This window comes from Nostoc sp., from assembly GCF_036917555.1.
GTDB lineage: Bacteria > Cyanobacteriota > Cyanobacteriia > Cyanobacteriales > Nostocaceae > Nostoc.
The window spans coordinates 57,672-115,342 of sequence record NZ_JBALDD010000047.1 but is presented as its reverse complement, the minus strand read 5'-3'; the positions used below and the strand labels follow the sequence as shown (position 1 = coordinate 115,342).

Below are 57,671 nucleotides of genomic sequence, written 5' to 3'. Positions count from 1 at the left end.
GACTTTTGCAATACAACCGTATTTGATGGCTAAATCAATTGTTTCAACAAAACGCCTCAGCAGACAGTTAATCCGCTGGTTGCTTCAAGAAGACCGACGAGGGAAGGAAAGACCCCACCGCAAGCAAGAAATACATCGCCAGCATCCTTGGTGGCAGGTGATGTGCTTGACTGGTGTAGATTATTTCTCGACTCTTGGCTATCAACCTGGGATTGCAGCACTGGCAGCTGGTGCTCTTTCTCCTGTGGCTACCTTGGTTCTAGTTTTGCTAACGCTCTTTGGAGCATTGCCAATCTATCGCCGCATTGCTGCCGAAAGCCCTCATGGTGAAGGGTCGATCGCAATGTTAGAACGTTTACTCCCTTGGTGGCAAGGCAAATTACTTGTGCTGTGCCTACTAGGCTTTGTGGCAACCGACTTTATTATTACCATTACTTTGTCGGCTGCTGATGCTACAGCCCATATCATCGAAAATCCGCTGGCTCCAAATTGGCTTCACAATCAGACGATCGCAATCACCCTGATATTAGTTGCATTACTAGGTGCAGTTTTCCTCAAAGGTTTCCGAGAAGCAATTGGTATTGCAGTAATTTTGGTGGGAGTTTATTTGGTTTTAAACTTCATTGTCGTTAGCGTCGGTCTGTATCAGATCCTAACTCACCCTGAAGCGATCGCTAACTGGCAGACTGCACTTTTTGCCAGCCATTCCAACCCTTTGATCCTAATCGGCATCGCTCTTTTGATATTCCCCAAGCTAGCACTGGGATTGTCAGGCTTTGAGACTGGCGTGACCGTTATGGGCCTGGTAAAAGGGAGCAGCACTGACACTCATGAGCATTCCAAAGGGCGGCTTCGGAATACACGCAAGCTGCTCACCACTGCTGCTGTGATTATGAGCTTCTTTTTGCTCACCACCAGCTTTATAACCACTCTCCTGATTCCCGCCGCACAATTTGCATCTGGGGGCAAAGCCAACGGACGGGCCCTTGCTTATTTAGCACATCAGCACTTAGGTAACGCTTTTGGCACAATTTATGATCTAAGTACTATTTCCATTTTGTGGTTTGCAGGTGCATCTGCAATGGCAGGGCTGCTGAATATTGTGCCTCGCTACCTACCACGCTATGGCATGGCACCCAATTGGGCCCGAGTAACGCGACCTTTAGTCTTAGTCTACACAGCGATCGCTTTTGTGGTAACAATTATCTTCAGAGCAAATGTGGAAGCCCAAGGTGGGGCTTACGCAACTGGTGTGCTTGTATTGATCACCTCAGCTGCTTTTGCCGTCACCCTATCAGCCCACCGTCACAGAGAGAAGCGGGCAAGAGTCCTCTTTGCAATCATCACACTGTTGTTTATATATACCACTATTGTCAATATCATCGAAAGACCAGAAGGGATTAGGATAGCTGGGTTTTTCATCGGGGCGATCATTTTTACCTCGCTGGTTTCTCGTGTTTGGCGTTCAACGGAACTGCGAACAGAGCGGATCGAAGTTGACGAACTTGCTGGCCAATTCCTTGCCGAAGAAAGCCAGGGAGCAATCCGGCTAATTGCAAATCGATTGAATAAGGGCGATGTCCTAGAGTATTTTATGAAAGAGAAAGAGGTGCGGGAGGACAACCATATTCCACCCAACGATCCAATTCTTTTTCTAGAGATTCGAGTATCAGATGCTTCGGAGTTTGCAGATATCATTAAAGTAAAAGGGGTGCAAGTTGGTGATTACCACATCCTCCGGGCTGAAAGTGCAGCAGTACCTAACGCGATCGCAGCTTTACTACTTTACATTCGTGACCAAACAGGTAAGATTCCCCATGCTTACTTCGGCTGGGTTGAGGGAAATCCCATACAATACCTATTGCGTTTTATCTTGTTTGGCGAAGGTGACATTGCTGTAGTTACCCGTGAAGTACTGCGTCGGGCTGAAAAGAATCCCCACATGCGACCTGGTATTCATGTTGGGGGTTGATTCAGGAGTGCTGAGTTAAATTAAAATCACTCAGCACTGTTTCGTTAACAGAGTTCTTCTTTCTCCTTGTTCCCTTGTCTCCCCCTCCCCTTGTCCTATAAAGATGCGGCAAAAAATAAACCAGTGATAGAAGTAGCGATCGCTGCTTCTGGTTCAAGTTGTCAGAAATTACCCTAAAATTTATGTAAAGATGAGCCGCTCAATCTTAGATTAACTTTAAAATTATTTAACTTTTTAGAATGCCAGACGCGGAAAAGTTCCAGAACCAGCTGGCTAATCACAAGCTGCTGCATCGGCAAGTTAGTAAAAAGGCAAAATCTTCGCTAGTAGTCAGTGGAGAAGAAGGAATGGTGCTTCAGTTGGCTGATGGCACTATCCAGGCTTGCAATGCCGCTAGCGATCGCATTTTGGGACTGACCGCAGAACAGCTTGTGGGGCAAAATTTGCTCGATCCCAAGTGGCAGTTTATTCATGAAGATGGCTCTCCTTTACTCAGTGAAATTCACCCTGCGATCGTTGCCCAAAATACAGGTAAACCTTGCTTAAATGTGGTGTGTGGCTTTTATAAGCCAAATGGTGAGTTAGTCTGGCTCTTGTTGTCCTCCCAACCTCTGTTTCAAACTCAAGGAAGCAATCTGTATGCGATCGTGACAACTTTTTTGGATATTACGGAATCTAAGCACGCCCAGTTCAAGGATGACTGTAGTTGTGAACAAGATACTCAACAAGTTGATGCAGATGAATTTCAGACACTGTGGGATAGTCAACGTTTGTTTCAACAAATTGCTGGCACTCTTCCAGGGATAATCTATATTTATGACCTAATTAAGCAGCGAAATTCTTACGTTAATTACGAAATTGCTCAAGGTTGGGGCTACACACCAGCAGAAATCCAGGCGATGGGAAAAGAGTTATTTAATCAACTTTTACACCCTGAAGATTTGGCTCGACTCCCTAGCTATTTTGAAAAGTTTAATTCTGTTCGTCAGGGTGAAGTCCTCAGCTTTGAATACCGAATTCGACACGCCAATGGAGAGTGGCGCTGGTTTTGTAGCTATGACACTGTGCACAGTAGAACTGCTGATGGATTGCCACAATATCTTTTGGGGATCGCTTTTGATATTACAGAGCGACGACACATAGAAATTTCTTTGCGGCAAAGTAATGAAAGGTTTGAGCTAGCAGCTGCGGCGGTTAATTGCCTAATCTATGACTGGGAGATTGGCAGAAATACTGTGGAAAGAACTCAGGGTCTAACCCAGGTTTTTGGCTACACACAACAAGAAACGGAACCTACCTTCCAATGGTGGCAAGAACGCATCCATCCCGATGACCAACAAAGAGTTGATGACCAATTCATGGCTAGTATGGCCAATGGAAACCGTTATCGCATCGAATATCGAGTGCGTCACCAGAATGGCCGCTATTTGTGGGTGGAAGACCAGGGGTTTGCTGTCCGGGATGCAAATGGTCAGGTAGTTAGGGTAGTTGGTGCGAGTACTGATATTACCGAACAGCAAACTGCCCTATGGGAACGTCAAAAAATTGAAGCAAATCTGCGCGAGAGTGAAGAACGGATTCGGTTGGCCACTAATGCTGCTGAACTAGGTATGTGGTTTTGGAATATCACCACCAACGAGGTGATTTGGACAGACAAATGTCGGCAGCTGTTTGGACTGTCCCTAGAAGCCGAAATCAGCTTTGAGATTTTCCTCAACTGTGTACATCCAGAAGACCGCCAATGTATTCATGAAGCGATCGCCCGCTCTCTTGAGGAAAAAGTTGAGTGTGACATTGAATACCGTACCATTTGGTCTAATGGTAGTATTCATTGGATTTCTGCCAAAGGTCGCGTCTTTTTTGATGCCGAAGGTAAGGCAGTACGGATGATGGGTACTACCCAGGATATTACCCAACGCAAACAGGTAGAAAATGATTTGCGCCAGCGTGAAACTCAATTAAGGCGCTTAGTAGATTCCAACATTATTGGCATTATGTTCGCCACTCCTGACTACATTACTGAGGCGAACGAGGCTTTTTTAGAAATGGTGGGTTATACACGAGAGGAACTATTAGCGGGTAAGGTACACAGACAACACATCACCCCACCTGAATATCATGCTCTCGATCGGCAGGGGCAAGAACAACTTTTAACGGTTGGGATATGTACTCCCTTTGAAAAAGAATACATCCGCAAGGATGGTTCCCGCATTCCCATATTAATTGGTGGTGCTTTGGTGGAGCGAGAGCCACCGTCTTGGATTTGTTTTATTCTTGACCTAACCCCCAGGAAGCAATTAGAAAAGGCACTCAGGCAACAAGCTGAGGAACTCAAACAGGCAAACCGGAATAAAGATGAGTTTCTGGCTATTCTCTCCCACGAATTGCGATCGCCCCTCAACCCCATTTTAGGGTGGTCATCGGTACTCAAAAGCCGCAAATTAGATGAAGTGACTACAAGTCGTGCTTTGGAAACCATCGAAAGAAATGCTCAATTGCAGATTCAATTAATTGATGAGTTGCTGGATGTTTCCCGAATTATTCGCGGTAAGTTGAACCTGACTTTTGCCACTGTTAACCTGGTAGCTGTAATTGACGCTGCATTGGAAACAGTGCGGTTAATTGCCGAAACCAAATCTATCCAGATTAAAGTACAGGTTGACCCCAATGTTGGTAAAGTGTTAGGCGATTATAATCGCTTACAGCAAATTGTCGGGAATTTACTCTCGAACGCAGTCAAGTTTACTCCCTCTCGTGGTTCAGTGGAAGTAAGTCTCTCATTGAGTGGTGAATTAACTTCCCACTCAGCAATAATTCAAGTTAAAGATACAGGTCAAGGTATTTCCCCTGAGTTTCTACCCCACGTTTTTGAATATTTTCGTCAAGCCGATAGCAGCACAACCAGGACATTTGGCGGACTGGGATTGGGATTGGCAATAGTTCGTCACTTAGTAGAGTTGCATGGTGGTACTGTAAAAGCAGCCAGTCCAGGAATTGGACAGGGAGCAGTTTTTACTATCAGACTGCCCGTAATGAAGGAAAGTGAGGGTGCAGGGGAAGCAGGAGGAGCAGGAGAGAAATTTAACTTGTCAGTTCTGCGTGGACTACGGATATTAATTGTCGATGATGATGTTGACACACGGGAGTTTTTGCACTTCTTGCTACAACAGAATGGGGCATTCATAACTGCCGCAGCATCGGTAAATGAGGCGCTTAAAATTATAGCACAGGCTGTACCTAATTTATTAATCAGTGATTTAGGAATGCCAGAAATGGATGGCTACAGCTTGATTAGGATGCTCAGAGCCATGCCCAAAGAGGAGGGCGGGGAAATTCCGGCGATCGCTCTTACCGCCTATGCAGGAGAAAGCGATCGCGATCGAGTTTTAGCAGCTGGTTTTCAGAAACACATTGCCAAACCAGTACAACCAACAGAATTACTCACCTCAATTGCAGATTTGCTAAGGCAAAATCATCACTAAAACTCTATTTCTGTTCATTGGATTTTAGGCTCAACTGAACTGTATTGGGTTATAAAGAATACACTATTCATCAGGCTTAAATCTTAATCGACTTAACCATGACCAAAAAAGATTTGCTTCGCAACCAAATTTTCACGCTGGAAAATATTCTTTCGCCAGCAGAATGCGCTGAATATATTACTTTAACAGAAAACATTGGCTATGTAGATGCTCCTATTACTACCCACCGAGGTTTTGAAATGCGTCCCGATATCCGCAATAATCAGCGCGTTATTCTGGATGATCGGGAGCGTGCTTTTGATTTGTGGCAGCGTGTGTCAAATTATATCCCCAACACCATTGGTAGATGGCATCCAGTTGGGCTGAATGAGCGTTTTCGTTTCTATCGCTACGATCTAGGTCAGAGGTTTGCACCTCACCATGATGGTGCTTATCGACGAACTAACGGTGAGGAAAGTTTATTGACTTTCATGATTTATCTGAATGAAGGCTTTGAAGGCGGCGAAACCCGCTTTTATCTTCCTCAATACTACCAAGATTTATCTAATCTAGCTGTGCTTCCAGTAACAGGTATGGCTTTGTGTTTTGTCCACGAACTAGTACATGAGGGCGCTACTATTATCCAGGGGCGAAAGTACGTCTTGCGATCGGATGTTATGTACAGTCAATAGTCGAGAAAGTGATTAAGCTGCAAAATAAACAAAATTTAATCTAACTCGCGGCGTCCTTCCAACGCCCTCGCCAAAGTAACTTCGTCTGCGTACTCCAAATCGCCACCTACAGGTAAACCAAAAGCAATCCGCGTCACCTTGGTAAATGGTTTCAGTAGCTGACCGATATACAGGGTTGTTGTCTCCCCTTCTACACTCGGACTAATTGCGAGAATTACTTCTTGAGGTTTTTGCTGACTCACCCGGCGCTGCAAAGGTAGTATAGTCAATTGATCTGGCCCAATTCCATCAATTGGCGAAATCACCCCGCCCAAAACGTGATACTTGCCTTTGTATTCGCGGGTTTTTTCCAGTGCAATCACATCGCGAGGATCTGCAACAACACAGATAGTATTGTTGTCACGGTTGGGATTGCGGCAAATTTCACAAACAGGTTCAGCAGATAAGTGAAAGCAAACAGAACACAAGCCTATCTGTTTTTTTGCCTCAATTAAAGCTTGTGCCAAAGCTTCTACTTCTGCTTCTGGTCGCTTCAAAATATGCAAAGCCAGTCGTTGGGCACTTTTGGGGCCAACTCCCGGTAGGCGTTGCAATTGTTCAATTAACCGTGCTAAAGGGCGTGCGTAAACCGTTGTCTTGTCTCCAAAATGTTTTCACTTTAACTATGATGACATTTTTTCAGTACTTCCATCAGGCGCAACACTTCCAACTCACGATCGCTTAGTACAGCATTTCATTAATTCGTAGCGAATAAAAGAAAGGCAATACCTTGCAATGCCAATGCGTGCCCCTGCAATGCCATTGCATCCCGATACAATGTTAATGCGTGCCCCTGCAATGCCAATGCGTCTCGATACAATGTTAATGCGTGCCCCTGCAATGCCAATGCGTCTCGATACAATGTTAATGCGTGCCCCTGCAATGGCAATGCATCCCCCTGCATTAAAAACGCTACACTTTTACGCAAAAGTGTACTTAGTTCTGGATTTTGCAGCCGCTCTGCCAGTTTTGTGCCCACAGCAGGATAAGCTAAAAATCTTTGAATTTGCATCCTCCAAAAAATAAATCTCTTGTGGGGTGGGCATCTTGCCCGCCCTAGTTGTGCAAATTAAATGCGCGACAGCTTATACGGTTGTTTGCTGTGAACTGCCCAAATCGCTTTCATCCTTAGTTTTCAAACACGCTCTAGCTAAAATTTATCCTAACCACTCAGGATTTTTGGCTGTACCATCAAATTGACTAGTGGTTTTAAACAGTTCATACTGACCTTTGAAAGCAGCTTGGCGAGTCCGATTCAATAATGCTCTAACTTGTTCCTGGCTCATGGGTGTAAAAGTACGTACTGCCTCGAAAGCCTGGTTTAAGATGGGCATACTTTCAATGCCTGTAATCACCGTTGAAGTTGGCAGATTCATCGCGTAATGCAGACATTCAATAGGTTTGACCACATTGCTCTTGAGAATGTTTTGGTCGCCCATTGATTTCATCCCCAGTACAGCAATTCCGTCTTGAACCAGTCTGGGTAAAACTTGCCTCTCAAAACTGCGGAAATGGGCATCCATAACATTTAACGGCATCTGCACTGCATCAAAACAGAAATTGTTTTGATTGGCAACTTCCAACATTCTCAGGTGTACTAAAGGGTCTTTGTGTCCAGTAAAGCCTATGTAGCGAATCTTGCCAGCTTTTTGTGCTTCCACAACTGCTTCCATCGCACCACCAGGGGCAAAAATTCGGTCTGGGTCTTCCATGCGAATGACTTCATGATGCTGCAACAAATCAATGTGGTCTGTTTGCAAACGTTTTAAAGATTCATCAATTTGTTTAGCAGCAGCGGCCTTTGTGCGACCGTCGATTTTAGTCATCAGAAAAGCTTTTTGACGATAACCATTTTGCAGAGCTTTACCCATGCGAATTTCGCTACCTCCATTATGGTAATCCCAGCTATTGTCCATAAAATTAATCCCGCGATCAAGAGCAGTACGGATCAACCCAATACCCTCTTGTTCATCTTTTGGTCTACCAATATGATGACCACCTAGACCAATTACAGATATTTGTTCTTTGGTGCGTCCTAGTTGCCTGTAGAGCATTTCACCTTTTTTAGTCTGGAGTGGGGTAGACTGATTTTGCGCTAAAACCTGTTTGGTTAAACCTTGTAAAGCAAATACCCCGGCTCCACCTAAACTAGAAGCAGAAACTACCTTCAGTAAATTTCGTCTGCTAATATCCACAAATTTATCCTTTTGCCACAGTATGAGAATTTGCCTTCATAGCTTTGCATGGAGCAAAATTCGCTGCTTCTAACTGTTGAAGGATAAAAGCAGTGAGGTAGAGATAGATTTTTGATAGAGGGAAGGTAAGAGAAAAATATTCCATTGCTGTGTAAGCAGAGGAAACATTGCAGACATTGACAGCAGAAGAAGAATCTGATAGTCGTATTCCTGATATTGTTTCAGTGGTTAAAATGTTAACTCAAACACAACACCTTAGTACGAAAGTTTTCTTTGAGAATTGTTTCTAAATCTTGGCAAATATTATTTGTATTCCTAAATATTTATTGCAATATTTCTAAACATTTAGTGCGTGATTCAGGAGTTGATAAAATCCAGAAAACTTCTTTAGAAAAATCGTAATTTTAAACTTGATTGCGATAATACGTTTAGGTAACTCAAACCTGTTTATCCTAAACTATTAAAGTTCCTCGTACTAAACATGAGTAAAGTCAATGACTGCTTCATCACCAGAAAATTCAATCAGATCATCAAGTACTCATACTTTAGATATAGCTAGGCAAGAGTATCAATATAACTACATCCATATTCCATCTATTGCCATGCTAGATCGGCTTTCTATTGCCGAAGAGTTCACCAGTAACTGGTATTTTCTCTTAGCCCAGCAGTTACGAGTTGTGTTTATCAATACCTTGATTGTCAACAGAGGCAATCAAGGTTCTAAATCGATTCGTGATGATGTCGAAAGGTTTATTTTAGAAGCCTTGCTCAAGGGAGCAGTACCAGCCCGAATCAGTATTCTGGCAAGAATCTTGCAAATTATTCCTCAATTTTTGCTCAATGGCATATCTAAGGATGTTAGAGAACTCGACGATCTTTTTTATTCTATTCTGAAAGAAAACGGACTTGTAATCCTCGGAGATGCCCTAAATAGGATAATTAACCTTCTATACGAAGGACAGCCTAGAGGACATGCAACCAGTCTCAAGGACTACGAAAATTTGTTTCCGGTGATTGGTGTACCAGCGATCGCTAAAACTTACCAAGAAGATGAAGTATTTGCGTACATGAGAGTCGCTGGCTACAATCCCGTGATGATCGAGCGAGTAACGACTCCAGGCGATCGCTTCCCAGTCACAGACAAACATTACCAAGGAGTAATGGGAACTGACGATTCATTAGCAGCAGCCGGACTTGAAGGCAGGCTCTACTTAGCTGACTATAAAATTTTAGATGGTGCAATCAACGGTACATTCCCACACGAGCAAAAATATCTCTATGCTCCCCTAGCACTGTTTGCCTTACCCAAAGGCTCAGACCCTACCCGTCTATTGCGTCCGATAGCCATCCAATGCGGTCAAACCCCAGGTCCAGATTATCCGATTGTTACCCCTAACTCCGGTAAATACTCTTGGCTTTTTGCCAAAACAGTAGTCCAAATAGCAGATGCCAACTTCCACGAACCTGTTACCCACCTAGCAAGAACTCACTTGTTAATTGGTGCTTTTGCGATCGCCACCGCTCGACAACTACCACTCACCCATCCTTTAAGAATTCTACTACACTCGCATTTTGACAGTACTTTAGCAATTAACGATGCCGCTCAACGTATTCTCATAGCTCCAGGCGGTGGTGTCGATAGATTACTCTCATCATCAATCGACAACTCTCGCGTTTTAGCAGTGCTAGGATTACAAAGCTATGGTTTTAATAGTGCCATCTTACCTAAGCAATTCCAACAGCGCGGTGTAGACGATCCTAACCTCTTGCCTGTTTATCCTTACCGGGATGATGCACTACTAGTCTGGAATGCCATTCATCAATGGGTTTGGGACTACCTGAACCTTTACTACACCACGGATGAAGACATTCAAAAAGACACAGCGTTGCAAGCATGGGCAGCCGAAATCTCAGCTTACGATGGTGGTCGCATCCCCGATTTTGGCGAAGATGGGAGCATCAAAACGCGCAATTATCTAATTGATGCCACTACGCTGATTATTTTCACTGCTAGCGCTCAACATGCTGCGGTTAACTTTCCGCAAAAAGATTTTATGAGCTACGCCGCAGCGATTCCAATGGCAGGTTATTTACCAGCCTCAACTCTCAAAAGAGAAGTTACTGAGCAAGACTACCTTAATTTGCTCCCTCCCTTAGATCAGGCACAACGGCAATACAACCTACTCAGCTTGTTGGGGTCTGTGTACTATAACAAGCTGGGCGATTATCAGCAAGGATACTTTACAGACCAAAAAGTAAAACCATTGTTACAAGCATTCCAGAGTAATCTTCAGCAGGTAGAAGATACCATCAAGCAACGTAATTTACACCGTCCAACCTATGAATATCTACTTCCTTCTAAAATTCCTCAGAGCATCAATATCTGAATTGAAGATAAATAACCAATACTTCGGCTTACCTCGGCTTCGCTCGGCACAAGTCGCTCAGTACAAGTGCCCAATGACAAATGACCAATGACAAATGACTCAAAATAAATACCATGACACTTAAAGATAAAGTCCTCAAAGGTCACGATCGCCAGCTTTGGCTTGCACTTATACTAGCTAAAGTAGGTTATGACACTGCGATCGGCAAGTTTCTACGCTTGATTTTTTATTACATGGATGCGTCAATCATGCTCAACGCATGGCGAGACTTTCTCTACATCCGTAAGGACAATATTGGAGACAAGTATTTTGCAGTAGACCAAGCAATTATGCATTCCTCTCACTCCCAGGTGAGAGAACTAATGCAAACCGAACCACAACTGCGAGGAAATGATTTAGGCATCATCAGAATATTAGCTCCTAGCTACTTGCTAGATAATCCTCTGAGCTTGGGAACAAACGGTAACGAACACACAGGACTACGTACTGTAATCTTACAAGCCTTACCAGAACCGTCTCAAAAAATAGACTTTTTAGGGAATCTAGTTGAGCAAAGCTTGTTAGAAGCTGCTAAACAAGGCAAATTACACATCGGCAACGATTTGCCAAAGATCATGCTGTCGATTTTGCACCAACTGGTTTTTCAGATATCTTTATCTGAGGAAGAAATCACAGCATCAAGTAGTTACATTAAAGGTTTGGCTCTCGCATCCTTGCCTAATTTTATAAGCAAGTATCTGCTGGCAATATTAACAGCGCCAAAAATTCGGCATCGTCAATATTTAACTAAGCGATATAAACAATCTGCAAAATGGGCATCTTACTTTGAAACAGGCGCTCAATATCAGTTGAACGAACACCAAATCGCTAATACCCTTTTCGATATGATTCATATCGCTGGTACTGCCGGCACGAGTGCGCTTTTAGGATCAGTTATTGGTGTTCTCTGCTTAGATAATACTCTCAGAAATGATGTAGTGTCAGAAGTGAATGCAGTCTGGAATGGCAAGAAAACTTTAGACTCAGACGCTCTAGAAAAGTTAACACTTCTCAATAAAGTGATTTTGGAAACGGCTCGTCTCTATCCACCTGTGCGATTTGTTAGCCAACTCACCACTGAAGCGGGTGAAGTTGAGATTGGAAAACAAAAATGCCCATTCCAAAAAGGTACTCGCTTGCTTGGCTCTATTCTTACAGCTAATCGGGATGCCAATAGATACCAAAATCCAAACGATTTTGACCTAACACGGAATTTTTCAGATATATTATCTTGGAATGGCGAAGAGCATGAACGAGCCTGTCCTGGTAAATCCTTATCAATTGGCTTTATCAAAATTTTCTGTTTACATCTGTTCCACAACTATCAATGGGACTCAATTACAGAAGTCAAGTGGGATTTTAAAAAAGTGACTGCCGTTACTCCTAATAATTTAGTCCTACAAGGTTTTACTCAAAAACTGTGAGTAAGGGACTTCCAATTAAAAAAACATCTCATCGTAGGGGCGCACAGCTGTGCGTCCCTAACTCTCGTGCTCGATTAAGGAAGCTTAAAGCAAGTGGCATTCCTCAATTATAATTTGGTAATTGTTCTGGTTTTTTGAGTTGATTTTACTCCTTTTCTAGTGCAAGATTACTTATCTTTTCTCTGACTTAGTTATTTAACAATTTAGGTATTCATTTAGCTGAAAGGAAGTAATTACAAATTATATGGCTGAATTAATTGAGAAAAAGCAACTTAATAATATTGCTACCTGGATGATTCCAGTCAAAGAAACAAACTTACCATCTGTTCTTAAAGGTGTGTTTTTTATGGATGGTAATCCACTGCCAGATACTTGCATTACTATGTACAATTTAGAATGGGATATACAGAATATAACTTTGCTTTTACCGATTTTTGCCCCATTACAGTGGACTTTTCATGACTCGATTGCTGGCTGGATATTACTACGTTTAATTCAATGGTTTAAAATAAGTTACAAAATTCAGTTTGAAGATGAAACTTTGCAACAAGCTCAAGTCATACCTGTTTTTCTAGGAATACCAGTTTCAAAATCGATTGTCAGTCTCACAATGTCCCAAGACAAAAATTCTCTCAATGGAGATATTTGGCACAGAAAGAACGTTTGGTTCGGCGGACTTTCTCGGGCTGGTGAGTATACTCTCCGTAGGGTTGTTGATAAAGATGGTTGTTATACTCCTGCTTTTAACGATATGCTTACCAGAGTCCAAAATGAATGTTTAGTGATTGGACACCACTCAAATTGATCCAGATCAGGTTAGTCAGCTAAAGCTTAGAGCCTTGTCGCCCCCCATCGCTAACTTGAAACAGAGGTTTTATTCTTTTTTGATTTCTGTTTTCGCCGATCTGAAATTGCATTTTTTGTACTCCAAATACCCAAAGCCAGCAACCCGAATGTGACAGAGGGTTCTGGAACAGAATTAACTCGACGGAATTCGATGGGTGTGGCCACAAGTAAATTACCTTTTTTGTCAAAAATTTTGTCTAAGGAGTCGATGCTACTCTGCTCAATAGTTACATCGGAAACCACTTTGAAGCCATTACTTGTTATACAGCCATTGGGAGCGTTATTCCCAATGTAGCTGTTCGGCTTCCAAAATAATTGCAGATTACAGGTGTTCTTCTCAACATTGTTAATACTAAGCTGTCGCCGAGACTGAGAATGATTGCACAACCCGCGTACAGTATTTTCATTTACAAAGCTGCTAATACTTAGATTCACAGCTGAATTTACTTCATTAAAAGAATAAAGGCGTAGCCGCTCAAAACCTGGGCTTTCTTGCTCTAGATAAACGTTCTGTATGTCAGCCAGAGGATTAGTATCATCCAGTTGCACACTACAATTTGACATAGTAATTAATGGCACAGAGGGGCTATTAGCAATCTGTTGGGCATTATCAAAAAAACCAGTGAACCACTGTGCTACTTCCTGAACCTGTGTCTTAATTGGTGGCGCACTGGTATCAGCACGGCTTTGTTGAAGAAATGAAAATGTTGTGACTAAGAATGTCAAAATTGATACTTTTAGTAAATGCATAGAGGTTTGGACTCCAACAAGAGCAGATTACAGAGTTCTGGATAAATAATTTACACCATCAAGCCCTATCTTCTATCATGAAATAAATTTCTTGGCTGTTGGCTAATAACCCTCTTGTGTCACTTTCCAGATTAAGCAAGTAGTAAATAACTTAAATTATCCAGATTAGCCGCTCAGTTTAATTTTAAAGATAATCTATCAAGTAGTTAGCTATTATACGCGAATACCAAAAATTCACTGCCTTCATAGATAAACTCAGCCATCTTGCACATACCCATCTTTTGATGTGCCTGAAGTGATGCTTTGTTGTTTGCCTTTATCAACAGTATTCCTTCCCGGTCTGGTAGAAAATCTTTCAACTTAGCAAACATTACCGCAGCAATACCTTGCCCACGCATAGTTTCATCAACACAAATGGGGCCATACAAGTAAGCATCTTTTGTACCAGGATAGGCTTGTAACATCACCGTTATAATTGGTAAATTAGCAGTTGTCTTTGACCAACTGAGTAAGAATCCTACAACTTGACCATCTTTACGGGCTACAACGCTCGGCATTTGAGAGATAGTCATCATTACAGCCTCTGGCTCAAGATGACCTAACAACATACCACCATGTTCTGCGTCATTGGCTTGGGCCAACTTGACGATTTCAGTAACATCATTGAGACTGGCACGGTCAATCACTACATTATTGAGACACATACCTGGTTGATATAAATAGGAGAAAGACTTGGAGCAAAAGAATTTTCTTTTAGAAGAATAACAGAGAAGAACGCTTTGGGGAACGCATTGCAGAGACAACTAAACATTGGGTTAAGTAGCTTTTGACACTTGTATTCGGTTATAGCAGCCTTGTATCTGACAAAAAATTCAAAGAGTCAAAGTTGCACCAAAGCAGCGATCGCTTGGAACAGGTAGTACACTGCTACTATGCCAAAACTTCCAGAGTGCGTAGGCGTAGCCCGCCGTAGGCATCGCTGTCTTCATCTTTATGCCCCAGGTATCGCTCCCCCAATCGTTCTATCCACACCTACCCCTGACTGCTCTTGCGCCCATGCAGGATGTGACAAACCTCTGGTTTATGAAGGTCATTGCCCACTACGGTAGCCCTGACTACTTCTTCACCGAATATTTCCGCGTCAATGATACCTCACGGCTCAATCGTAGCATTCTGGCAGCAATCACCGAAAACGACACAGGTCGCCCCGTTTTTGCTCAAATGATTGGCGAAAGCATTCCAGACTTAGTAAGAACAGCAAAGGAACTCTGCAACTATAATATCGCTGGAGTTGACTTGAATATGGGCTGTCCAGCACCTAGAATCTATCGCAAAAATGTTGGAGGTGGATTGCTGCTCTTGCCGGAAAAAGTGGATCGGATTTTGGCAGAACTGCGGCAAGCAGTCAACGATCGACCTTTGACCGTCAAGATGCGTGTAGGCTTTGAAAATACAGATAATTTTTACAAAATTCTAGATATAATCAATCGCCACAGCATTGATTTGCTGAGTTTACATGGTCGCACGGTAAAAGATATGTACCACGGGGCAGTGAAATATGATTTGATCGCTGAAGCAGTCAGGCGAGTTGATTGTCCAGTGCTTGCTAATGGCAATATCAACTCGGCGACAACTGCTGTTGAAGTGCTTTCTCAAACGGGTGCAGCGGGTGTGATGGTGGGACGCTGGGCGATCGGGAATCCTTGGCTTTTTAATCAAATTCGGCAAGCTTTGCGTTTCGAGCCGATCGCACCCGTTCCTTTAGCGGAGGTACGCAACTATATTGATCGTTTATGGCAAACCCCCACAGCAGCAACTATGCCAGAGCGATCGCGCGTCGGCTACATGAAAATGTTCCTCAACTACATTGCCTTGAGTGTTGACACTGAAGGTAATTTTTTGCGGCTGATGCGACAGACTTCTACTGAGGCAGAACTATTTAACCTTTGCGATCGCGTTCTCCTTACTGATTTGACAAAAACTTTAGCCCTAGCACCTTCCTTGAGCGTGTAATATCGTGTCCGGCTAAAAACTTGCCTTAACAGAACATTGCGGCGTTGTAGATTTGGCTGTGATTTATGGTAAATTCAACCGCTTGCGCGCACCAAATCGAAATAAGTTATCTGGCAATATTGCTTTTAAGCGAGGCAACCATTGTGCCTCATTGCCAACACGATAGCGTAATCGTGGCAACCGACTACGAGCAGCAAATAGAATCGTCTGTGCAACTTTTTTAGGATCATCGCCTTGTGCAATTGCTTGACTAACAGTTGAGCGAATCACATCGCGTACATTGTCGTAATCAGCGTAATTCAATGTGGGTGACAACATAGCCTGGTTGAAGTTGGTCTTAAAGTAACCAGGCTCAATTAAAGATACTTTAATATTGAAGGGGTCTAGTTCCACGCTCAATGCTTCGCTATAACCTTCGAGGGCAAACTTACTTGCGCTATAAAAACCTTGACCTGGTGCGCCAATCAATCCCGCCACTGAACTGATATTAATAATATGCCCACTACGCTGCTGTCTCATAACTGGCAAAACAGCATTGCTAACCCGGACAACACCCCAAAAGTTGGTTTCAAAAACCTCCTTGGCTTGTTCTAAAGAAGTTTCCTCAATCATGCTGGCATGAATTTGTCCAGCATTGTTAATCAATAAATCAATGTGATTAGTCCGCATGAGCAACTGTTTGATACAAGATTGTACTGAAGATTCAGAAGTAACATCGAGTGTCAACATTTCCACATCTTGTAAAGTTGGATGTTCCTTGCGACTAGTACCGAAGACCCAGTAACCTTCTTGAGCAAGCTTTTGAGCAGTTAGCTGCCCAAATCCAGATGATGCTCCAGTTACTAGCACGACCTTTTTATTAGTCATTGGTTCTCCTTTTGTTTGTGAATTCTTTGGTACTGCGATGGACTACACCCTGCCTAATAAAGCGATCGCGTTTTTTCTAAACCTTATTCGTTCATTATTTATTCTCAATAAAAACATAATTTTAGCAGTCCTGCACTTTGTACCTCATCTACTTGAGAACTGCTGTATATGTTTTTATAGCAATTTCATCAGTAACACCAGAACAAAAATATCCCCGACTTGTTTAAAAAGTCGGGGATCTCAAGCTGTCAAATAGGATTACCAAAGCTATTTAATCGCACACAATATCACTCAAATTGCACAAGCGATCGCCCTGATACAACAATAAAACCCACAGAATCAAGCCTCAGAAGCGGCTGGCGAATTCCCTCTAGAATGGCTGCATTTAAAGCAGTTTCTATCTTCAATTCTTCAGCTAATGCATTATCCCAACTTTGCTGATTTAAACGTAGACCTAATTGTTCTACTCTATTGGCTAATTTCTTTTCGGCGATTTTAGCACAACTTTGACATAAATCAATAAAATCGGGACGATTGGAAAGTAATTCTGAAGAAGCGTTACGCATTTCATAGCAAAAATTTTGCCATTTACTAGGATCAACAAAATCGTCAATAATTCCTAAGCGCTCTTTTGCTAGATTGTAATCTCGTCCTTGATTATTGTTTTTATCTTTATATGGACGTTGCAAAATACTTAAAAGAGCTTTATCCTCAACAGCCCGGATTCGCTCCTTGTGACCATCAACATAGATAGTTTCTATAATTGGTGGAAATAGAGCGTCAACACGTCGCTGCAAGTTTTTGAATTGAGAATTATCTAGTTTGTTATCTAGTAAAACTTGTTTGGCAGTTCTTAAATTTGCCTCGACTACATAATTGCATTGAAAACCGAACCACTCTTTCCCTTCTTTCGCGTCCCAAGATGCATCAGTACGCCATAGAGCAAAGGCTTCACCTCGATCATCCCAGTTGATATAGTTCAAGAGTGCTTCGACAAATCCTTCGCCAACTCGAAAGAGTTTAACACCAGTATTCTGGTTTGCCACCCTGCGATTATAAGTACCAAATTGGTCTAGAGAACTCTCAGCAAAACGGTTTTGTAACTCATTTATCGGAACCAATGTCCGCGTTGTCGGTTGATAACGTCGCATCTCTGATGAATCGGGATTATTCAGTCCTCTGAATCCCAGTGCGTCACAAATCCAGCCTTCAATTGCTCGCCTAATTTCTAGATGACGAGCATCGTAATTATCTAGGTCTTGAAAATACTCGGTAGCAATTTCATCGTTTGCATCAATTTCATCTAGAGCATTTTGTTCGCTAATTTTGGCTATTTCCGCTTCAATTTGCTCTTGAATTGGTGAAACCATCTCTAACAATCCAGCCGCACCTGATTTAAACAAAACTGTTTCTAATTCTGCAAGTTTTTCATCGACATAAAACTGTAGACTGGCAATTGATTGTTGGAAAATACCAAACCCATCTTTTAATACTTTATACCAAGCATTGTGAGGGCTATCTTCCAAGTAGGGGCCAATCAAGGCACTAGATTGGATGCCAATTTTGCTGCCAATGCGGTCAAGTCTACCAATTCTCTGCTCTAATTGATTAGGCGACCAAGGAAGGTCAAAATGAATTAACCAATCGGCAAACTGGAGGTTCCGTCCTTCTTCTCCAGAGCGATCGCATACTAAAATAAAGCAGTTTGGGTTATTCTTGAACCTATTTAAGCCTTCCTCAACTTTATCTGGTGATTCTCCAAATTGATGGCTGGCTATTGTCTCTGCACCAAAGGTATCAGATAAATATCGGACAATTTCGCCACAAGTTTGCACAAAACTGGTAAATACAATAAATTTGGGCAGAATGTCGCCAGTAATTGGTCTCTTGATTCTCTGCTGTATTCTCGTGATGAATTCCTTTTGATTCTTCCGAACGTTTGCGGGAATTTTGAAGTATGTACCTAGCTGATTCAGCAACACTGTTTTCAAATTTTCCGTCCGTTGTCCGTCCTCTTGAGGTTGACGAACAATTTTTAGTAAGGATTGGAGAATCTCTTCTTCCCCTGAAAATTTGGGGGTTGTAGTTAATAGGCGAACATCATCTTCTTTAAACTCGTGGATGAGTTTAGCATGAGGTTTCGCTGTTAAACGCGCCGTAATTACCTGCTCTAAAATCCCTAACCAAGTACCAGCAGCGAGAAATAACAGCAGAAAAACTCGTTGATATTGCTTGTCACCAGGAGCAACACTTTGCCATTGATTGAGGAGTTCGTGGATATCAAGCGATCGCTCGTCTAAATCATACTCTTCTTTTGGCGTAAAGTTGCGGTCAAATATCACGTCTTCTACCGCAGCGCGACGGTTGCGAAGCATTCGCCGATGTAGTCGATAGATATCGCTGACATGGACGCGAATCGCTTGGACGATTTGCTCTTGCTCGGTAGAATTTGCTTGTAAATTTTCTAAATCATCCGCCAGCTTCAGTAAATACTCATCCTCCGCAAACAGGTTTCGCAATTGCTGCAAGTTGCTTTTGAGAACCTCTGATTCTGCACCTTCTTTAAAAGAAAGCAGAAGTTTACCAATTTGCTGACGGCTTTCAACTTTGGCGCGAAAACCTGCTAAATCATCAAGCTTATAGGTTGTTGGGTCGAGCAAGTGCAACATGGCCAGAAAATCCTGCTCGTGATTGAGAACAGGAGTGGCAGATAATAAAAGTAAGCGATCGCTTTTATGAGCCAATTCTTTGCAAGTCTGAAAACGCTGTAGCACAGTTGCATCCTTAGAGGTCGCCATTGCTGCGATGTGATGGGCTTCATCTAAAATTAAGCAACCTATCTTTGCTTTCAGGTTGATTTTATGGATATCTTCAACCGCCAGCACCACTACCCGTTTGCCAAAATGGGAGATGTAAAACTTGTTTTCTAACTCAGTCCGCCATTGTTTGAGCAAATATTGTGGAACTATCACCACCGCACCTTTTTTCGGTTCATCGAGGAGGAATTGACGCAGAATCGCACCCGCTTCGATGGTTTTTCCGAGTCCCACCTCGTCTGCTAACAAGTAGCGTTGAATTGGGTCTTCCAGTACCCGCCTGACTACTTCAACTTGATGAGGATAAAGATTAATATTTGCTGAAATCAGTCCCGTCATCCCGCGACTCACAGCACGTTGCTGAGTCAAGGATTTCACGAAAGCCAATCTTTTGTCATGGAAGTAAGGCGTTTCGTGACCCTTCATCGCCAGAGTTTCGATAGGATTTGTGTTGGGTAAATTACAACGAACGTAAATGTCTTCAACAGAAGCGATCGCAGTTTTCTTATCTGGTAAATCAATTTGATACATTTCTGTATCATCATCCCAAATAAAAACTCTGCCAACTATCCATTTATCTTGAGTTTGGGACTTAATATAGCATCGAGCCTGGGGTTCCAGCTTGATTTGAGAGAGCGAACTTAAAGGTAAAGTTTTTTGGAGACGTTGGCCTATAGAGCAGAAATACTCAACGTTTGCATTGGTATCAGATATTTCCGTAACTTTTCCGATACCCAAAGAGTTATTCTGGGACTGTACCAATAAACCAAGCTTAATCATAGATCCAGTCCCCTGAACACACTAAAAGAACCTTCCAGACTAGTTTTTAGCCTATATCTGGCAGTTTTATCGATCAACATTATAGATAATAAACTGGTATTACAGTTTTTGTGAGAGCGATATCTACGACGGTCACTGAGCTTGTCGTTCGCGCAGCGTCTCGTAGAGAAGTGCGGGCTATTGGGCGTCGCTCCACCACAGCCAATTAATAAAATTAGCAATTTTCAGGTAAATACACTACACAGTAGAGGTACAGCATTGCTGTGCTTACATAACATATACGGTTCAATTAAATGAAAACTGCTGTAAATTCACATTTCTCAGTAAAGTTTTGCGTAAAGCGTAACGTTGTTAAATGCAGAACGGCGCATTGGCATTGTCAGCCAACACAATAGCATTGTTCGCCGACACAATGGCATTGTTTGCCGACGCATTGGCATTGTTTGCCGACGCATTGGCATTGTTTGCCGACACAATGGCATTGTTTGCCAACGCATTGGCATTGTTTGCCGACACAATGCCATTGCAGGGTATTGCCAAATTAAATTTGCTACGAATTAATGAAATGCTGTACTTAGCTGATTATGTGGTGTAACAGATTTACGCTTTGGCTTGAGAAGGCCACGATACAATTAAGATTGTATACATTTATTTACTATGAAGAAAATTAGAGACAACACAATTAAGTTAAATCAATTTTTAAAGTTGATGGGTATAGTGCCAACTGGAGGTCAAGCCAAGCTGATGATTCAAGGTGGCGATGTCCAAGTAAACGGCATGCTGGAAACTCGACGAGGACGGCGACTAGTACCAGGCGATAAAGTGACAATCCAAGGACAGACTTTAGAAGTGAATTTGAACAACAATGAAGACCCAGATGTAATGATAGATTTAACCGAACAAACCGAGTAAGGAAAGTTTATCCTAAATTTACAAGTTTCTCTTTTGCCTTGTGAGTAATGCTGCAAATTTCCAACAAAGTTATTATCCCACAGACTGAGATTGAAATTACTGCGATTCGCTCCCAAGGAGCGGGAGGTCAAAATGTGAATAAGGTTTCTACCGCGATCCACTTGCGCTTCGATATTGCAGCTTCATCATTACCTGATTATTATAAACAACAGCTTTTAAAGCTCAACGATCGACGCATTAACCAAGAAGGAGTAGTTGTAATTAAAGCTCAGGAACACCGAAGCCAAGAGAACAATCGCGAGTCAGCATTGAAACGACTTCAAGAACTCATTCAAAGCGCAGTTGTCGTGACAATAAAACGCAAACCCACTAAACCAACTCGCAGTTCTCAAAGAAAGCGCCTTGACCACAAAAGTAAGCGCGGACAGGTTAAATCTAACAGAGGGCAGGTGACAGATTCTTGATTCATCTGTTATGTGTAGAAAACACACGTATTATTAAATGTGAAAAAAGATGAATAAGACATTACTAAAGATTTTGATGTTTGCGCTTTTAATCTTGTTTATCATCTCTCCCTTTGCGGCCCTTGCAAGTTTAATGCTTGTAGTATTAGTTTCGGCATTTTTCTTTTTACTAGGTGACGTGTTTCAAGCAATTATTAGTGGCGACACTGACCCGAAAAAGTCATAAAAGCACAATTCCAAATGCAGATAGGGATTTACCCGAAAAAACCGCATCCAAGGTGCGATCGCTTTAGCAAAGACAATTTTCAATCTGTCACACCAGGAGTTGACAGATATAATTACTTTTTCGACCAAAAAATAAACAATTGTAATAACGATTTCCTAAAAGGAAAGAGACTTTAAATCTTACTCCTCAACGCTAGTAGAGGAGCCAATCCGTTGCAGAAGTTCCCCCCGTTAAGCAACGAACTAGCGCTGTATTGGATTCAACACAGAAGCGCTATATATAGCGTTTTTCAAGTAAATGACTTACACAGGTAGGGGCACAACAATGTTGTGCCCTTACAATAATCTGTACCTCACCTTGGCGTAGCCTCTCGTAGAGAAGTTGCAATTTGCTGTATATGTATCTATTTTAATGAAAAATATCCCTTGTGTTTGGCATAATAATATTTGAACAATTCCCTATTTTATAAACAAAAATACCTAAAGTTCATTAATCTGGAGAGTAATAATTATATTTGCTGAATCTCAACACACTGAGGGCTAGTAGAGATCAACTAAAGAAAAAGAAAAATGAAAAATTAGTAATCACAATATAATAAATGTTAGGAAAATGAATTGTTGATAACTTTGATAACAGCTTAAACACTTTTTTATAGTCAACATCAAGCAGAATACATAGATGCGGATAATTGGACATATCAACAACAAAAGGTACCACCCATGAGTTCCCGCGCACTGCTGTTAGTAAATCGTCATGCTCGCCAAGGGCAAAAGGGTCTGTCGCAAGCGATTCAATATCTGAAAACACTTGGCTTTGATTTAATTGAAGAGTCTACAGAAGATCCCCAACATCTTGCTGAAGTCATACTTCGCTATAAGCATCAAGTTGACTTGGTAATTATTGGCGGAGGAGATGGTACTTTAAATGCCGCAGTAGATGCTTTAATTGAGACTCAGTTACCTTTGGGAATCTTACCTCTAGGAACTGCCAACGATCTAGCGAGAACTTTGGGAATCCCAAATTCCCTCAACGAAGCTTGCAAAATTATTGCAGATGGACATTTACACCGCATCGACTTGGGTTGTGTGAATGATAAGCACTTTTTTAACGTTGCAAGTATGGGATTGAGTGTAAAAATTACCGAACGACTTACCAAAGAAGTCAAGCGCCGTTGGGGAGTATTTGCTTATGCTGCCACTGCATTGCAAGTGATTTTGGAAGCCAGACCTTTTACAGCAGAGATTGCGATCAACGGTGAATTAATTCGCGTCAAAACAGTGCAAATTGCTGTTGGTAACGGCCGCTATTACGGTGGTGGTATGGCGGTAGCTGACGATGCCACAATAGACGATCAAAGGCTAGACCTTTATAGCTTGGAGATTGAACACTGGTGGCAGGCTATATTACTACTACCCGCAATGCGACAAGGGCGACATATACATTGGCAGAGTGTACGCTCCCATCAAGGTCAAGAAATACAGGTACATACTCGCAAACCTCGCCCTATCAATACAGATGGTGAAATCACTACCTACACACCTGCTCATTTTCGGGTTATACCTAAAGCTATAGCTGTTTTAGTACCCCTGGAAAGCAGGAGTTAGGAGTTATTCAATTTTAGATTTTCCTTCAATCCAAAATCTAAAATTGGCAGAGTTTAGAAGTTATTCTTCCTCATCTTCCTTTACTACAAAGTGGGAACTCGCATCAATTCACGCCAAATGCATCTGAGATTTTCTCAAGATATAAAGTCCCTGTTGCAACGCCTAGCTGAACACCCTCTGACTCTAGGTGATATTCTGACAGAAACCTCAGAACGGGGCTTTAGCCTGGTAATTACATTATTAGTTTTGCCTTTTTTACTTCCTATGCCACCGGGATTAACTGGCCCTTTTGGTGGTGCTTGTTTACTGTTGTCAGTGCAAATGCTTTTAGGAAGGCGATCGCCTTGGCTACCGAAAAGAATCGCTAACTACAAATTTCCTCGTTCCTTCGCCCAGTTACTTTTGCAAAATTTGGGACGGCTTACCAAAGTTTTCCAGAAAATCGCCCGTCCCCGATTAGCAAAAATAGCTCATAATCCTTTAGTTTGGCGAATTAATGGGTTTTGTATCTCTTTATTAACAGTATTACTAATATTACCAATCCCGTTTACAAATCCTATCCCGACTATCGGTATTTTACTTTTGACTGTTGCCACTATCGAATCTGACGGTTTATTAATTTGCATCAGCTACGGTATTACAGCCCTAATTACCTTGCTGTTTGGATTTATTGGTTATGCAGTGTGGTTAGCTCCCAGTTTGCTGCCATCGATATTTAAATAATAAAAGCCCTCAGCCAAAAGCTGAAGGCTGTAATTTTTTAGGGTGCATCTACCATTTATTAATCCGCTTTATTTATTGCCATATCCGGGAAAATTATACTTTTGAACAAATTTATTTTGTTCTTGAATAAAAAAGTATTATCAATAAAAAAGCCTTCAACTAAAAGCTGAGGGCTATGATTTAATTAAGGTGCATCTACCATTTATTAATTCGCTTTATTTATTGCTATATCCGGGAAAATTATACTTTTAAGCAAATTTATTTGTTTCCTGAATAAAAAATTATCAGCAATAAAAAAAAGCCCTCAACTAAAAGCTGAAGGCTGTGATTTAATTAAGGTGCATCTACTATTTATATATCCGCTTTAATTATTGCTGATCAGGAAGAATTGAAAAAAAATGGATAGCTGTGGAATTGATTTTGTTAGCTACAACGGTAGTACTAGCCTCAATAAGGATCGCTTGCGGTATTTGACTAGGTAATCATTGACTAACTTCACAGTAATTTTACACTTATCCTAATTTTCCTCTAAATATACAAAGTTTCTGTTAATATTTCTGATCTGATATCCGTAATAGTACGAATTTAGTTTATTAGTTGGGTATATGACTATGAAAGTTAGACACACCCAACTTGATGAAGCGATCGCAATTTTTATTAGCCCTTGCTAGTCTTAGTATTGTCGGGGGAAGCTTTTTTCTGAGAACAACTTTTAGCAGTACTAGTGAGCCTAAAATTATAACTGATACATCACGCTATAAAGAAATTCGTAATCAACTATGGTCTGATAATGACCAAATAAAACATTTTCCTAATGAGATTCCCCCTGATGCTAAAGACGTTCGTATTGCTTACTCTCCCAAAGTTTTGCAAGGAAGTAGTTTTTTTCAAATTAGGTTAAAAGAGCCACCAAAGAAGATAGAAAAATTACTTTCACAATATAGAAATAGTGCCAAGCACAAATATAGAGGTGGTAACACAAACGACCACATAAATCAACCAAATGGTGTGCCGACAACTTTCTTCTACACTAGTGACTCTCCTACAGAATCTTTTCCAGCTACTTATGAAATATTGGTATTAAATACAGATGACAAAGGTAGACCTGGCTTTAAGTGGAATCATGGAGATAGCTACGGTGTTGCTATTAATAGTTCCACCTCAGAAATTATCTATTGGTCGGAAAAATGGTAATTAGCAATTCAAATTCATTTTTAATCGCCATAGTAAAAATCATTATTTGTGATATCGAACTTAATAAACTTCTTACATAAATTAAAAGTCCTGATAGTACTAAGTATTGCTTTTATCCTTTTGGATATATCACTTTGGGTAGTTAAAACTTATAGTCAGCATAGCTAAGATTTATAAGTGCTTAAAAACTATCTAAATATGTAGAATGCCAACTGCTTTAATTACTGGTGCTTCTAGTGGTATTGGTAAAGCCTTTGCTCAAGAACTAGCTGCACGTAAGACAAATCTTGTACTCGTTGCTCGTTCTGAAGAGAAACTAAGCCAATTAGCTAAACAACTACAAGAACAACATAACATTCAAGTAGACGTTATAGTAAAAGACCTCACACAAACTAATGCAGCTACTAGTGTATTTGAGACTACAAAAGCAAAGGGATTAACTATTGACTTATTAATCAACAATGCTGGTTTTGGTTCTTATGGCGACTTTGCTGAAGGGGATGGAGAAAAACAAGTTAAAATCGTACAATTAAACATTTTGGCATTGGTAGATTTAACCCACAAATTTTTACCATTGATGCGGCAACGTCGTTCTGGAAGTATTATTAACGTATCCTCTATTACCGCATTTCAACCAATACCATACCTTTCTGTTTATGCTGCTAGTAAAGCTTTTATTCTCAGCTTTAGTGAAGCGTTATGGGCAGAAAATTATCAGTATGGTGTGCGTATTTTAGTTACTTGTCCAGGGCCAATAGAAACAAACTTTTTTGCAGAAGCTAATTTTCCTCCAGCGTTGGCAGGCAGTGGAGATAAAGTCTATTCTTCCGAAAAAGTAGTTTGGGAATCTTTAGAGGCTTTAGAAAAAGGCTATCCAACTGTTATTAGCTCTGATAGTACCACTCAAATTAGAAGCAAATTATCTCGGCTTGTACCGCGCAAACTTCTACTGAATATGTTAGCAAAACGCTTTAAAGCCTAAGTATTAAGTATCTATTTAGGAGTTAGGAGTTTAGGGGTTTGGAGTTTGAAGTTAAAGAAAATGATGAATTGAAAACTCTTAACTTTTCACTCTTAACTCCTAACTTATTACATATACCTTGTTAATTGAACTCGGTAACGCTCTTTTTTTGTAACGGCTATTTCTCCAACTTCTAAACGCCCTTTAGAGCGAATAGCGATTAAGTCGCCTGATTTTAGTTGAGAACTAGCTTGGGTAACTTCCTTCCAATTAACGCGGACATCACCAGCATCGATGAAATCAACCATTTTGCTGCGGGACATACCAAAACCAGCAGATGCGATCGCATCTAATCTTAAAGAAGCCTCCACAGTAGTTAATTCTTTTTTCTTGGGTTCCCGAACCTTTAATTCAGTTAGCTCAATCTGCTGAGTTTTCACAGGAACCGATCGCACCTGTTTCAGACTCATTGACAAAAATTCCACCAACTCTGGTGCAACAATCGCCTGCGCCCCTCGTTCTCCTAAGACAATTACATCTCCCGTCTTTTCACGAACAATTCCCGTCCCCAACATTGCGCCTAAAAAGTCGCGGTGAGAGGCGGTATCAAATAGGAAATTACCAGCAATTTCCACAGCTACAAGGCTGACTTGAGATTGATCTAACGGAAGTTCTGAACGAGCGATCGCTATTCTTTGGCGTTCAGCTTGCGGATATCCACCCCATGCCACCAATTGCACTTCTGTTAATCGGTTAAACACCCGTTGAATTTCTATCAATTCTGGGGGAGATAGAAAATCTGTCAAAACCACTTCCCAAGTTTTGATCGCTTGCTCTGCTTGGTCGATTGCACGAGCTACACTATCTCGATTTTCAACACCTTTTAAAAGTTCTTCTCGTGGCAACATTCTGAAAAATTATGAGTTATGAATTGAGAATTAATCTGCTAAAACTATCTTGATTCTAGCTTTTAATCCCTATTGACCCCTGATGAATAGTACGTACAATTATACGTAGGGACTAATAATTTTCTGAAATCGGCGTTGACTAAAAAGGCATAACCTATGTCTATTGGGACTTTCGGCAATATCTACTCAGATGAGTTAATTACAGCCACTGAGTTGAATCGTCAGCCTGGGCGAGTTCTGGACAAAGCTTTAGAACGTCCAGTGACAATTACTCGCAACGATCAGTCTTTTGCCTTGTTGCGCCGGGAGGAAGTAACTTTTCTTGTGAAGGCAGCAACACAGAGTAAAGCTGTTTTTGAGGCATTAACTGTCGCCTTCTCTTTGTTACTGGGAAAGGAAATCGGTTTTGAACATCCTTATGGATGGCTGAGTGTGTTTGAAAAAGATGATCTGCAAGACTTTATCAAGGAGTTGAGTGAGGGTTTTCGGTTGATAGATTCCTCAACTACAGCATGGGAGATAATTGACGCGATCATCCATGAATGGCATGAAAGCGCCGTAGCGATCGCTAGTCCTGAACTGACAGATGCTTTTAGTGCCGAGACTGATGAAGTACCATTAAAGTCGCCATCTACTCAGAGTCCTGTGTGAATGAGAGTATGTCAGACAACGAAGAAGAAAATCCAATAGTGGAAAACGTAGAGCCGCCATTCGTTAAACTGACGACTCCAGCATTATCTGAGATAGAAAGCACTTAGTTGGTGGTAGCTAAAAATCGTCAGGTGAATCGGGGCTGGGAAGCTTTAATGCAGCGCCATCCAGAAAACACACGTCGTTGTTACGAGGATTCATGTAATGCACCAACCACCAGACAGTCTGGGCGTGTTTTTCCTTTAAAGGGCAAACCCTACAAGGGGGCATGGGAATATGAGGTAACAAAAGGGGACAGAGTGTTTTACGTTCCTGATAAAGAACAATTGAAAGTCGTTGTCTACTACGCAGGAAAACATCCAAATCCTTCACCTACACCGTAATTCGTGCCAATAAGGAGGAGTGGGCTATAAATAAATCTGTAAACTATGATTTATTCAATACACAGTATTTGTGTCAGCATAACCTTGGATATTTTCTGGATCAAACTGACGTAATATTTTGGTTGCTTGGCGAGTAAGAGTTTCAGAACCTTGAACGGCGACTAAATATTTACCTGCATCTAAGCGGTTGCGATAAGGTAACGCATCACCACCACCTACAAGTAAACCGACTCCGCCACCGACAAACACACCACCCATCGCACCACTAGCAGCACCCAACAGTCCGCCAACAATGTGATTCCCAACTTCACCCGCCCAGGCAAAAGTATCTAAACCAGTAATGAGGCTGAATGTAAAACCTGCAAAAAAGCCAAATGGTATCAGCCAGGTAGCCATCTGTTTTGCTTGCTTTTTAGCCTGCTCTTTGGGGTCAATTAAGCCAAACTCGTCAGCCGTTTTATACCCCCTCCCCAAAATAGTGCTGTTAATGCCTTCTTTTTCTAAAGCTAAGTAAGCAGCTTCGGCTTGAATGCGGTCTGGTAATACGGCAACAAGGTAATTCATTGATTTTACAATTTGTCTAATAGAAGTTTTGCCTTAATTAACAGCGTATCAGTCCTGGTCGATTGAACCTCGCATGACTAGAAGTCACATACCTGAATTACTCTAAGACTTACATCGGAGTTAGGAGGCTCATATCTTGCACCAAAGCACTGGAAGGACTACACAAGCGCAGTGAAAGTCTTCCCATAGGGTACGTCTGCGCGGACTAAGGTCAAATTAAGGGTTTTGAAGCCGCTTTGCGTCTATGTTCCGGTAGCCACGATTTGAATCTCACGATTAAAATGCGGGCCGATCATTTTAGCAAATCTAGTGGCTCACAAAAATTGTTTACGCCTTGCTTGAGGACATATAGCAAAACTGGCGTTGCCAAAATCTTAGGAAATGTCGGCGTTGTTTTTAAATGTTCCATCATCTTTTGAAGAGAAGTATTAAGCAAATCTTCTCGATATTCTTGTTCGCAAATGACCACACGCCATTTTCTAGCCAAGGCATCTAACCACTCAGAATTTGCTCTTTCTGGTTGTTGTCCTGCCCGGATAGCTAGCGTCATCGCCGCATCTTCTAAATCTCCATCACAGTCTTCAATCAAATCCAGCGCTTCCATATCGCTAGGATCGTCTGCCAATTGAGAGCGAAACTGTGCAATTTCTTGAGATGTTACTTTAGTCATGAGTCTTTGACAAGGCAAGCGATCGAACACTCAGTTATGTTAGTCCAAATTTGACTATAGCGCTTCTCTGTTAAGTCCAATACAGACCTCACAAAAATAACTCCTTCCCTACTACCTTTCCCTAACCCTCTTTTCAGAGAAGCGGAAAAATTTTTGTTACTGGAAGAAGGGGAGTAAAATTATCGGACTAGAATAGTACAAAAGACATGTAGCAGTTGATATAGACTCTATTTAAAAAGTTTTAGATGCCGTACGTATTTTTGAATCACCTTGTAATTTTCCTCATGTAATTTCCCCATAGTTGAGCTGCTTGAGCGCTACTACCAGAGGTGGGAGAATTATTATCGTTTCCTAACCAAACACCAGTCACAAGCCGCCGACTGGGGATAAAGCCAATAAACCATAAGTCAACGTTATTATTAGTTGCACCGGTTTTGCCAGCCTCGCCTAGTCCAATGGCAGCCGTGCGACCAGTACCCCTTGTTATGACTCCGCGCATTAAAGAGGTCATTTCATCGGCTACTTCATTTGATAAAACTCGTTTGTTAGCGTCTGGGTCTTGGTCAAACGAATAGATGACACGGCAGGTGTTGATATCGTTGCGATCCTTACAATCACTACTATCTAGTACCCGGCTAATTGCATGAGGTGGATTCCATACACCGCGATTGCCAATAGCGCCGAAAGCACCAGTCATCTCTAAAACATTTACTACACTTTGACCAAGTACTAAGCTAGGAACTGGATCGAGTGATGATGTTATTCCCAAACGCTGGGCCATCGATACTACTTTATCCAACCCGATTTCTCTAGCAACACGCAAAGCGATCGGATTTTCTGAAAGAGCAAGTCCGGTGGCAATATCGAAACTAGCGTCAGCACCAGCACGACAAGGTTTATAAGTAAAACCTTGCCAAGTTAAGGGAGCGCAAGAATAAGTTTTTGATGCTGGAATCCCCTGCTGGATAGCGGCGGTATAGGTAAAGATTTTGAAGGTTGTACCTGGTTGTCTTTTAGCTTGGACAGCACGATTTAACTTACTTTTTTTATAATCAGTTCCGCCTACCATCGCCAGGATGCTACCAGTAGTAGAATCAAGGGTGATCACTGCTCCTTGAGAAAAACCAAAAGTTGAGCCAGCGTTGTTCACCGAATTACGCAAGGCTGCTTCCGCTTGGCTCTGTATGGCTGGATCGAGTTGCGTCTGTATGATTCTGTATGATATAGTTGCCTTCCTTCGCAGCTTCTTGCCCTAAGATTGATTGGAGTTCTTGGAAGACGTAATTATAAAAATAAGGAGCGATCGTCTTGGCTTGCTGTTCGCAGACCTGGGGACTGATTTTTATGGTTGAGCGCCTGGCTTGGTTCGCTTCCTCTGGTTTGATTTTGCCCATCTCCATCATCCGCTTAATTACGCGATTGCGGTATTCACCTAGTTCTAACTTATTAGAGCCATCTCCGCAAAAATTGAAAGCGTTGGGAGCAGGTAAAATTCCTATCAAGGTTGTTGCTTCGGAGAGCGTTAAGTCTTTAGCCGACTTCTCAAAGTAATACCGCGCTGCATCCTCAAAACCGTAGGTATCTTTACCCAATTTTACTTGATTTAAATAGACCAGTAATATTTCATCCTTGCTATAAAAAGTTTCTAACTTCAAGGCAACTATTGCTTCTCGCAGTTTGCTCCCAAAAGAATTTTGTTTGCCAATATAATCACTGAATAAATTGCGAGCAACTTGTTGAGTTAGTGTTTGATAACTTGATTGAGCATTCTCACTATTATTCACTAATAAACCTTGTAAAAATCTCAATATATCAACACCAAAGTGCCAGTAATAACCGTTATCCTCTGAGCTAATGATTGCAGATGGCAGATAAGGACTAAAATCTTCTAAACGCTTCATATTAACGTGAATTTGAGAAGCTCGTAGCGGTATACTTCCATCACGGGCGTAAATAATCACTGATGAACCTAATATAGGTAAAGGTTTCACCGAAAATTTCAGCCATTCAATGCCAATCATTAGCGTTGACAGTACAGTTACACCACTAATACTATAAACAAACCAAGTTAAAGCTTTTGGATACCATGCAGGCAAGATAGCACGCAACACCTCCGTCCTATCAGCTCTTGCAGAAAATATTAGTATCCAGAGTTCTGGGACTCTAACAATGTTATTAAGTAATTTGTTAGAAAATCTCTGAAAAGCTTGCTGAAAATTAGCTAATTTATATTTATTTTCCTTTTTTGTTCTAGTCAATTGTAATTGTTGGGTTGTCTCAATCGGTATAGATGTAGCAGCTTCTGATTCAGAAATAACTGCTCTATCCCCTATTAATAAAGTAACAGGCTCAGAAATTGAGGAAGTAAATTCTAGGACTCCTCGTTGACGTAAAACAATCCTTCCAATAGCCCTAATTGCATCTCTATCAACACGAGATACTGCTAAAACTCTGATCCATAATTGCTCTGCTAAATTTAAATCTCCCTCATTTTCAGCTAAAGACGCTTGATACTTTAATGGTTCTACATCTCTGATTCTGGCATATTGTTCTAGCAAAATGTAATACATCTTGTACGGTGGCTCTGCCTTGAAAGCCGGATTTTGTATGGGCTTTTTATAATCAACATTTGTTTGGGGAACTCTGTAACGCAGATGTTGATCTAAACGCTCCACTGTCGCACAATTTGCCTCTCCCTGAATTCGCAATCCTTCTAACAGACTGTAGGTAAACGATCCATGTTGTAATTCATCTATCTCCCAAGACTTTTGGTTGGCAGTGCAGGAATAAAAGGTAATAACTCCTTTATGTTCCTGTATACCTACGCCTAATCCAGAGCGATCGCCTTGATCACGGCAAGCATCTATCAACAAAACTACATTATCTGCTCCACAGCGCCGTAACCTTTGTGTTATAAACTCTACAGAAATTGCTGTTGTATAATCTGTTGGGTCACTATCCAAAAACATCAGATAATCTTGGTCTATATAACGTTTACCATGACCAGCGAAGAAGAACCACAAATTATCTTCTGGTTTGAGCAGCGGATTTTCAAACTGTGCATTCAAAAATCGCTTAAAACGACCTTGAGTCGGTTGAGTTGGTATTGGAGGATTGGTTTTTATGGCAGGCGAATCTTCAGTAAATAGAAAAACTTGGTCAAAGTTGGCTTCATTTCCAAACCAAGCCATCATCGCTTCAGCATCGCGTTTGGCATACTTCAACGGCTGAAGGTTATCGTAATTATTTATTCCAACTACAATCGCCCAGTTTTTACCCATTTTAAAATGCTTGTTATTTACGCTTGAACTTGAAGGTCATTGCACCTTTCCCCCCTGCTTTGCCACCAATTCCAAACAGGCTAATTTGCCCTTCTCCATTAATTTCTACTGATAGCTCTACTTCGTCAAGCTGCATTTTAGAATCCGGCTGGTCTGCTTCGTCAAGCGTTTCTTTCATTGCTTGCAGAAACCCTTTCATTTCCTGCTTGAGTTTGCTTACTTCAATTGCTTTTCGTCGAGTGATACTAACTTCAGTTGTTTCTGTTATTTCTGCACCGAGCCGTCCTCCTATGTCACTACTCCCTCTAGCGCCTCTGGTAATTGTAGTTTCATGAGTAGCTGTAGCTTCAGCTTCTTCGGTAATAATCCAAATTTTTTCAGGAGTTGATATTTCTGCTGTCATAATATTTGTTAATTTACTCCTCAGATTTAATTGACTTTTTCTTCTATTGCCGCAACTTTAAATTCAAGCTCTGCTAACCTTTGATTTAGTGGTACAGTCTCAGCGCACCCTAAATACTGTGCTAAAGCGCCAACCACCACGTCAGTCTTTGATGTGCCTGTTTTTTGAGCATAGTTGTTAAGCTTTTCTAATAGATGCAAAGGTAGCCTGACAACTATTTGAGGTTTGACCATAATGGGCAACTAATTTTATTTCTAGAGAATAAATTGCATGACATAGCATTACTACTATTCAGTAGTAACACCTAAATTTAATAAAGTAAAGCAAAAAGAAGTAAGTTTACAGATGGCAATAGTCAAAGCTTTATGCCTATAGAACCCATTTGATATCTTTTAGGCGAACAAGTAGAATCGACACGAAAAGGTGAATTCAAACAGGTAAGGGCTGAAAATGGGTTATTCAAGCGATATGACTGACAAAGAGTGGGAAATCATCGAGCCAGAAGACTAGCTGCTAACTAGAAAAAAGATATCAAATGGGTTCTATAGACTCTTATCCTTTAGCGATCGCTAAAGAATTTCTAAAAAATCACAATTTACAATACTGCCTTTTGGACTAAAAAGCCTCATTTTTCCAGTAAATACACTGAATAAATGAGGCTTTTAGCTAGCTTTTATCAGAAACGCTACTGGACTGTGTAATGCCCTGATCAACACAGCAGCAGTCAAAAGTACTGATTCAGTTGAGTTTCAGCTAATTAGCGGAATGCTCTGAGGGTAACAGACCGTTGTAACTGAGCTAAAGCGCGGTTGTAATCCAAAATTGCTGTAACTCGATTACCTTCAGCTTGTGTGAGGTCATTTTCAGAGTTAATCACATCAGTTTGAGTACCTACACCAGCTTGGAATCGCAAACGTGCTAAACGTAGAGCTTCCCTAGCTTGTTCTAAAGCGGTATTAGCGGTTTGAACATTCTCCAAACTAGATTGCTGGGTAGAATAGGCTTGTTCTACCTGAAAGCGAATTTGGTTGCGCTGTTCCGCAAATTGAGTTTCTGCGATCGCAATATTAGCTTCCTGCTGAGATGCTCTTGCTCTTGCTGCTCCTCCATCAAACAAATTTAAGGTTGCCCTAACTCCGAATGAATAACCATCAGTAACGCTGACATGATCATCGAACTGATCTAGCAGGTTGTAGCTAGCAACCAAACTAACTTGAGGGCCCAGTTCTGCAAGAGCTTGTCTACGCTGTTGCTCATTAGTATTACGTTGTGCCAACTGCTGTTGCAGTTCTGGACGATTTTGATAAGCTAATACAATACTTTGTTCTAGGGTTGGGTTCCAAAGACCAGCTAATTGTACAGGGTCAGCGGCACTGATATTTATTGCTTGCGGCAAACTTATCCGAGTTGCTAATTGACGACGAGAAATTGACTGCTGGGATCTAGCATTAGTCAAATTTTGTTGTGCATTTGCTAAATTCACCTGCGATCGCAACACATCGAATCGCGTACCAACCCCAGCTCGCTCTAAAGCTTCTGCATCACGCAAACTAGCTTCAGAGTTCTGCACAGCCGATCGGGCAATCCGTACCTGTTCATCCGCTTGTTGCAGATTGTAGTAGTCAGTGGCAACATTCAGACGGATTGTCTCAAACTGAGTTTCTACAGCCAACTCATAGAAACGTACCTGTTCTTCAGCCGCTCTGATGCTAGCTTGCACTCTCCCAGAAGTATAAAGGTTATATGAAAGTTGTGCTGAACCATTGAAAGATGTACCGGGTTGATCTACCTTAGCGGCGAACGGATTTTGCGCGTTTATTTCGTCCCGAAGCTGACCATCAGCAGACTGACTACGAGTAATATCGGTGCTAATTCCCAGAGTGGGCAATAAAGCAGCTTGCGCCTCGCGTAGACTTGCTTTATTGCGTTCTAGCTCCAATAAGGACACCTGTAGATCGTGATTGTTACGCTGTGCGAGCTCTAGAGCCTGTGCCAAAGTAATCGGCTGATTTCCCTGAAATTGCACTTCCTCCGGTTTGGTGGGAAATTGCAGAGGATTTGAGTTAGGAATCAGGTTCTCTGGAATTTGCACCGACCCTGACGGCACTGGAGTTACGGTTCCTGGTACATTAACAGGTTGCACCGAACCCCCTGGTGCAGGAGTTACGGTTGTTGGCGCAGTTAGAGTTGGCGTCGAATTCCCTGGCACAGGAGTTACGGTTCCTGGTACATTAGCAGGTTGCACCGAACCCCCTGGTGCAGGAGTTACGGTTGTTGGCGCAGTGATTGGCGTCGAATCTGTCGGAATCGTGGTATTAGTCTGAGCCAAGCGACCAATAGCATTTTGTTGTAAGCAAGTGCTTGAGGTTAATAGCAAATTAGCCAAGGAGTCAGTTTTGCTTTTGCTCAACTCCTGTGGACACCTCTGCGCTGACAACAGTTTTGCTGCTCCTGCACCTGTGGCTGAAGTTTGTAAAAATGTTTGCAACTGAGTAACAGTATTTATCTTTTGAACCACTGGCTGCTGTGCAGAAGACAGGGACAAAATTTCTTTTTGGCCAGAAGGGGGTTTTGAAGTGTAATTGGGAACTACTATCTTCTTTAATTTCTGCCCATAAGCGCTTGAATTACTCTGTTTTTGGTTCTTTTGAGCTTGGGAAGGATTAGAGGTAGGTGTCAAACTGAAAAATCTACCTTTATCTTTCTTAAGTAGTTGTTTTATTGGCACAACAGTATTTTCAGCCGTAAATACTGGAATACTGTTATCATTTAAAGGTTTCACACTAAGTTTAGTAAAACCCAAAGCAGGTACTAGGGTTGGAACACTAACATTTGCACTATTAGGCAATTGCGTATTTATGGTGTCCACAACCAAGCCTTGACCATAAGTAGAAGTCAAAACACTAGGAGAAGACGCCAGTTGTACCCCAGTTAGTTTCGCAGTACCAGCCCAAGCAGGCTGAGTTGTTAAAACCGCTGCCGTTACACCAGGTAAGAAGCTATAAAATAATTGCTGTCCTTTCACCGCATCCCTCACACGAAAATCAATCTAGCGGCAGAAAACCTTTCTTCACCACAGAATATAGCACGATACTAAACTTAGGAAAGAATATACTACGATACTAAATTTAGGGTTCGGAACTCTGTTTGTCTTCAAAACGTCTAACAATGCGAGAAAGTTCCGCCTTTTCATCGATACTAACGCGAGTAGGAGCACCGCTGATAATCCGTTCGTAGTTTCGGAAAGAATCTTTAATTTCGGGGCCATCAGCAGTAATATTATACTCACGAATTCCCTTATCATGCCAAGATCCGCGCATTTTGAATACGTTAATTGCCCGCGACATTTCTCCGCGAATTTCTACGTACTGTAACATCAGAATTGTATCGGTAATCGTGGAAATATGAGAGTCAGTAATCGAATGCGCTCCCAGAAATTGGTCGGTTGTGTTGGTGAAGAAACCAGTAATTTCTTCTTGTTTGGCATAACCTGTCACACCAATTACAAACTGCCGAAATGCATTATTCGTAACTCCTCTAGCTAGTGCTGATAGAGAATCAATGGCAATCCGAGCAGGTTTGAAAATAGCAATTTCTGATTTAATTATTTGTAAGTGGTCTTCTAAACCAGTTGATTCAGGATAAGTACAGATTATTTTGAGTAAACCTTGATGTTCTAATTCTTCAAAATCAATTCCCCAAGAGGAAGCATTACGAGATAGTTGAGCGCGTGATTCTTCATAAGCAAATAATATTACCTGTTCTCCATTGAGGCAGCCATCTTGAATAAATTTACTTACTAATAGGGTTTTACCAGTACCTGTAGCTCCTGTTGCCAAAATAATTGAATCTTTAAAGAAACCACCACCGCACATTTCATCTAAGGTTTTGACACCAGAAGATACTCTAACATTAGAAGACCGTTGAGTTAAGCGCATTGCTCCGAGTGGAAAGATGTTAACTCCTTCATTAGTAATCGTGAAGGGATACTCGCCTTTCATGTGAGTTGTACCGCGCAACTTAAGGATTTCAATTGTGCGGCGGCGGCGTTCTCCTTCTAAAGCGTTGCGAACAATTACTACATTATCGGAAACAAATTCTTCCACTCCGAAAGAGGCAACAGGCCCATACTCTTCACTACGTTCAGTGGTAATTAGAGTGGTGACACTCAGTAGTTTGAGACGTGCTACTAGGCGAAAAATTTCGCGTCGCACTACTCCCATCGCTTCATACTGCTGAAATACTGCTGTTATTGAGTCGATTGAAACTCGTTTAGCTTTGTATTTGCGGATGGCATATTGCAAGCGCTCAATCAGTGCAGAAAGGTCAAAATTCCCAACGATATCTTGACCTTCTGGATCGGGAGATGCGTCAAGAATAAACAACTTGCCTTCTTCAATTAAGCGGGGCAAGTTCCAACCAAAAACATGAGCATTTCTAATAATATCACTCGGTGATTCCTCAAAGGTTACAAATACTCCTGCTTCATCAAAGTAAGTAATACCGTTATAGAGAAACTGAAGAGAGAATAAAGTTTTGCCTGTGCCGGATGTGCCGCTGATCAAGGTAGTTCTACCAATTGGTAAACCACCATGACTAATATCGTCAAATCCTTCGATCATCGTCCGAATTTTTTCTATACCCCTAATTATTGGTGGCTGTTTTGGTTCTAGTTGCTCGTTTTCATTCATTGCTTGATAACAAAAGGGTATTAAAACCTGTTTTTTTATTACTAAAGTTTGGACTCAATTTTTTATAATTAAAAATTTACTCTTCAAAATCTTCTTCACTCAGTTCTTCATAGAGCAAATCCAATCCAATCAAGACTCTTTCCCTATCTGAAAGATCCCCAATAATTTTGCGAACAGGTGGAGGCAAAATTTTAGATAATGTTGGCGTTGCCAATATTTTATCTTCTTCCGCCAGTTGCGGACTTTTCAATACATCGATCACTTTTAAAGCATAAATGCCTTCAAACTCCTGCTCTAAAATATCTTTGAGTGTTTTTAATGCCCGGACTGAATTCGGGGTGTTTCCGGCTACGTAAAGCTTAAGAACGTAAGTTTTTCTGGCTTTAATCATATACTTAATAACTAGTTATGAGCATAAAAATAACAAGATGTGTTCGCGCATTGGGAGTAACTAACAGCAGTAGCTTATTCCAATTTGAATATACAGCGATAAACTTAATTTATTTAGAAATCGAACTCCTATAGACTTCGCACAAGTGAGCCAAGATATCGATCAACGTTAGGCGGTAATCAAGTAACGTTTCATTGCTCCTACCTTCTAATTTTAGCTGGTTAGAAAATTCTTCAATTATCTCCATGTGAATTTCGATTATTTGGGGCACAGGAATATTAGCATAAAATATAGTATTGATAAATTTATCAATTTTATCTTTGAGTGTTTTGTCTGTAGTAAAATAATCTATAAGAATCAGGCTATAATCTATTTTAAGCTGTCTTAATAATCCTTGTTTTTCTGCCGGAGTCATCTCCTGAAAATACTGTTGACTTTTTTGCATCTGACTGGCAAATACATAAATGTACTTGCTAGTGTATGCCTTACTTGGATTTAGTGGCGGCCAATTTGGTAAGTAGTTTATTTTTCCAGAGGTCGTTGCAGCAACAGGTAAGTAGCAAAATTGGGCAATAATTGCATCCATCAATTGCCCCACCCACGTACTCAAACCTTTTAGGTTGGCTAAGTCGACTGAATTATTTAAGCATTTGTTAACATTAGATTGCAGAATCAATATCGGTAATAACATTTATTCTTGAATATATCTCCTCGATCGCCCTGACCAATAAACATGGGCTGATAACTTTGGCTAACGCTTATAGGGGATACTGGGTGTGCAGTCAACTGGTGATTTAACCCCAAAATAACGCTTTATGCGAATAGATAGTGCTACACACTTAACAATCTAGTGCAGCAACTAACTGGTAGAACTTAGTAGGTCTTTGATGATCAGGTATTCGTCGGCATAGCAAGACACAATAATTAACTCATGATTTACATAAATATGTAAATAAATAGATAGATTTTTTGATTTTGCTCCTTGATAAGAAACTTAAACGAACTTAAAGGATTGTCGCATTCCAAATCATTATAATTCCTCAAGGTTCTAAAGCGAATCTTTGGGGCCATAATTGTTTTAGCCGTCACTATCGATGAGGAGTTTAAATACCAGTAAGACGCTGGGGAGGTTGGCTAGTTGCTAGAAATTAAAAACGCCGCCTCTTGGAAAAATGCACTCGTTCGCAATTCCCGTGTCCGTTAGGTGAAATCCCGTTGTTTTAATGGCGTTCAAATAACCAGAGTTGCTTATATGAGTCTTCTTAGAGGATATGACTTCAGGCGAAAAGACCATCAACTGGCAGATGGAAATGCTGGAGGGTTCCACAGGAAGAATGACCCCCAAATCCCTATGTTAATGTTAGATTACCCGCTTTATGACTTTCAGGCAACCGTACCTAGCTGCCCCCAAACAAGTTCTCTGGCAGTGGTGTTGGAGATTTTTGAGCAACAGCAGTGCGATCGCTTGGTAGTAGTGAATCAACAGCAATTCCCCATCGGATTGCTGTATTCTGCCCGTTTAATCCCAAAATTATTAGCACAAAGTGACGATAAAAATCTAAATTTACATCAATCGCTCTCGACCTGGGGTCAAGGTCTAATTGAGCCAATACAGACAATATCAGCTTCTGAGCGTGTAGAGCGATTAAGCTTGCGCTGGTGCGATTCACAAGTCGAAAAACCTCAAAACTTAGATTGGGCGCTGATTGACTCTGAGGGTCGATATTTGGGGCTGCTAGATAGTTCACGCCTGTTGCGATCGCTGGCTCAGGAACGTATGGCTGGCTTAAAAAGGTCTAGCGAGCATCGCCATGAGTATGATGGTGGATCAAATGAATCGAATTCGTTAAAACACCAGCCACTAGTACACTTGCTAGAAAGACTGCCTTGGCCTTTGATGTTGCAAACGGGTACTGGCGAGGTGTTAGCACGAAATCCCGCCTGGTGGCAGCAATTAGGAACCTTGAAAGATCCAGAAGGAGTTAGGCAACAGGTAGAGGCAATACTTGTCCCTAAACGCTCTGAAATAGCAGAATATGCCACCCAACCAGCAATCAAAGTTCATCCCAATGGTAGGGAAAATGAGCATAGTGGTGAAGAAGAACTGATTCAGCAAGAAGCATCAGGTGATGCTGCATACAGCCGATGCTATTTGGATAGTCAGGTGGGTACTTGTACCTGCGTTGTCGAAGTGCAAAATGGTCAAGAGCGAATCTGGCAGTTTGCTAAAATTCCTTTAGATAATCCTGAATTTAAAGTTATGAGTGCCCAAGAGGAGATTGCACTCAGCACTGATTTGTGGTTGGTTTTAGCTACTGATGTGACTGAACAGCAGCAACTTTGTAAAGAACTAGCAGCAAAGAATGCCGATTTAATTCAACTAAATCGGTTAAAAGACGAGTTTTTAGCTTGTATTAGTCATGAACTCAAAACTCCCCTAACTGCGGTTTTAGGATTATCGCGCTTGCTAGTGGATCAGCAGTTGGGAGAACTTAACGAGCGTCAAGCCCGTTATGCAGGACTGATTCATCAAAGCGGACGCCACCTGATGAGTGTGGTGAATGACATTTTAGATTTGACCCGGATGGAAACGGGACAAATGGATTTGACGCTGACTCCGGTGACAATTCGGGCTGTGTGCGATCGCGCCCTATCGGAAGCCAAAGCTATCCACACTCAAACCACTAAAGCAACATCTGCCCCGCCACCTGCAAATGCCCGTTCATCTGCTCCCCAATTCTGTCTTTCCATTGAACTAGGCTTAGATCAGATAGTGGCAGATGAGTTGCGCTTACGCCAGATGCTAGTACACCTACTTTCCAACGCCTTTAAATTCACCGAAATATCTGGCGAAATTGGGCTGCGGGTAAGTCGTTGGGAAGGATGGATTGCCTTTACAGTTTGGGATACAGGTATTGGCATTCCTGAACACCAGCAACACTTAATCTTTCAAAAATTCCAACAACTAGAAAATCCCCTCACCCGCCAATTTGAAGGCACTGGTTTGGGGCTAGTATTAACTCGCGCCTTGGCTCGTCTCCACGGAGGAGATGTCAGCTTCTTATCGCGTGAAGGTAAAGGTAGCCAGTTTACACTACTTCTGCCGCCCAGCCCTCCGAAAACAGGCTTTTCGGAACCAGATATGGGAATTAGAGAAGACCAGGAGACACAATACCAACCGACACCGGAAAATCTCGCCGCCGCTCGTCAGCATCCTAGTACGCCCACACAGCATCATCTTGCGAGTTCGCAACGATTGGTTTTGGTAGTCGAGGCAGTAGCCCGATATATTGAAGACTTGACCGAACAACTCAAAGGTTTAGGATATCGGGTAATAATTGCGCGATCGGGGACAGAAGCAGTCGAAAAAGCGCGGCGCTTGCAACCAATAGCAATATTTTTAAATCCGTTGCTACCCCTGCTATCAGGTTGGGATGTGCTGACTTTACTAAAATCTGACAGCGCAACTCGTCATATATCTGTAATTGTGACAGCAACGGGAGCTGAAAAGGAGCAAGCATTTGCTAACCGAGCTGATGGTTTTTTGAGTTTGCCAGTAGAACATCAGGTCTTAGCACCAGTTCTAGAAAAATTATGTACTGCACAAGCAATTTTGCAGCAAGGATTAAACAATAGTACAATTACCCCAATTAAAACCCCACTGCGAATTCTTAGGTTGGTGAATCCCCAGTTGGAATCTGTCAATCCCCACCCCTCACTTCGAGAACATCGGGTGATTGAAGTAGATGACCTAGATCAGGCAGAACTTTTGGCGCGGGTATGGCAATTTGATGTGATTTTGTTAGATGTCGAAAGTACCACCGCCCAAATTTATTTGCAACAACTAATTGGACATCCGCGTTTAGCAGCTATACCACTGGTTACTTGTGATGTTGCAACTACCCTAATAGCTTCTAAAATACCAGGGCTATCTGTATTTCCTTACTTAACACCATTTGCGAAAGACAACAGCACTCGCACTGAGAAAACAGATGCCTTACTATCAGTACTGGAAATTGCTTCTGGTATTTCCTGCCCTCCCAACATCTTAGTAGTAGATTTAACAATGCTGCGGGATTTCCCCCAGGTAAGACGTAAGCCAGCTAAGGGTTATCGGACAGAAAAAAATTGCTCAATTAGTAGTGAAACTGCTGAACGGGGATCTGAATGGTTCCAAGCTTTAATTCAATACCTCCAAACAGCAGGCTTCAAAGCGGCGATGAGTCCTTGTTGGGCAGAAGTGTTGCAACAAATTCGCCACGAAAGCGTTGACTTACTGCTAATTTGTTTAGGAGAAACCTCTATCCACAAAGATGTACTCAAAGCACTGAAAACATTAGGAGATTCGCCTTTAAAGTTGCCACCAATTTTGGTACTAAATCAGCGATTAAATCGCTCAGAAACCAGTTTCCAGGATGGATTAGCTTATCGGGAAATTAATCAGCAGAAGAAGAATGGTTTGGAATCGATAGAAACTGTTGTTGGTGCGATCGCTACCCAAATATTACCGCGATCGATATCAATGGAAGACCTCTTAAACCAGATCAATCAAGCTTTAGCTGTCAACGATTACAATGACAAATGTTAATGGCAATGAGGAAGGAAGAGAGCAGGGGAGCAGGGGAGAAGTTGCAGTAAGTTTTTCTCCTCTGCCCCTGTACACTTCTTCCTCTTGTGCCCAATGCCCACTTGCCCTGAGCGTTCGCGTAGCGTCTCGAAGAGAAGCCGAAGGGATGCCCCATTCCCAATTAAGATATGTCTATTTTTTCATTTTTCATTTTCTTAAAAAGAACTCGAACCAAGTTATAAGCACCCTTGGTCGATAAATTTTTGTAATCATCTGGCTGTAAGTCCATTTGTAAAAACTTTTTCTGTTCGGTCAACAGCAGCACTGAGGAAGGTTTTAGTCCTTTAGCAGCTTGGTTTTTAATATGCTCTACAGCCTCTTTGGGAAACTTTAAATAATTTACGTGGATGTGGCTGTAAAATACCACACTAGGCTTTTTGAAGCCAAGCATGATCAATTCTTCGTTTGGTTGTTTTGCTTCTAAAATGACCGCAGACAATTCCCTTAAGGGTAATTGACGTTCTCGATCAATAAAGAACGAAGCAGGCGTTAAGACAAAAATTATAAACGCCACAAACCCGATTAAATTAATACTGATGATGTAGTTCCAGCGGCGACTCAATAATAAACCCGCAACCAAAACAGCACAAACTAGCCAAATTATACCCGCGATTACTGGTAAACCAGATTGTTGAATTAGTTCGTGGAAGTTACTTATCGCTGGATCGGTACCTAATATGTGGGTTATGTTAAGCAGTGCTGTTGCCAGAACTGATAAAAATACTACATTCACCCAACCACTCATTCGCAGCAAAGACGCGGAGATGGACGGAGTGGGAGAGGGGGAAACAGGAATTGTTTGCCGTGTCTTTGGATCTGAAAAAAGGTCGCTCCACAACAGGGCTACCAGGATTGCTGCTGCTGGCATTAAAGGCAATACGTAGCTAGGGAGTTTAGTAACAGCAATGCTAAAAAAGGCAAAGATGCTAGCAAACCAGAACCAGGAAAATAAACCAAATTGCTGAAAACGTTCAAGGGATCGCCAATGCGATCGCTGCCAAAACTTTAGTCTGATTATTGAAGCTGGTAAATACACTGAGTATGGTGCAAAACCCAACAGCACGACTAAAAAGTAAAAATACCAAGGTGCTGAGTGACCATTAACTACTTCTGTAAAGCGTTCCAGGTTGTGATAACCAAAAAAGGAGTTAATGTAATTCCAGCCATTGCGCCAAATTACTAAAGCATACCAGGGCACTGACAAAGCGATAATTATCAGTATACCTACGAGAAGGCGCATTTCCTGCAACACCTCTCGCACTTTACCCACGTAAAATAAAAAGGCGGTAACAATTATCCCCGGTAAAACAATTCCCACTGGCCCCTTAGTCAAAATTGCGCCAGCAATCAGCACATAAAAAGCTAAGTACCACTTATTAGGAAATGGGGCATAGGGCATCCCTTCGGCTTCGCTCAGGGCAAGTGGGGATTGGGCATTGAAAAGAGGCAGAGGGGCGGGGTGCGGGGGGCAAAGGGGAAAACTCTTCTCCCCTGCTCCCTGCTCCCTGCTCCCCTGCTCCCTGCTTTCTTCCTTCCCTGCATACCCTAGAAAGAAACATAACAAAGCCGATGCCATACATCCGGTGAGCAGCATATCAGAGACACCCGTTCTCGCCCAAATAATAGTTTCGGGATTGAGTGCCATGAGTGCTGCTGCTATAAAAGATGTTAAGTAGCGACGAGTAGGACGTGAAACTTGCTCTAATTCATCTTGTTTAGCCAGATACCACTGGATGGTGTAAAAAGCTAAACAAACTAAGCCGAATGCTGCGATCGCGGAAGGAAGGCGTACTGCCCATTCATTCACGCCAATCAGATGATATGCGATCGCCTGACACCAGTAAATTAAAGCAGGTTTATCGAAACGAGTGTCACCATTGAAAAATGGGGTAATCCAATCACCTGTGACGAACATCTGGCGGGAAGCTTCGGCAAAGAGCGGCTCTGTCTCATCAATCAAGCCAGTGTTGCCCAAATTCCACCCAAAAGCCACCCAGCCAACCACCATCAACCACAAAATCGACACAGTTACACTCAGGGCTGGATTTTTTGCTATTTTGTTGAACCACCGATCAACAGTGTGCTTAACACTCAATTTCATTCTCATTTAGTCAATAGTCAACAATCACTAATCAATAGTCGTTGGTTATCTATCTTTTGTTCTTCAGAGCTTTTAATTCAACAATTTTCCTCTATCCATTACTTAACACTTTACCAACTGTAGGGTAAGGATGTAAAAATAAAGGTTTGAGCAAACGGTAAACAATGCCCACTCTCCAAAAATTGCTTCCGTACTCAAGATTTACCACTTAGCAATATTTATTGACTCAGCACAAGTTGCCATTCTCTGTTTTGGGAATTCCACTTAGGTAATTGAGTTTCGCCAATAATATAAGGACCCCAGTAACGACGGGAACCATCTTGTGCAAAAGCAACTAAAACATCTCCCTTCTCCAGCTTTAAATTATTCTGAGGTAGGGATAGAACCAGTCCCTTCTCACTACCTTCTTCGGGAGCAAAATCCCAATGTGCCGGTACATCATAGTGAGTCTGTTTTTTACTAGATCCTTTTGCTACTGACTGTCGTGCCAGTAGAACCAGCCGCACAGGCTGATTTGTTTGATTGCTCATTCGCAAAGTCCCTTGATCCTTGGCAATGTTTGCTGATTTATCACGCTCTGCCAAGACAGGATAAGTATTCTCTTTACTGCTATGTTCTACTTGATTGGTTGGGGTAGGTGCTGGTGTAGATAGACTAGCGGAAATACCTTTTTCAGGTAAAACCGAAGTTGTCTGCCACTCTTGAGTTTCTGTTGGCAGTTGTGAAGATGTATCTCGGTTTGTATCTGGGTTGGCGGACTCAAAGGATACGTTTACTCCAAAGTATCCCGCCAGAGCAACAAGCAGTCCCAAGCACAAAGCTGTAATACCGACGTTACGATACACTGAAGATTTCATATTGATAGTTATTAGAAATAAATATTTTGTCTAAGCTTGACCAAATAGTAGCCTATTATCCCAAAAGGCAATCACACAAAATAGCCTAATATAGACTTTCCTAAAATTAGGAACACGAATGTATGATAAATATCATTTTGATTAGAAAACATTTGCAGGATATAATCTCTTTGATGTTTTAAACACAAGAGGTACAGACACCCATTACTTTGGATTTTGACCGTAAGTATGGATAAAAACAAGATAATTTGATACCTATTAAGCCAATTCATTTGTATAAAAAAATAAAAGTTTCCTGAAACCGCTAGCAGCCTCTACAAGACATCTTTTGCTAAACGTCAGATAAATCTAAGTGGGATATTTTCTCTTCTGCTATGAAAAGCTACCTTAAGAGGATGTTTTAAAAGTGCTTGGTGATATACCAATAGCTTAGAGATCCTCCTTCCTAAATCTACGCAAGTCCCTTCTCCTTTTGGGAGACGCTACGAGTAGCTTATTTCCATACATGAATCCAAGTCAGCAAATCCATAGAACGGACTAGTTTCCTTTAAAAAGGGGAATTTTGAATCATTTTCCCATTTTTTAAGGCTTGAACGTAGGGATCAAACTAAATATTTATTGTTTCCAAACATCCTCTAAGAAACGATACTTCTCTGAAGATGATAGAATGGTCAAATTTGAATAAACACTGGAATTCCAATAGATATATACAATATTAACAAACAAGCTGATGCTAAAACCAATATCCTCCTTACCTTAATATAGATATATTTCAAGATATTTTGACTTTTCCCAGAAGTCCCTTTGATGCAAAACACTCGTCTCAACAACTTGTTTGATGCCATTGCTACACGCTTTGGGCAATGGTTTTTAAATCCTTGGCGACGACTATCGTTGCTGATAATTAGTTTTTTGTTCGGTTTTTTTCTGGGAAACGCAGTTTCTACTACAGCCGGACAACGGGCAGAGTTAGACATTGTGGTAGCTGGTTTTTTAGTACTGTTGACGGAAATTACCAGCAGAATATTTTATAGTCGCAGCTTTTTGGATAGGCGATCGCTCTTGGTAGACTCACTAAATCTCCTGAAAGTTGGTTTCATCTACAGCCTGTTTCTCGAAGCTTTTAAGCTGGGATCGTAGTGAGATGGAGAATTTATGAATTTGTGGCTGAGTGTTTTGGCAACCAATGGGGTGGGGGAAACTTGGAAGCCAGAAGCAAGAGAAGCAGCGCTGGCAGATCGGTTAAGGGCAAAAGCTTTTGGGATCGCACCGGAAAATGTTGATGAAATGATCGAAAGGCGATCGCATTTACTAAAATCTGTCTTCCCAGCTTTTAGCGAATTCTGCCAAGCTACTCTCCAAGTACAACCCCAGGAAATGTTACAGGTGTTGTGGGACTTGTGGCTGCCTTTGGGGATCAAATTAGCATCGCAGCGTCAACAGTTGGCACGTCCCCTGATTCAAGGAATATTGGGAGGACAAGGCACTGGTAAAACCACAATGTCAAAGATTCTGATTTTGATTCTCGATCATTTGGGATACAGGACTGTGAGTTTATCTTTGGATGACTTATATAAAACTTACAGCGATCGCTTACTCCTAACACAGCAAGATCCCCGCTTGATTTGGCGTGGCCCACCAGGAACCCACGATATAGACTTAGGCTTAAATGTACTAGATCAAATTTGCCAGTCGCAAAGTCCAGTGATGCTTCCCCGCTTTGATAAATCTGCTTTTGGAGGTGCTGGCGATCGCACTACTTCCGAAATGGTGACGGATGTAGATATTGTACTATTTGAAGGTTGGTTTGTGGGTGTGCGACCAATCGACCCTGATTTATTTGATACTGCACCACCGCCAATTGTCACAGATGAAGATAGAGCATTCGCCCGCGATATGAATCTTCGCCTCCACGATTATTTACCACTGTGGGAGCGATTGGACAGTTTAATTGTGCTGTATCCCATCGATTACCGCTGTTCTTTAGAGTGGCGTAAACAGGCAGAACAGCAGATGATTGCTGCGGGGAAATCGGGAATGAGTAATGCAGAGATAGAGCAATTTGTCAATTATTTTTGGCGATCGCTGCACCCGGAATTATTCATTACATCGTTGGTAAGAGATGCGACAGCGGTTGATTTAGTGATTGAGATTAATCCCGATCATAGTTTTGGTCAAGTGTATTGCGATCGCACTTAGGGCGTTAGTTCTCAAGCAAATCAGGTAAAAACACTATAATTTGCTTAAAGCGTGATTTACCCTACCCTTAGACCAAAAATGCCAGAGGTATCGTTACAGCTTTTCTTTTCTTACTCTCACAAAGACGAAACTCTACGGGATGAATTAGCTAAACACCTGACCATATTAGAATGGCAGGGTGTGATTTCAAGCTGGCACGATCGCAAAATACTACCTGGAGAGGAGTGGGATCATCAAATTAACGATAATCTAAACACCGCTGACATCATTCTGTTGCTCATCAGTTCAGATTTTCTTTTTTCTAAATATTGCTGGGATGTCGAAGTTAAGAAAGCAATACAACGTCACCATGCTGGAGAGGCTTGTGTTATCCCAGTTATTCTGCGAAGCGTTGATTGGAGTGGCGCACCATTTGCAAAACTTCAAGCTTTGCCTAAGAATGCTGAACCTGTAGTGTCAAGAAATTGGCACAATCAAGATGAAGCCTTCACAGATGTAGCTAGAGGAATTCGGGCGGCTGCTGAGAAGCTAAAGAAGGAAAGAGACGAACGAAGCCAAAAACAGGAAGCAGGTAAGCTGCGACTACGGGAACAAGAAGAGGAAACTAGAAAGTTACAACAACAGGAAGCAGAAAGGCTGCGGCTACAGGAACAACAAGAAGAAGCAGATAGGCCACAAAGACAGGAAGCAGAAAGACTACGAAGACAACAAGAACAAGAAGAGGCAGATAGGCTACAACGACAACGAAAACAAGAAAAAGTTCTGATCGCTGACGATCCTGAGATGCCTTTAGGAATTGAGGAAATAATTCCTGCTGATTTGGCATGTGACTCTTCTAATTTGGATTGGTTAGGTGAAGATACTTGGGGCGATCTCGTTAATGAAATTGAGTATGATGACCCAAGCTATGCAGAAGATTCGGCGATAATTGCTGATTTGTTTTGGCAGTTGGATGAGCAAAAAGCCTCCACAGAAATAGAAGCACAAATTAACGAAAATAGTCTGCAAAATAGGCAGATTTCACAAGAAATGCCTTCTTCTTTCGAGCAAACAGATTTGTCGCAAGAAGCTTTAGCACCGCCTCCTCAAACTATTGGGAACGCTGATAAACTGCGACTAGAACAGCAATCTACCGATAATGATCTTCTGTCTGAGAAAGGCGTAGACTATACACGATTGCGCGATTTACTTGGTTATATACGGGTGCGCGATTTACTTAGTTTTATTTGTATTTGGGTTATGGTTATGGTTGGGTTCTGGTTGTGGCTGGATGTGATGGGGTGGTGGCGGTAAGTGGGTCTTCTTCTCTCGCGTCAAGACCTGTAAACTTTAACATATAAGACTTACAGAAAATTGTGAATATTTATAAATAAGTCATTTCTTTTTTCCACGAAGGTTCATTCACTAAGTTTGGTCGATTGATTATTAATATGTCTGGTGAATAAGCTGATTCACCTTCAAGTACTTTGACTAATACAGTTTTTGGAATGTAATAAGGTAAATTTAGACGTTTGATATCAGCAGATATTTCTAGTGCTAAAAAACCCACAACATCTTCATGGTCTCCAACTGGTTGTGCCATTTCAACAATCACGCCATCGTGTAATTCGTATCTTCCGCTTTCGGGTCGCCACGCAGCAAATTCATCGAATGTTACTAGTTTAGGTATGGCTTGACTCATAAATTGTTACCTTGGTTTATACGTCGCCTAAATACTTGGATAATTTACCGAACTCCAGTATCAATGCTTTTAAAGTTGACAAATTGCTTTTAAAACTTGTAGCAACTGACTTGAACGCTCTCTTTCCATTAAATTTAATTCTGGTAACAGATAATAAATAGGGGGATTTCCTTGTTCGAGATAGACAAACTGATAACTTCTACCATTAGTAGTTAATCCCCAAACTGATTTTTGATTATCTAAATTTTTATAAGAGTATGTGAGTAGCTGAGGCAAACCTGTTGATATATCAATCTGGCTATTTTTAGATTCAATTAACAGTACCCAAAAATATGTTTGAGGCTTTGTATGTTTAGCTTTGCTAATAGCTAAAATCTCAAATCTACCTTTAATTTTGATATCTTCATCCTCAACCTCAATATCAGCAATATTTTCCTCCAAAACAATCTCGATAGGATAGCGATAAAAACCAGTTAATCTTAATAAAGGCGCAACTGCAAGAAACTTTACCTGACCCTCAGAAACTTTACCAGCTGTAAGGTAGCGTCGAAAGTCATTTCTAATTTGCAGAAGTTCCTGCTGTTCTGCTTCTGCGAGAGGTTCCAGAGATAAATAGTTAGAAAATGAGTCATCGTACTCTCTTTCAAAGCAAAACAGACGATGAACTTCTTCTAAGGATAAATTACACTCGCTGAAAATTGTCATATATCTGTGTTTGATTAAGGCTTATAGAAAATTGTGAAGATTAACAGATCATATAAGTATTTCAGTAAAGAAACATTCCTCATAGGCAAGAAATAGTCATTGATATTTTATCTGAATAATCTATCTACAATAATTGTGAGTGGTATATCTCAATTTGCAAAATAATTAGCATAATTTCGCTAAAAACAAGAGTTAGAAACCACAGGTATTGAACTGTATCTAAATTAGAGCATATCAGGAAAATACCGATTGAGAAAATCTTGCGATGTCAAAATGGGAATTACGTTAAATTCCATCAACACTAGTAAATCTAAATCACCTGTAACAATAACTTCGGCATTAGCTGCTAAGGCTGTTGCCAAAATTACAGTATCATCTGGGTCGCGTAGCTGGGGAAAATCTACTGTAACCGTTGGACATAATTCTGACAATAGCAAAAAAATCAAGTGACTAAAAAAGCTGATTGGACAAGAAAATGGCGTTTGCACTTAAATTTATCCGTTGAAGTGGTAATTTTTCTTTTTCCCACTTCCCTAAATTTATTGTTCATACTCTTGACAAAATCATGACCTTATCAAATGAAACAGCCCTGCCTTAAAAAGGGGGCTTTAGAAGTTCCCCCCTTTTGAAGGGGGGCTAGGGGGGATCTAGGTTTCAGGCTTCAGTGCGTAAGTCCTATAGAAATGGGAATTATTTTGAGCAAGGTTGGGGTTGCAATTACTAAAATTAACAACCATAGACCTTGAAGTATCGTTGATAATCTAGTTTAAGCACCAGCTTCTACGTTTACAGAACTGCGGGCTATCACTCCTGTCATCGGCAAGTACCAATTTGTACAGCAATTTTTTTATTTTTGAGACTGTCTAAACCAGTAATATCTTGATTGTCGGCGCGAATTGCCTAGAGCTTAGAGCTTTTCTTAGTGCCATTCGATTGCAGGCAATAGTCTTCTTACGCTGGTACCACCATAACCGCTAGACCGTCAACAGTGACAGCCCCCAGCATTGCAATAACTGGTGCCTCCATACTGATTTTAGTGGCTGAAGCTAAGTTGATTCCGCCGACTGCTGATTCTATGTTGATTGGACCGACTTTTGATTCTATGTTGATTCCACCAAGTGATGAGCTTATGTTGATTGGAAGGAATGTTGCTTCTATGTTGATTGCACTGGGTAATGCTAACCCTGCGCTGACTTCACCTTGAGCACTCAAATTAATCATTCCAGAAGTTTTAATGTCTATACATCCCTCACTGTCATTAAGATGGACACACTGACCATTCGTGGTCGTAATGTAGATTCCTGCTTTGGAGTCTGAGTTGTCTTCCTCGACAAACTGAACCGTATGCCCTGTCCGGGTTTTTATGGTACGTAGTCTCACTTGACCGTCTTTAATTGTGTCATTGACAGGTTCAACTGTTTTATCCTTACCATTCCAAACTCCACCAATAATATAGGGTCGATGAATATCTCCATGCTCAAAGGCAACCAGAACTTCGTCGTCGATCTCAGGCAAGCAATAAAATCCTCTTTCATTGCCTGCTCCTAGCCCTACCACCCTAGCCCAATGGCTTTCATCCTTCATGGTTAAGGTAGGGAATTTTACTTTAACGCGCCCCCAACCTTTTGGATCATTATTATTAGTTACCAAACCCACTAAATGCGTTTGACCAGGCTGAAGATGGGTTTTGGGCGGCAGTGTAGAAAGTAAGCTACCTTCTCTCAGCCCTCGAACTGTAAAATCAGTTTTGTAAACCCTGCGGCTGTAGCGGTGACAGGTTCCTGTAATGTAGTAATCACCAGTATAGCGGGTTCCCATATCGGCAAGTGCAACGACTCGTCCAGGTCGAATTTTTGGATTTCCCTCAGCTTTGGCATCCGCCGTCACAAATTCTCCGCTCAACTCGTTGCAGAGGGCTTGAGCCATCTGCTTTGCTTCTTCGGGGCTATTGACAGGTTGGTCTACTACAATCATTTTAGGAGGTTGTTTCATTCTAAACTCTTGACTGATGCTGCTCCCGTCGCCATTTCCTGTCTCTGTGACTAACTGTTCCTTTGAGGCGGTTTCTGAAATTAAATTTTTCTGACTATAATCCCAGCTATTAACCTCGACCGAACTGACTTGTTCTGTACTGGTAACTCTTACATCGAAGCTAGTAATATCCTTCATCCACTCTAGCTTGAGAGAGGCTTCACTTTTGGGCTTGCGAAAGTAAAGCTTATTGTTCTGCACAAAGAGTTCAAACCCTATTCTTGCGGCGCGCTCCCGCAGAAACTCCATATTGGTTTGATTTTCTTGGAAAACATATTCATGGACGACACCACTCGTATCTACTTGACCAATTTGAATCCGCGCCTCGGTAGCAACACGCCGCACAATATCGCTATCCGTACAGTTTAAAAAAGATCGGCTATATCGACCCCGATGCAGTCGATGGGAAACATCATAGCCGCGCACAATAATATGGGCTTCAGATGTTTTAGAAAATTTGACTTCAATACCTGTAATTTCGCCCTCAATTAACCGTTGCTCTTTTTCACCCACTTGAAATTCAGGATCTTCTGTCGTACTAGCCTCAAATCCAATTGCGATCGCATCGCCAATTTTAAAGTGCTTTTCGTTTGTCCATGTCTCACTTTTCTCACTGGCAGGGACATAGACATTATGGATTTTGATAATAAACATACTTGGCATATGTAAACTTTCATCCACAATGATTTCCAGAATATCCTTCATTAGTTCATCTGGTGCATTAGCTCCACCCAGTCTGAGTATAGGCTTGGATAAATAAAGGGTTTGACTATTTTTGGTAGACATTGGAAGATACTCTCAGTGTTGTTAGGCAAAAATTTAGAGGTTGTTCCCTTGACAGGTGGGATAGGTTGTTGGATTGAGATAACCTTTAGCAGGTTTTAGGATTTAGTAAGTTTGTCATCAATGGCTCCTATTGTAGGTAGCTTTCCCCCCGGTATATTTTCAGGATCGACTTCTTCGAGCGCAATATTAACGATCGCTTTAACCGGAGTGCCATCAGCTAGAAATAAGGTGAGTCGATAGTTCAAACTCGTCATAACACAGTGAAAATAGCTATCGTGCCAGGTCAAGATATAGACTGGTGGACGAGCATGAGCATTAGTACGAGCTGTCGCACCCTTTTTAATGTTGTTAATATAGTCTTTGAGAACAGATGTCTTTTTTTCATAAGTATCAAATAATAAATTCTGTAATGTAAACGAATAGGGTTCTACCCCAGAAAAATTAACCTTTGGTAATAAAGTGCTTCCCCGATTGCCGACATCACTATCCCAAATTATTCGCCGAGTAAAATCAAGTTCTGACGGATTAAACATGAACTCAATATCTTTGGCCTGTCCGCTGGGGTCACTATGAACTATCAGCTTTGCTTTTTCTAGTTTCATTGCGTTTTCCTCAATCCTTTGAATGCATTAAAATTACCAGGGTAAACAGCCTACAGACTGTCCCCGTCGCTCGCGCTCGTGGACTAAACGGTGGTGCAAAAGTTGCTCGATTTCCTGAACCAGCCGTTCAATTACATCTGGTACCTGTTCAGATTTTGAGGAAGATTGGCCTGCAATCGTTTGCCGCGAAAAAATCCGGTTGCTTTGATGGAAGCCATTACGTTCCATCTCCAGATTTAGACGCAGACTGATGCGATCGCAAACTATTTGTGCAAGGAATTCTAAATCTTCTGCTGCTTGCTCAACAGTATTGACGGCTGGAGTTAATACTTCCTCAAGTATGGGGTTTTGGGGCGCAAAAGTACCCGGTGGAAGCTTACCCTCTTGCTGGGTCAAGTCTTGGGTTAGCGACAGAGCTTTAGCACGTTGGTTCGAGCGATCGTTGTCATAAGCCAGTAAGTCTCGAATACTAGACTGTTGTGTTGATTGATCGCTTGTCTTGGCAGCATTACTCTGATTGAGCTGCCGCAATAGGTCATGAACCGTCTTTAAATCTGCTTCGTTGTCTACACCATCGTCAGAAGCGCCGTTAGAGCGCTCTGACGATTTGGACTGGGGGTTAAACTCACTCATGATTAAATTTCCAACTTATGTTCATTTCCAGGCGCTTTCACCAAAATATCCCTTCCCATCCCTAGAGACTTCATCGCCACCACCAGACTGCTTCCCAATTTTCAAACCCTCAAAGGCTAAAGTTAATTCTTCAACTGCAACCATATTGCCATCAGCCTCTAAACTAGGGAGTTTCCACCCCACTGGAATGGCACCAATCAGGCACCAGCTCTTCATTATTTCTCCAGCTTGGTTGAATGTCAGAATATTAACGTTGCGTCGCCGCGTTTTTTGCTCAAATAATTCGCCTAACCACTGCGAAAAGGTATGGTCGTCAGTTATCCCCCGCTTTAGTGTGATATCTGAAAAACGAGTGTGTCCTAAACTAATTCTTTGCTGCTCGTTTACGCCACCCTCGTGATATACCTCCTTTTCCACCTCAATACTGATGCCTGAACATTCTGAAAATGAAGCAACTATATTTTTCCCAATTTCTATATAGAATCGGTTGGTTGTGACGTAGTTCTCAACGTAAGAATTGGATTGTTGTGTAGCCATTTTATTGTCTTCCTGTACTAGAGTTACCGATTCTTTCTCTCTGAATTTTGATATCTGCGTGGAGTCGTTCGTAGACGCGATCGCATAATTGATGTATTAGGACCGAATTGTTGAGATATTGTTGAGCTGACTGTGCCAGACGGTTATGCTCAAAATCTGTGTAGGTTAAGTTTGTATGACTAGAGTTTTGGGACATGGACATCACCGAATCATTAATGGGCGTTAACTACCCAAAGACAGGCTCAGACGACCGCTACACTATGATGTGCGTAAGTCAGTGGATAAGCACATATTAAGCTGGGTAATAAGGTATGAAAACAGACAAACGTCGCATTTCAAATCTTAAAAGGCAGTTCCTTAAAATTACTTCCAACTTTGAATCAGCATCTGGGCATCCTTAAAAAAGTGGCTCGTCTCAGAAATTTGTTCAGCCATAGCTCGCGCATTGCGAAATTTACCATTTCTAGCCAACTCTTTGGCAAAAGAAAGTCGACAAAGATCCAACTCCCGCAGTTTTTTCTGATACTGCTCCGAGCTAGGCGGTTCTTCTGAAACCATCACGTTATAAGTAGAACGATTGATCCGGCTTGAAGATGGCTGTTCTAAAGTCTTCACCACAGCTAGCTGCCTGCCTAGATGAAAACGAGATTGTAGTTGCTTTAGGTCAATCTTCCTCCAGATTGAATCAAAAAATTGCCCTGTGATACTTATAAAGCGCGAGGTCAACGAGCCTGATGTCCGAAACATATCCCGAAAAATACTTGGATCGAATAATTGAACATGCGCCCGATTTTTTGGTACAATCTCCGCAGGCATAAATGAAGATTGTCGCATCCCCAATTGGAAAACCGTTTGATCCAGCTCAGTAGACAATGGGCGCATTGCTTGATAAACCGTTCGATCTGCTGGATTATGAATGGCTGAGTCCGAGTATTGGACAATAGTCCGATCTGTTAGGTTTTGAATGACCGAATCTGAGTATTGGACAATGGTGTTGTCATGGTTTGAAACTACAGCAACCCCAGCAGCATTAAGATTTTTAGAATCATTCTCTAAGGAAAATTGAGTAATGGGATTTGGCGTAAGGCTTACTGCCTCAACGGTTCGGGTAGGTTGCGATGAAGAGCCAATCCGTTCTACCACTCCAGGTTTTTGCGGTGAGAGAGATGGATGATTAACCAATACTACCGAAAGAGGAGAGTCTTGGGGTTTTGGGTTCGGTAGTCTTTGCAAAACGGTCTTGTCATTTGCTGCTTCTGGAAGAGGACTTGCGACTTGCATAATAGTCACATCTTCAAAGATTTGTGCTGACAATGGTTCTGCGTTGATGTTGGTGTTTATTGCGATCTGAGAAGGTCTGACCGATGAAGTTTTGACTGAGTGAGTCCTAGTCCATTCAGGCTGGGGCGATATGCGTAGGCGTAGCCCACCGGAGGCATCACTCACTTCTACCTGTTCGAGTGCCTCCCGTAACTTTTGCTCTGAAGGGTCAAGATCGTTGGATGGATTCTGCATAGAGGGCTGTCTCATAATCATTGAGTGTATAGGTTAAGACATCAATAAACATTTATTTTTTAGACTTGTCGTCTAGAAAATATTGCTTGGTTTCGCACCCTTCTGAGTGCCTATCCAATTAGCACAACGTTGAAAGAAGATAATCTCAAATTGGGGCAGAGGGAGAAACACAGAAAACAGCCATATTTTTAAGCAACTACTTAATATCTAGACTATATAACTCTATATAAGGGAAGTTTAAAGCAGAAGAGATCAGACAGAAGTCTGATTCTAATTTCCTCACATAAAGAAGGAAAATGATATTGCAGAACTAAAGGACGATATTTCAAACGAAGTGCCAGATGTTCCAAAGGTCGTATTCATCCCGTTTCTTGTGGCGTTGAACCCTCGTAAATTGGCAGAGGTATTATCAATAAACCCTCAATCTTACTGGGATTTATGCACCAGCTGCACCAGCGCCTGCTTCAGACTGTAAATCTATCGTCTGTTTGCGTTTCCAAGCAAAATGTAGGATATTTATCCCTAACTCTTGAGCGGTTCTTATGTCAGTTCGCGATCGCTGCAATTCTTCGTCTAAACCCCATAATCCGCCCAGATTGCCGATCGCCAGAATAATTCCCCCGCCAGATAAGAGTTGAATTCTGCTTCCATCCATTGTTGGCAATGCAGAAAATAGAAACGGCTTTATCCGCAAGGGATGGTCGCGACGGGCTTCTTGTAAAGACTTTAGTGGTGTCTGCAAATGTTGAGCTAGTGCCTGGACTGATTGAATCAGTTCTGTACTCTCAACAGAGGCATCGACCAGCAAAGTGCCCCCTGACTTTAGGTAGCTTGAAAGATTCGAGAACTGATGGTTGTTTAGCGATAAACCTTGATGCCCAGTCAGATATAGCAGCTCGTAGGGATGCAAATCTCCATCCCAAGTGACTCGATCGACGGTTTCTGCACCTTTTAAAGATGGATAGATATCTTCAACAGCGCGTAGTAAGTAGGTGAGATTGAAAAAATTTCGGCTACAGTCTTGATCATCAGAATTAATTTCAGCAATTTGAACCAAGCCTTGGGGTCTTGCCTGTGCTTGACGGCGATA

Annotated in this window: 47 protein-coding genes and 5 pseudogenes (1 of these 52 only partly in view); 21 read left to right on the top strand and 31 right to left on the bottom strand. The window is 41.6% G+C overall.

What is annotated here, in order from left to right; genetic code table 11:
* Positions 1 to 25 precede the first annotated feature (25 nt).
* The 3 genes from V7K60_RS18640 to V7K60_RS18630 all read left to right on the top strand — a co-directional run bounded on the left by V7K60_RS18640 (position 26) and on the right by V7K60_RS18630 (position 6,125).
* Complete coding sequence (locus V7K60_RS18640) at positions 26 to 1,972, top strand: amino acid transporter (protein ID WP_334927304.1); 1,947 nt, start codon at positions 26 to 28, stop codon at positions 1,970 to 1,972.
* A 239-nt stretch (positions 1,973 to 2,211) separates the two neighbouring features.
* Entirely contained in the window at positions 2,212 to 5,454 is a 3,243-nt protein-coding gene (locus V7K60_RS18635; RefSeq protein ID WP_334927303.1) for a PAS domain-containing protein, read from the top strand.
* A 98-nt stretch (positions 5,455 to 5,552) separates the two neighbouring features.
* Entirely contained in the window at positions 5,553 to 6,125 is a 573-nt protein-coding gene (locus tag V7K60_RS18630; protein ID WP_334927302.1) for a prolyl hydroxylase family protein, read from the top strand.
* Positions 6,126 to 6,160: 35 nt separating this feature from the next.
* Here V7K60_RS18630 and recR read toward each other — a convergent pair whose 3' ends face one another.
* The 3 genes from recR to V7K60_RS18615 form a co-directional block, all read right to left on the bottom strand.
* On the bottom strand, positions 6,161 to 6,718 hold the full coding sequence (gene recR, locus V7K60_RS18625; RefSeq protein WP_334927301.1) for a recombination mediator RecR: 558 nt from the start codon (positions 6,716 to 6,718) through the stop codon (positions 6,161 to 6,163).
* A gap of 143 nt (positions 6,719 to 6,861) precedes the next feature.
* Positions 6,862 to 7,176 carry a hypothetical protein gene (locus V7K60_RS18620; RefSeq protein ID WP_334927300.1) on the bottom strand — a complete coding sequence of 105 codons (315 nt, stop codon included), beginning with the start codon at positions 7,174 to 7,176 and terminating at the stop codon, positions 6,862 to 6,864.
* Positions 7,177 to 7,321: 145 nt separating this feature from the next.
* Positions 7,322 to 8,359, bottom strand: coding sequence for an aldo/keto reductase (locus V7K60_RS18615; RefSeq protein ID WP_334927299.1), 1,038 nt, complete (start codon positions 8,357 to 8,359; stop codon positions 7,322 to 7,324).
* Between the two features lie 494 nt (positions 8,360 to 8,853).
* Here V7K60_RS18615 and V7K60_RS18610 point away from each other — a divergent pair, with 494 nt between their 5' ends.
* From V7K60_RS18610 to V7K60_RS18600, 3 genes are all read left to right on the top strand, one after another.
* Positions 8,854 to 10,746: a lipoxygenase family protein gene (locus tag V7K60_RS18610; protein ID WP_334927298.1), complete on the top strand. Its 1,893-nt coding sequence runs from the start codon at positions 8,854 to 8,856 to the stop codon at positions 10,744 to 10,746.
* A 113-nt stretch (positions 10,747 to 10,859) separates the two neighbouring features.
* Positions 10,860 to 12,209 (top strand): cytochrome P450, encoded by a 1,350-nt coding sequence (locus tag V7K60_RS18605; protein ID WP_334927297.1) that lies wholly within the window; start codon positions 10,860 to 10,862, stop codon positions 12,207 to 12,209.
* Positions 12,210 to 12,453: 244 nt separating this feature from the next.
* Positions 12,454 to 13,014, top strand: a complete 561-nt coding sequence (locus tag V7K60_RS18600; protein ID WP_334927296.1) for a hypothetical protein — start codon at positions 12,454 to 12,456, stop codon at positions 13,012 to 13,014.
* 50 nt (positions 13,015 to 13,064) lie between these two features.
* Here the strand turns inward: V7K60_RS18600 and V7K60_RS18595 are convergent, their stop codons facing one another.
* Positions 13,065 to 13,805, bottom strand: coding sequence for a chromophore lyase CpcT/CpeT (locus V7K60_RS18595; RefSeq protein WP_334927295.1), 741 nt, complete (start codon positions 13,803 to 13,805; stop codon positions 13,065 to 13,067).
* Positions 13,806 to 14,011: 206 nt separating this feature from the next.
* Positions 14,012 to 14,509 (bottom strand): GNAT family N-acetyltransferase, encoded by a 498-nt coding sequence (locus V7K60_RS18590; RefSeq protein WP_334927294.1) that lies wholly within the window; start codon positions 14,507 to 14,509, stop codon positions 14,012 to 14,014.
* A 289-nt stretch (positions 14,510 to 14,798) separates the two neighbouring features.
* Here V7K60_RS18590 and V7K60_RS18585 point away from each other — a divergent pair, with 289 nt between their 5' ends.
* Positions 14,799 to 15,818: a tRNA-dihydrouridine synthase family protein gene (locus V7K60_RS18585; protein ID WP_334927293.1), complete on the top strand. Its 1,020-nt coding sequence runs from the start codon at positions 14,799 to 14,801 to the stop codon at positions 15,816 to 15,818.
* 63 nt (positions 15,819 to 15,881) lie between these two features.
* On the opposite strand, the gene V7K60_RS18580 is transcribed toward V7K60_RS18585, so the two are convergent.
* Positions 15,882 to 16,685: an oxidoreductase gene (locus V7K60_RS18580; RefSeq protein WP_334927292.1), complete on the bottom strand. Its 804-nt coding sequence runs from the start codon at positions 16,683 to 16,685 to the stop codon at positions 15,882 to 15,884.
* A 287-nt stretch (positions 16,686 to 16,972) separates the two neighbouring features.
* Positions 16,973 to 20,281: a protein DpdE gene (dpdE, locus tag V7K60_RS18575; RefSeq protein WP_334927291.1), complete on the bottom strand. Its 3,309-nt coding sequence runs from the start codon at positions 20,279 to 20,281 to the stop codon at positions 16,973 to 16,975.
* 355 nt (positions 20,282 to 20,636) lie between these two features.
* Here dpdE and V7K60_RS18570 point away from each other — a divergent pair, with 355 nt between their 5' ends.
* The 3 genes from V7K60_RS18570 to arfB all read left to right on the top strand — a co-directional run bounded on the left by V7K60_RS18570 (position 20,637) and on the right by arfB (position 21,657).
* Positions 20,637 to 20,876, top strand: coding sequence for a hypothetical protein (locus V7K60_RS18570; protein ID WP_334927290.1), 240 nt, complete (start codon positions 20,637 to 20,639; stop codon positions 20,874 to 20,876).
* 62 nt (positions 20,877 to 20,938) lie between these two features.
* Positions 20,939 to 21,193: an RNA-binding S4 domain-containing protein gene (locus V7K60_RS18565; RefSeq protein ID WP_322638696.1), complete on the top strand. Its 255-nt coding sequence runs from the start codon at positions 20,939 to 20,941 to the stop codon at positions 21,191 to 21,193.
* A gap of 47 nt (positions 21,194 to 21,240) precedes the next feature.
* On the top strand, positions 21,241 to 21,657 hold the full coding sequence (gene arfB, locus V7K60_RS18560; RefSeq protein WP_334927289.1) for an alternative ribosome rescue aminoacyl-tRNA hydrolase ArfB: 417 nt from the start codon (positions 21,241 to 21,243) through the stop codon (positions 21,655 to 21,657).
* A 183-nt stretch (positions 21,658 to 21,840) separates the two neighbouring features.
* On the opposite strand, the gene V7K60_RS18555 is transcribed toward arfB, so the two are convergent.
* Complete coding sequence (locus V7K60_RS18555) at positions 21,841 to 21,966, bottom strand: hypothetical protein (RefSeq protein ID WP_334927288.1); 126 nt, start codon at positions 21,964 to 21,966, stop codon at positions 21,841 to 21,843.
* Between the two features lie 636 nt (positions 21,967 to 22,602).
* On the opposite strand from V7K60_RS18555, the gene V7K60_RS18550 reads away from it, so the two are divergent.
* The 4 genes from V7K60_RS18550 to V7K60_RS18535 all read left to right on the top strand — a co-directional run bounded on the left by V7K60_RS18550 (position 22,603) and on the right by V7K60_RS18535 (position 26,386).
* The gene (locus V7K60_RS18550) at positions 22,603 to 23,487 is read left to right on the top strand and encodes a lipid kinase (protein WP_334927287.1); all 885 of its coding nucleotides are present in this window, start codon (positions 22,603 to 22,605) and stop codon (positions 23,485 to 23,487) included.
* Between the two features lie 117 nt (positions 23,488 to 23,604).
* Positions 23,605 to 24,210, top strand: a complete 606-nt coding sequence (locus V7K60_RS18545; protein ID WP_334927286.1) for an exopolysaccharide biosynthesis protein — start codon at positions 23,605 to 23,607, stop codon at positions 24,208 to 24,210.
* 636 nt (positions 24,211 to 24,846) lie between these two features.
* Complete coding sequence (locus V7K60_RS18540; protein ID WP_334927285.1) at positions 24,847 to 25,404, top strand: hypothetical protein; 558 nt, start codon at positions 24,847 to 24,849, stop codon at positions 25,402 to 25,404.
* Between the two features lie 205 nt (positions 25,405 to 25,609).
* Positions 25,610 to 26,386, top strand: a complete 777-nt coding sequence (locus tag V7K60_RS18535; RefSeq protein ID WP_334927284.1) for an SDR family NAD(P)-dependent oxidoreductase — start codon at positions 25,610 to 25,612, stop codon at positions 26,384 to 26,386.
* A gap of 107 nt (positions 26,387 to 26,493) precedes the next feature.
* Here V7K60_RS18535 and V7K60_RS18530 read toward each other — a convergent pair whose 3' ends face one another.
* Positions 26,494 to 27,273 (bottom strand): photosystem II S4 domain protein, encoded by a 780-nt coding sequence (locus V7K60_RS18530; protein ID WP_334927283.1) that lies wholly within the window; start codon positions 27,271 to 27,273, stop codon positions 26,494 to 26,496.
* Positions 27,274 to 27,429: 156 nt separating this feature from the next.
* On the opposite strand from V7K60_RS18530, the gene V7K60_RS18525 reads away from it, so the two are divergent.
* Together V7K60_RS18525 and V7K60_RS18520 are read left to right on the top strand one after the other, a co-directional pair.
* A complete protein-coding gene (locus V7K60_RS18525) occupies positions 27,430 to 27,924 on the top strand; it encodes a hypothetical protein (RefSeq protein ID WP_334927282.1) in 495 nt (164 codons plus the stop codon).
* Between the two features lie 110 nt (positions 27,925 to 28,034).
* Entirely contained in the window at positions 28,035 to 28,307 is a 273-nt protein-coding gene (locus V7K60_RS18520; RefSeq protein WP_334927281.1) for a hypothetical protein, read from the top strand.
* Positions 28,308 to 28,361: 54 nt separating this feature from the next.
* Here the strand turns inward: V7K60_RS18520 and V7K60_RS18515 are convergent, their stop codons facing one another.
* The 10 genes and pseudogenes from V7K60_RS18515 to V7K60_RS18470 form a co-directional block, all read right to left on the bottom strand.
* The gene (locus V7K60_RS18515; protein WP_322663882.1) at positions 28,362 to 28,871 is read right to left on the bottom strand and encodes a hypothetical protein; all 510 of its coding nucleotides are present in this window, start codon (positions 28,869 to 28,871) and stop codon (positions 28,362 to 28,364) included.
* A 292-nt stretch (positions 28,872 to 29,163) separates the two neighbouring features.
* The gene (locus tag V7K60_RS18510; RefSeq protein ID WP_099099288.1) at positions 29,164 to 29,541 is read right to left on the bottom strand and encodes a hypothetical protein; all 378 of its coding nucleotides are present in this window, start codon (positions 29,539 to 29,541) and stop codon (positions 29,164 to 29,166) included.
* 265 nt (positions 29,542 to 29,806) lie between these two features.
* Positions 29,807 to 31,634, bottom strand: a pseudogene (locus V7K60_RS18505) (transglycosylase domain-containing protein); the annotation flags it as partial.
* A gap of 552 nt (positions 31,635 to 32,186) precedes the next feature.
* Positions 32,187 to 32,822, bottom strand: a pseudogene (locus tag V7K60_RS18500) (caspase family protein); the annotation flags it as partial.
* A 13-nt stretch (positions 32,823 to 32,835) separates the two neighbouring features.
* Positions 32,836 to 33,225: a Pepco domain-containing protein gene (locus V7K60_RS18495; protein ID WP_334927280.1), complete on the bottom strand. Its 390-nt coding sequence runs from the start codon at positions 33,223 to 33,225 to the stop codon at positions 32,836 to 32,838.
* Between the two features lie 26 nt (positions 33,226 to 33,251).
* The gene (locus V7K60_RS18490; RefSeq protein ID WP_334927279.1) at positions 33,252 to 33,458 is read right to left on the bottom strand and encodes a DNA-binding domain-containing protein; all 207 of its coding nucleotides are present in this window, start codon (positions 33,456 to 33,458) and stop codon (positions 33,252 to 33,254) included.
* Positions 33,459 to 33,982: 524 nt separating this feature from the next.
* Complete coding sequence (locus V7K60_RS18485; protein WP_334927278.1) at positions 33,983 to 36,250, bottom strand: TolC family protein; 2,268 nt, start codon at positions 36,248 to 36,250, stop codon at positions 33,983 to 33,985.
* A gap of 103 nt (positions 36,251 to 36,353) precedes the next feature.
* Entirely contained in the window at positions 36,354 to 37,916 is a 1,563-nt protein-coding gene (gene kaiC / locus V7K60_RS18480; protein WP_334927277.1) for a circadian clock protein KaiC, read from the bottom strand.
* 76 nt (positions 37,917 to 37,992) lie between these two features.
* Positions 37,993 to 38,307, bottom strand: a complete 315-nt coding sequence (kaiB, locus tag V7K60_RS18475) for a circadian clock protein KaiB (protein WP_334927276.1) — start codon at positions 38,305 to 38,307, stop codon at positions 37,993 to 37,995.
* 109 nt (positions 38,308 to 38,416) lie between these two features.
* A complete protein-coding gene (locus tag V7K60_RS18470) occupies positions 38,417 to 38,998 on the bottom strand; it encodes a KaiA family protein (protein ID WP_334927275.1) in 582 nt (193 codons plus the stop codon).
* Positions 38,999 to 39,658: 660 nt separating this feature from the next.
* Here V7K60_RS18470 and V7K60_RS18465 point away from each other — a divergent pair.
* Positions 39,659 to 42,895 (top strand): hybrid sensor histidine kinase/response regulator, encoded by a 3,237-nt coding sequence (locus V7K60_RS18465; protein ID WP_334927341.1) that lies wholly within the window; start codon positions 39,659 to 39,661, stop codon positions 42,893 to 42,895.
* Between the two features lie 160 nt (positions 42,896 to 43,055).
* Here V7K60_RS18465 and V7K60_RS18460 read toward each other — a convergent pair whose 3' ends face one another.
* Both V7K60_RS18460 and V7K60_RS18455 read right to left on the bottom strand, forming a co-directional pair.
* On the bottom strand, positions 43,056 to 45,041 hold the full coding sequence (locus tag V7K60_RS18460; RefSeq protein ID WP_334927274.1) for an ArnT family glycosyltransferase: 1,986 nt from the start codon (positions 45,039 to 45,041) through the stop codon (positions 43,056 to 43,058).
* A gap of 212 nt (positions 45,042 to 45,253) precedes the next feature.
* Positions 45,254 to 45,892 carry a hypothetical protein gene (locus V7K60_RS18455; RefSeq protein WP_334927273.1) on the bottom strand — a complete coding sequence of 213 codons (639 nt, stop codon included), beginning with the start codon at positions 45,890 to 45,892 and terminating at the stop codon, positions 45,254 to 45,256.
* A gap of 807 nt (positions 45,893 to 46,699) precedes the next feature.
* On the opposite strand from V7K60_RS18455, the gene V7K60_RS18450 reads away from it, so the two are divergent.
* The 4 genes and pseudogenes from V7K60_RS18450 to V7K60_RS35320 all read left to right on the top strand — a co-directional run.
* On the top strand, positions 46,700 to 47,032 hold the full coding sequence (locus tag V7K60_RS18450; protein WP_334927272.1) for a DUF565 domain-containing protein: 333 nt from the start codon (positions 46,700 to 46,702) through the stop codon (positions 47,030 to 47,032).
* Positions 47,033 to 47,047: 15 nt separating this feature from the next.
* A complete protein-coding gene (locus V7K60_RS18445) occupies positions 47,048 to 48,091 on the top strand; it encodes a glycerate kinase (RefSeq protein ID WP_334927271.1) in 1,044 nt (347 codons plus the stop codon).
* Between the two features lie 78 nt (positions 48,092 to 48,169).
* A pseudogene (locus tag V7K60_RS35325) lies at positions 48,170 to 48,592 on the top strand (toll/interleukin-1 receptor domain-containing protein); the annotation flags it as partial.
* A 267-nt stretch (positions 48,593 to 48,859) separates the two neighbouring features.
* Positions 48,860 to 49,049, top strand: a pseudogene (locus V7K60_RS35320) (hypothetical protein); the annotation flags it as partial.
* Between the two features lie 414 nt (positions 49,050 to 49,463).
* On the opposite strand, the pseudogene V7K60_RS18435 reads toward V7K60_RS35320, so the two are convergent.
* The 10 genes and pseudogenes from V7K60_RS18435 to V7K60_RS18390 form a co-directional block, all read right to left on the bottom strand.
* A pseudogene (locus V7K60_RS18435) lies at positions 49,464 to 49,772 on the bottom strand (Uma2 family endonuclease); the annotation flags it as partial.
* Between the two features lie 69 nt (positions 49,773 to 49,841).
* Positions 49,842 to 50,477 carry a restriction endonuclease subunit R gene (locus V7K60_RS18430; protein ID WP_334927269.1) on the bottom strand — a complete coding sequence of 212 codons (636 nt, stop codon included), beginning with the start codon at positions 50,475 to 50,477 and terminating at the stop codon, positions 49,842 to 49,844.
* Between the two features lie 224 nt (positions 50,478 to 50,701).
* Positions 50,702 to 50,965 (bottom strand): putative toxin-antitoxin system toxin component, PIN family, encoded by a 264-nt coding sequence (locus tag V7K60_RS18425; protein ID WP_334927268.1) that lies wholly within the window; start codon positions 50,963 to 50,965, stop codon positions 50,702 to 50,704.
* Positions 50,966 to 51,428: 463 nt separating this feature from the next.
* The gene (locus V7K60_RS18420) at positions 51,429 to 53,294 is read right to left on the bottom strand and encodes a VgrG-related protein (RefSeq protein ID WP_334927267.1); all 1,866 of its coding nucleotides are present in this window, start codon (positions 53,292 to 53,294) and stop codon (positions 51,429 to 51,431) included.
* A gap of 95 nt (positions 53,295 to 53,389) precedes the next feature.
* Positions 53,390 to 53,896: a CIS tube protein gene (locus V7K60_RS18415; protein ID WP_334927266.1), complete on the bottom strand. Its 507-nt coding sequence runs from the start codon at positions 53,894 to 53,896 to the stop codon at positions 53,390 to 53,392.
* A 33-nt stretch (positions 53,897 to 53,929) separates the two neighbouring features.
* Positions 53,930 to 54,529, bottom strand: a complete 600-nt coding sequence (locus tag V7K60_RS18410) for a hypothetical protein (RefSeq protein ID WP_334927265.1) — start codon at positions 54,527 to 54,529, stop codon at positions 53,930 to 53,932.
* Between the two features lie 21 nt (positions 54,530 to 54,550).
* The gene (locus V7K60_RS18405) at positions 54,551 to 55,066 is read right to left on the bottom strand and encodes a phage tail protein (RefSeq protein ID WP_334927264.1); all 516 of its coding nucleotides are present in this window, start codon (positions 55,064 to 55,066) and stop codon (positions 54,551 to 54,553) included.
* 1 nt (position 55,067) lies between these two features.
* Complete coding sequence (locus V7K60_RS18400) at positions 55,068 to 55,262, bottom strand: hypothetical protein (RefSeq protein ID WP_334927263.1); 195 nt, start codon at positions 55,260 to 55,262, stop codon at positions 55,068 to 55,070.
* A gap of 167 nt (positions 55,263 to 55,429) precedes the next feature.
* Positions 55,430 to 56,581 (bottom strand): hypothetical protein, encoded by a 1,152-nt coding sequence (locus V7K60_RS18395; RefSeq protein ID WP_334927262.1) that lies wholly within the window; start codon positions 56,579 to 56,581, stop codon positions 55,430 to 55,432.
* A 436-nt stretch (positions 56,582 to 57,017) separates the two neighbouring features.
* Positions 57,018 to 57,671: the 3' portion of a DUF4159 domain-containing protein gene (locus V7K60_RS18390; protein ID WP_334927261.1), read on the bottom strand. The gene runs 555 nt beyond the window's last position; 654 of the gene's 1,209 nt are visible here — the last part of the coding sequence; its start codon lies beyond the right edge, outside the window — the gene reads right to left on this strand; its stop codon occupies positions 57,018 to 57,020.

Coding starts and splice junctions, on each gene's coding strand:
- V7K60_RS18640 (WP_334927304.1), top strand. CDS start 26: ATGGCTAAATCAATTGTTTCAACAAAACGCCTCAGCAGACAGTTAATC.
- V7K60_RS18635 (WP_334927303.1), top strand. CDS start 2,212: ATGCCAGACGCGGAAAAGTTCCAGAACCAGCTGGCTAATCACAAGCTG.
- V7K60_RS18630 (WP_334927302.1), top strand. CDS start 5,553: ATGACCAAAAAAGATTTGCTTCGCAACCAAATTTTCACGCTGGAAAAT.
- V7K60_RS18620 (WP_334927300.1), bottom strand. CDS start 7,176: ATGCAAATTCAAAGATTTTTAGCTTATCCTGCTGTGGGCACAAAACTG.
- V7K60_RS18610 (WP_334927298.1), top strand. CDS start 8,854: ATGACTGCTTCATCACCAGAAAATTCAATCAGATCATCAAGTACTCAT.
- V7K60_RS18605 (WP_334927297.1), top strand. CDS start 10,860: ATGACACTTAAAGATAAAGTCCTCAAAGGTCACGATCGCCAGCTTTGG.
- V7K60_RS18600 (WP_334927296.1), top strand. CDS start 12,454: ATGGCTGAATTAATTGAGAAAAAGCAACTTAATAATATTGCTACCTGG.
- V7K60_RS18595 (WP_334927295.1), bottom strand. CDS start 13,805: ATGCATTTACTAAAAGTATCAATTTTGACATTCTTAGTCACAACATTT.
- V7K60_RS18590 (WP_334927294.1), bottom strand. CDS start 14,509: ATGTGTCTCAATAATGTAGTGATTGACCGTGCCAGTCTCAATGATGTT.
- V7K60_RS18585 (WP_334927293.1), top strand. CDS start 14,799: ATGCCCCAGGTATCGCTCCCCCAATCGTTCTATCCACACCTACCCCTG.
- V7K60_RS18580 (WP_334927292.1), bottom strand. CDS start 16,685: ATGACTAATAAAAAGGTCGTGCTAGTAACTGGAGCATCATCTGGATTT.
- dpdE (WP_334927291.1), bottom strand. CDS start 20,281: ATGATTAAGCTTGGTTTATTGGTACAGTCCCAGAATAACTCTTTGGGT.
- V7K60_RS18570 (WP_334927290.1), top strand. CDS start 20,637: ATGCAGAACGGCGCATTGGCATTGTCAGCCAACACAATAGCATTGTTC.
- V7K60_RS18565 (WP_322638696.1), top strand. CDS start 20,939: ATGAAGAAAATTAGAGACAACACAATTAAGTTAAATCAATTTTTAAAG.
- arfB (WP_334927289.1), top strand. CDS start 21,241: ATGCTGCAAATTTCCAACAAAGTTATTATCCCACAGACTGAGATTGAA.
- V7K60_RS18550 (WP_334927287.1), top strand. CDS start 22,603: ATGAGTTCCCGCGCACTGCTGTTAGTAAATCGTCATGCTCGCCAAGGG.
- V7K60_RS18545 (WP_334927286.1), top strand. CDS start 23,605: ATGCATCTGAGATTTTCTCAAGATATAAAGTCCCTGTTGCAACGCCTA.
- V7K60_RS18540 (WP_334927285.1), top strand. CDS start 24,847: ATGAAGCGATCGCAATTTTTATTAGCCCTTGCTAGTCTTAGTATTGTC.
- V7K60_RS18535 (WP_334927284.1), top strand. CDS start 25,610: ATGCCAACTGCTTTAATTACTGGTGCTTCTAGTGGTATTGGTAAAGCC.
- V7K60_RS18530 (WP_334927283.1), bottom strand. CDS start 27,273: ATGTTGCCACGAGAAGAACTTTTAAAAGGTGTTGAAAATCGAGATAGT.
- V7K60_RS18525 (WP_334927282.1), top strand. CDS start 27,430: ATGTCTATTGGGACTTTCGGCAATATCTACTCAGATGAGTTAATTACA.
- V7K60_RS18515 (WP_322663882.1), bottom strand. CDS start 28,871: ATGAATTACCTTGTTGCCGTATTACCAGACCGCATTCAAGCCGAAGCT.
- V7K60_RS18510 (WP_099099288.1), bottom strand. CDS start 29,541: ATGACTAAAGTAACATCTCAAGAAATTGCACAGTTTCGCTCTCAATTG.
- V7K60_RS18495 (WP_334927280.1), bottom strand. CDS start 33,225: ATGACAGCAGAAATATCAACTCCTGAAAAAATTTGGATTATTACCGAA.
- V7K60_RS18490 (WP_334927279.1), bottom strand. CDS start 33,458: ATGGTCAAACCTCAAATAGTTGTCAGGCTACCTTTGCATCTATTAGAA.
- kaiC (WP_334927277.1), bottom strand. CDS start 37,916: ATGAATGAAAACGAGCAACTAGAACCAAAACAGCCACCAATAATTAGG.
- kaiB (WP_334927276.1), bottom strand. CDS start 38,307: ATGATTAAAGCCAGAAAAACTTACGTTCTTAAGCTTTACGTAGCCGGA.
- V7K60_RS18470 (WP_334927275.1), bottom strand. CDS start 38,998: ATGTTATTACCGATATTGATTCTGCAATCTAATGTTAACAAATGCTTA.
- V7K60_RS18465 (WP_334927341.1), top strand. CDS start 39,659: ATGTTAATGTTAGATTACCCGCTTTATGACTTTCAGGCAACCGTACCT.
- V7K60_RS18460 (WP_334927274.1), bottom strand. CDS start 45,041: ATGAGAATGAAATTGAGTGTTAAGCACACTGTTGATCGGTGGTTCAAC.
- V7K60_RS18455 (WP_334927273.1), bottom strand. CDS start 45,892: ATGAAATCTTCAGTGTATCGTAACGTCGGTATTACAGCTTTGTGCTTG.
- V7K60_RS18450 (WP_334927272.1), top strand. CDS start 46,700: ATGCAAAACACTCGTCTCAACAACTTGTTTGATGCCATTGCTACACGC.
- V7K60_RS18445 (WP_334927271.1), top strand. CDS start 47,048: ATGAATTTGTGGCTGAGTGTTTTGGCAACCAATGGGGTGGGGGAAACT.
- V7K60_RS18430 (WP_334927269.1), bottom strand. CDS start 50,477: ATGACAATTTTCAGCGAGTGTAATTTATCCTTAGAAGAAGTTCATCGT.
- V7K60_RS18420 (WP_334927267.1), bottom strand. CDS start 53,294: ATGTCTACCAAAAATAGTCAAACCCTTTATTTATCCAAGCCTATACTC.
- V7K60_RS18415 (WP_334927266.1), bottom strand. CDS start 53,896: ATGAAACTAGAAAAAGCAAAGCTGATAGTTCATAGTGACCCCAGCGGA.
- V7K60_RS18410 (WP_334927265.1), bottom strand. CDS start 54,529: ATGAGTGAGTTTAACCCCCAGTCCAAATCGTCAGAGCGCTCTAACGGC.
- V7K60_RS18405 (WP_334927264.1), bottom strand. CDS start 55,066: ATGGCTACACAACAATCCAATTCTTACGTTGAGAACTACGTCACAACC.
- V7K60_RS18400 (WP_334927263.1), bottom strand. CDS start 55,262: ATGTCCCAAAACTCTAGTCATACAAACTTAACCTACACAGATTTTGAG.
- V7K60_RS18395 (WP_334927262.1), bottom strand. CDS start 56,581: ATGCAGAATCCATCCAACGATCTTGACCCTTCAGAGCAAAAGTTACGG.